Here is a 53,985-nt window from a genome sequence, read left to right on the forward strand (position 1 = left end):
TTCGACGGTAGCCAGTGCCACGTCGGGGCCGTCGATCTCGGCGACGGCGATGGCCCGGTTGAGGGCGACGATCGGAGACGGGTCGAGGCGGACGAGCTGGTCGTAGAGTGCGACGACCTGTGACCAGTCGGTGTCGCGGATGTCGCGGGCGGAGGTGTGCACGGCATTGATCGCCGCGAGGAGCTGGTAGCGGCCGGGGGCCTCTCGGGTGGCCAGCCGCTCACGTACCAACTGATGGCCCTCGGCGATGAGTGCAGCATCCCAGGCGCCGCGGTCCTGCTCGTCGAGGCTGACGAGTTCGCCGTTCACCGAGACCCGGGCGGTGCGACGGGCCTCGCTGAGGAGCATCAGCGCGAGAAGCCCGGTCACCTCGCCGTCCTCGGGCATGAGGGCATGGATCAGGCGGGTGAGCCGGATCGCCTCGGCAGTCAGGTCGTGACGTACGGGATCGGTATCGGGACCGGTCGCGAGGTAGCCCTCGTTGAACACGAGGTAGAGGACGGCGAGAACCCCGGAGACACGAGGTGGAAGATCTCCCGCCGATGGCACCCGATAGGGGATGCCGGCTGCCTTGATCTTCGCCTTGGCGCGGGTGATGCGTTGCCCGATGGTGCTCTCCTGCACGAGGAAGGCACGGGCGATCTCGGGCACGGTGAGGCCGCCGACCAAGCGGAGGGTCAGCGCTACCCGGGCCTCGATCGCGAGCGCCGGGTGGCAACAGGTGAAGATCAGCCGAAGCCGGTCGTCGTCGATGGCACCGAGCGGCTCTGGTGGATCATGGTCGGACAACATGAGCGCCTCCCGCTGCTTGTCGCCACGCTTGTGCTCGCGCCGGATCCGATCGATGGCCTTGCGGTTCGCCGTCGTGGTCAGCCACGCACCGGGGTTCGGGGGAAGACCGTCGGTGGGCCACCGCTCGACGGCGATCGCGAACGCCTCGGCCGCCGCCTCCTCCGCGACGTCGAGGTCGCCGAAACGCCTCGTCAGGGAGGCGACCACGCGCGCCCACTCCTCGCGGTATGTCCGGGTGATCACATTCCGGATGTCGCTCACTCGCCCACATCCACGAACGGCCGCACCTCGACCTTCCGGTTGCAGGCTTTGGATCCTGCGGCGGCGAGCTCGAGCGCCACGTCGAGGTCGGGTGCCTCGATGATCCAGAACCCGGCGAGGTACTCCTTGGACTCGATGAAGGGCCCGTCGGTGAAGATCGCCTGATCGTCCCGGTTGTCGATGACGGTGGCCGTGTCGGGAAACCCGAGACCGCCGGCGAAGACCCAGTGGCCCTCTGATTGCAGCCGGTCGTTGAACGCGTCGATGGCGGCCATCTCGTTCGAGGGAGCGAGTTCGAGCCTGTCGTGAATCACGGAAACCAGGTACTGCATGTCGGATCATCTCCTGCTGGTTGCGGGGCGCCCACGGTGGTCGCCGCTCATACCTTCCACGAACACCATTGCCAGAATCCGACAGAGCGGGTGCGAGATCTTTCCGTCAGGTCTTCTTGAGTTCCTCTGCGAACATCACGATGATGCCGCTGGGCCCGCGGACATATGTGAGCTTGTAGACGTCCTCATAGGTGGCCACACCGCGTAGCGGTCGGCAGCCGTGCCTGGCCGCGATCTCGAGGGCTTCGTCGATGTCGTCCACTGAGAACGCGACGCGGTGCATGCCGATCTCGTTGGGACGGGTGGGTTCCGTCTCGATCGCTTCGGGGTGGATGTACTCGAAGAGCTCGAGGCGCCCGTGCCCGTCCGGTGTCTGGAGCATCGCGATCCTGGCGTGGTTGCCGTCGAGGCCGACGGCGGTGTCGGTCCACTCGCCACTGACCGTGTCGCGGCCGAGGACGCTGAGCCCGAGGTCCGTGAAGAAGGCGATCGTTGATTCGAGATCGCGAACGGCGATCCCGACGTTCTCGAGTTTGATGGCCATGCGTTGCACGCTACCGAGCCGGGTCGATGAGTTCCAGAGGCGCATCCGTGTCCCCGGTGCATGCGACGATCCGCATGACGGACGATCGGTGGGAGGGCGGGATGCGGGGCGAGGCGACCGTGTTGCACGCGGATCTCGACGCGTTCTACGCCTCGGTCGAGCAGCGTGACGCGCCCGAGCTGCGCGGCCGGCCGGTCATCGTCGGCGGTGGTGTCGTGCTGGCGGCGAGTTACGAGGCGAAGGCCCGCGGGGTGCGCACCGCGATGGGCGGCCGGCAGGCGCGCGACCTGTGCCCCGACGCCGTGGTCGTCTCGCCACGGATGGACGCGTACTCGGAGGCCAGTCGGGCCGTGTTCGCGATCTTCCGCGATACGACGCCGCTCGTGGAGGGGCTTTCCATCGACGAGGCGTTTCTGGAGGTCGGGGGTCTCCGACGCATCGCGGGCACGCCCGAGCAGATCGCGGTGCGACTGCGTGAGCGGGTTCGTGCGGAGGTCGGGTTGGCCATCTCGGTCGGGATCGCGCGGACCAAGTTCCTCGCGAAGGTCGCCAGCGCGGTCAGCAAGCCCGACGGGCTGCTGGTGGTCGAGCCCGAGCGGGAGCAGGCGTTCCTGCTCCCGCTGCCAGTGGAACGGTTGTGGGGAGTCGGTGCCGTGACCGCCGAGAAGCTGCACCGGCTCGGCATCACGACCGTCGGGCAATTGGCCGAGCTCGAAGCCGCGACCGCGGAGAGGCTGCTCGGCAAGGCGACCGGCACGCATCTGCACGCGCTGGCCCGGCTACGGGACCCACGTCCGGTCGACACCACGCACCGCCGCGGCTCCATCGGCTCTCAGCGCGCGCTCGGCACCCGCCCGCGCCCAGCCGACGAACTGGACCTCATCCTCACCCAGATCGTCGATCGGCTCGCCCGCCGCCTCCGCGATCGGGACCGGGTGTGCCGCACGGTCGTGCTGCGTCTTCGCTACGGCGACTTCGCAAAGGCCACCCGATCGCGCACCCTCCGCTCGGCGACCGACCGCACCGCCGTGATCCTCACCGTCGCGCGAGGGCTGCTCGCCGGCGCGCAGCCCGAGATCGCCGAGCGCGGGATCACCCTGATCGGCATCTCGCTGTCGCAACTGGCGCGTGCCGACAGCATCCAGCCGGAGCTGCCGATCGACTGGGACGACGGGGTGCGCCTCGACACGGTGCTCGACGCGGTACGCGATCGCTTCGGCGCGGCGTCCGTCGCGCGAGCTGCGCAGCTCGGTCGTGATCCGGGCTGGTCGCCGCCGCTGTTGCCAGAACACGAGTGAACCCGACGGAACGATGCCGCGTCGTCTTGGCGGCCGAGTGTCCGGCTCTGTGCACGGAGACCTAACGACTCAGCCCCTCGTAGTACGTGCGCATCGCGGGATAGTACGCGTCCCACGAAACGGCGGCAACGTTGCGGTCGGCGAGCGCCGCGTCGAGGCGATCGAGGTAGTACTCCCATCCCGGGCCGACGTTGCCGAGATCGTCGACCATCGCCTGGGCGAAGAGGAGCGTGGTCACCCCGCCGGACTCGCTCAGCTCGAAACGCAGGCGCCACTGGTCGTCGCCCACCGAGGTCGTTCCTGCGAAGCGGTGCGGCGGTTCGCACACCTCGATGCGGTACTCCTCGGCGGGCGGATCCTCGCCCTCGGCGGTCATGAAGAAGTCGACACGTCCGGTGCGCGGGTCGCCCTCCCACCGGCCGATCCACCGTTCCAGCCGCTCGGATTCGGTCATCGCTGCCCAGACGGCGTCGATCGGCGCCCGGAACTGCCGGGTGAGTTGGATCTCCTGGCCGAGCAGGCCATCGGCGATGCTGCCGGTGGGGGTCGGGGTGGTGGTCGGTGCCTCGTTCGTCATGCGATTCCCTCTCGTTCGGTGGTGCCAGGTTCGCGAGCCGCTCGGCGCACCTCGAGGTCGAGGGCGTCGAAGCGCTCGGGCGCGATGGGCGGAGATGCGGGCGACGGATGATGCGAGCCGACGTCAGCGGCGGCGGCAGCGCCCCCGTCGAGCGCTGCGAGCAGTTGCCGCACCGGGGCGAGTGCCGTCGGGTCGAGCGAGTAGACCCGGGTGCGCCCGACGGCATCCGCGCGAACGAGCCCCGACTCGCGCAGCACCCGAAGGTGCCGGCTCACCGCCGGACGGCTGTGCGGCTCACGCGCGGCGAGTGAGCCCGCCGTTCGCGGCTCGTCGGCGAGCACCATCAGGATGCGCCGTCTCGTCTCGTCGGCGAGCGCCTCGAATGCGTCCACGCACGAAGCGTAACACATCGGTTACGCTTCGTGGCGTGATCGATCAGGCTCTCTCCACCGGCAGCCACAGCTCGCAGGTCGCGGTGCTGAAGTCGACGGAGCGATCAAGGATTGCCACGATCGACGGTCCCGGCCGGAGCCGCCAGGGGTTGGACGGGAACCAGTCGGTGGCGGTCGCCGCCCATGTGGACTGCAGGACTGCCGGATACGCTCCCTCGGCTCGGAACACCGCCCAGGCGCCGGCAGGAACCTCGATTGCGTCGAGGTCGTCGGGCACGGGTGTCGTTTCAGTGACGGCGACTCCGTGGAGGTAGGTCAGCTCGGTGCCCTCGGCGTAGTCGGGGTCGACGTCAGCGCTCACCTGAAGCAGTCCGGCCGGTTCCGTATCGCTCAATTCCTTGAGTCGGGTGTGCTCTGCAGCGGAGAGCGAATCGATGTGCGCTTGGATGTGCGGGTTGATGCCGTGATGAATCAGCGGCACACGGGCGGCGTGGCCGACGAGTCGGAACGCGGGTCGATCTGCGATGCGAGTGTGCATGGTGGTGTTCCCTTCTACGGTCAGGCGGAACCTGAGCTGTGGTTGCGTATGAAGGGGACCGCCGTTTCGGCGCACGTCGCCGGGGCTGACACCGTGCACTGATCGGAACGCTCGGCCGAATGCTTCGGTCGAGCCGTACCCGTACCGCACTGCGATGCCCAGCAGCTCGCCCTCTGCGAGCACGTCGGCTGCTGCGACCGCCATGCGACGCCTCCGGATGTACTCCGAGAGCGGCATACCGGCGAGCGATGAGAACATCCGGCGGAGATGGTACTCCGTCGTGCCGAGACCTGTCGCCAAACCCGCGATGTCGATCTCCTCGGTGAGGTGACCGTCGACGTATTCGACGAGTCGGTTGAGCGCTGCGATCATGGTGCCCCCTTCGACCTCAAGCCTGCTCACCCACCTCGTCCCGCACCCTACTCTCGCGGTCCGATCCGATCACCAGGAGTGCCGCCTCGATGGTCAGTCGTGAGGTGGGCGACGCAGCCGTTTGACGTCGGTGCGCCGCTTCTTCGCTTCCAAGCGCCGCTCCTTGGCACCGCGACTCGGACGCGTCGGTCGTCGCGACGGTGATGGCGGCCGCAGAGCGTCGGCCACGACGGCGGCGAGCCGAGCGCGCGCAGCGTTCCTGTTGCGCAATTGCGCGCGGTGTTCGGATGCGGTGATCGTCAGCACTCCGTCGACGACGCGACTGCTCAGACGCTCGAGGAGTCGCTCTCGCTGGAGCGGAGAGAGGACGGCCGAGCCTGCCACATCCCACACGAGTTCCGCTCGGGAGTCGGCAGTGTTCACACCCTGCCCGCCCGGACCCGATGACCGCGAGAACCGCCACGACAGCTCAGACTCGGGGATCGTGAGTCCGGAGTCGACCCGAAGACCGGGACGGTGGGCAGCGGGCATGGATTCATCATCCTCTTGCGCCCGAGGGCCCGGAAGTGATGGTGTCGGCGATCTGCTGTTCGGGTTTCTGTCTCATTGTGCCATACTGGCACAATGAGACAACTTGTCCACCGGCGCTCCTCGTCCGGCCGCGGGGCTCCACGACCCCTCGTCGGCTGGTCACTGCTCGCGATCGCGGCCGGCCATCTCGCCGCCGCACCGTTGGTGTACCCCGACTCCCTGCGCAGCACGCTCGACGCCGGCGTCGTGGGCGCCGTCGAGCGTGACCCCGCCCTGATCCCGCTCCGCGGCGTTGGGTTCTGGTACATCATGACCGGGATCGGCTGGGGCCTCCTCGGCGGAGTCGTCCGCTGGTGCGAACTGCGTGTGGGCGCTCCACCGAAGAAGCTCGGCTGGGCACTTGCGGTTGCATCCGCTTGGGGCGTCACGCTGATGCCGAAGTCGGGCTTCTGGGCGCTCTTCGTCCCCGCCGCCCTCGTGTTCCGGGCGAACCGACCGACGGGTCGGCGGGGGCGATGACGATTCACTCGGCGAGCACCGATGCCTGACCTGCGCGCGCGTCGGCATCGGGCAACCAGGAGCGAGATCATCGAGGTGGGGCTACGGCTGTTCGAATCGAAGGGCTACGACGCGGTCACGATGGAGGAGATCGCCGACGCGGCGGGCGTGTCCCGACGCACGCTGTATCGCCACTTCCCGTCGAAGGACCGCATCCTGCTCGACCTGACCGCGGAAGCGACGGCCTCGTGGGACCAGGTGCTCGACGAGCTTGCGGCCGACACCCCCGCCCGGGTCGTCTTCGAACGGGCGGCGCGCGCCGGTGGGTCGCACCTCGACGCACAGCGCGAGCAGCTCCGGACGGCATGGCGCATCATCGCCACCACGCCGGCCATCGAGACGGCGTTCCTCGCCAACGCGTCCTGGACGGAACGACTCGTCGCCGTGCTCACCGACGAGGCGCGCGGCCACCCCCTCGAACCGGCGGCCGCTGCGGTCGTCGCTGGCGCCTACCTGGGGGCCCTTGATGCCGCGATGGCGCACTGGGCGAGCGGCTCCGACGGCACGATTGCGGACGGTGTGGAGATGGTGATCACGCAGCTCGCTCCGATCTGGTCACGGAGGCGCCGCGCACCGTGACAGCGAGCTGAGCGTTCTCGACCCGCAGGGTGAGCGCGGGCGGGCCCAGTCCGCTCAGTTGCTCGCGCTCGATCTTGCGACGAATCCACCAGTCGGGGTCGTGCTGCCCGGTCAAGCCCTCAAGGGGCTTTCCCGCGCCGGTACTGCCACGCGGCGCGCTGGGGATCCTCGCTCATCTACCGGTCGCCGCGGAGGTCGTCGAGCACCTGCCGCGCTTGGTCGCGGAGTTCGACGGGGCAGCCCCAATAGTCGTAGATGCCACCTCGGGCAGAGTTTTGGCCGCAGATGACGAAGACGCCCGTACCTAAGCGCCGCTTGAGCTCGCTGGCGAGCCATCCCACGAACCCGCTGTTGTCGTGGGCCGGCGGGAAGTGGAACGAGAAGAGCGCGAACTGCTCGGCCGCCTCCGACTCCGCGGGCGCCAGCCAGGACCAGCGGTCCTCGTCCCTGACAACTGCAAGCACATCCGAGGTCAGCATCGGAGGCTGCTCGAGCGGTGACTCGTTGAACGCCCACACCCCGTCGAGCACCACCAGGTCAGCCGCGGCGATGACGCCCTTCAGCCGCCGCTCGGTCTCTTCGATTGTTTCCTGACTCACGCTCACCATGAGACTCACCGTATCTACTCGGGAATGCCGCTGGTCTCCCTACCGCATGAAGAACTCGACGAGTGTGCCGGCGATCCGGTCGGGTGCGTTCTCCATCGGGATGTGTCCTGCGTCCGGGATGCGCACGAGTGTGGTGTGCGGGATCTCCCTGGCGAACCGCTCGGCGTACTCCACCTTCTGAAAACCATCGTCCTCGCCCCAGATGAGCAGTTTCGGCGTCGCGGACTGCTGTAGGGCGGAAACGAGATCGAGGGTGTAGCGGTTGTCGGCCGCGCCCGCCAAGGCCATCCAGGAGCGGCGAACGCGAGCATCGGTCCACGGATCGACATACTCGGCGATCAGTGCTTCAGTGGCGGCACCGGCGAGTGCCGTGGTCACCGATTGCCGGCGGGCGGTGAGCACGTCCTCGGCGGTGGTCGCAGCCACGACCTCGGGGTTCCGGAACCGGGCCACGCCGGGCACAGGCCAGGAGTCATAGGTGACCGAATTGGCCAGGGCCAACGCAGGCACCTCCATTCGATGGTGGACGAGGAGGTGCTGGGCGACGGCACCGCCGATGTCGTGGCCCGCCACGGCCACCGGTCCGGAGAGTTTCAGTGCGGTCGCGAACCGCGCCACCCATTCCGCGAGAGCCGGGACCGCGGCCGTCTCCAGGGTGAGCTCGCCTCCTGAGCGACCCAGCCCGGGCAGATCGACCGCGATAGGCCGCAGCCCTGCCTCAGCGAGGCTGCCCAGCACCGGAAGCCAGACCCGGCTCCAGTAGGTGCCGTGAAGCAGCAGCACGACCGGGCCGTCCTGCTCGACCGTCAGGTAACTGGCCTCATGGCCGTCGACCTGGACGGTGGTTCGCACGACGTTCAATTCGATGGTTTCGGGCATGGGACCACCATGACCGGGGTCACCGCCCAGGCCTAGAGTCTGAGAGGACACGGAGAGCGGTATTCCTGCCATGAATCCTCACGAATGGCCGCCACGGCAGGGCGGCATGGGAATCGTCGAGAGAGCGGGATTCGAGCCGCAGACTCCTCGGCGTTCAGCTCTACTGGCCGCGCCATCATGAAAGGCTCGCCTTTCCCTTCTGGGTCCTCCCCGGCGGCGGGCCGCGCCTCTGGATCATCGGTTTCGAAGGGAGTGGCTCGATGACGCCCCGGGTTCAGCCGGCGGCAGCCTGCATGACGGCTGCCAGGAACGCGGCAGCCTCAACTTCTGAGACTCCCTCCGGCGCCGTGATCCAAGCGAGGTTCACGCCGTCGGTGGCCGTGATGCGTGCGGAGCCATCATCCTCATGTTGCACGACCGCCGCGACAGCGCCGTCGACCGGGATCGGTGTTGTGTCGGTCAGCCTTTCGATCGCCCAGCCCGCCCCGGGCATGAGCTCCGTCACGAAGCGATGCGAGTGCGACCAATTGCAGCGCATCTCGCCCACGGTCACGGTGGCGGCAGGGAAACCGGGACCGACGAAGCCCGTGAGTGTGGTTCCGGAAACGGCCCCGCTTTCGCCGGGGTATTTCTCCGCCACGCCGTCGCTGAGAGCCCCGCACTGCATCGGTTTCCACATGCCGGCAGGAAACGCGACCGGCGTCGCCGGATGATCGGTCGCTCGCTCCTCGACGATCGCTGCGAGCCCGTCGATGCTGTCAGTCGGGAACAGGCCGGTACCGCTCTCGACCTGGAAGACCCCGGCAAGCCAGTAGCCGGCGACCACTCGGCCGAAATAGCACGATCCCCCAGCGCCGACTTCGTTCTGGCCCCAGCAATCCTGGCCGCCCGGATACGAGTACTCTGCGATCGTGGCCTCGAGGCCTTCTGCAGGGATCACGGTCAGGACGACGTACCACGCGTAGTCGCCACCGCCCCATCCGCAGGCGAGCCCTCCCAGCACCTCGACGGCTGAGGCGCGCCCGCTGGACTGGGCAGGCAGCGGAGTCACATCCGCACCGACCAGGTTTTCGATCTCCGCTTCAGTGACCATGGAATCGCAGTCACCCGCGAAGGCGAAGGACGGTTCCTCGCCGGGTGCCAAGGTTGCCGCCGCCGTCGCACCGGGTGCAACAGGCGTCGTCGCCGGTTCGACGGCGACCGGCGGACTGGCGCATGCCGCCAAGCACAACGCGGCGGCCGCCGCAGCGACGAGCGACGGAAGACGTGGCATGTCGAAGAACCTATCGTCCCGTAGGACGTGGCGGAAGCATCCCGTAGCCGAACGCGACTCGTCGCGCTGATGGATCAACCCGGCCGGTCGACCTACCAGATGGTGCCGCCGCCGACCGAGATGCCGCCCCACGTGAGCGCGATGAAGATCGCGGCGAACACGACGGGCGCGATGCCCTTGCCGCTGCGCGCGAGCCCCTTGAAGAGGGCGATCACGGCGAGGATTGCGGCGACGATCGAGAGGCCGCCGCCGAGGATCAGCCCGATGAACAGCGGGATGGGCATCAGCACGAGACCGGCCAGCGCGAACCAGAACGCGGCCCAGGCAGTCGGATTGGAGCGGCGTTCGACGGAGGAGGACATGCTTCATTATCTCGTGTGCGCAGCCCGTGGCCCGTGAGACCCGCGCGGCTCGTCCAGCTGCGGCGACGACCCGACGATCCCCGTGTGGCCCACGATCGGACGGGAACGCTTCCACGTCGCGCGATGCGACCCCCGGACGCCCCTCAGCGCGTGAACGCGCTCAGCCCCGTGATGGCCCGCCCGACGATGAGCGAGTTGATCTCGTGCGTGCCCTCGAACGTGTACAGGGCTTCGCAGTCGGCGAAGTAGCGCGCCACGTCGTTGTCGACCCGTATGCCCTCGGCACCGCAGATCTCGCGACCGAGCGCGACGGTCTCGCGCGCGCGATCGGCCGCCCAGGTCTTGGTGAGCGCCGCGTGCTCGTCGCCCAACGGCCCGCGTTCGGCCAGCTCGGTGAGCCGCACCGCCATCGCGAGCGTCGCGGTGGCATTGCCGAGCATGCGCGTGAGCTTCTCCTGGATCAACTGGAACCCGGCGATGGGCCGCCCGAACTGCTCACGTCGCAGCGCGTATGCGAGCGCCGCCTCGTAGGCGCCGGTCTGCAGTCCGGCGGCATTCCAACCGATCACGTACCGCAGCTTCGCGAGGATCGCCGACATGTCACGGAACGACTCGATGCGCTGCAGGCGATCGGATTCCGGAACCTGCACGTCGTCGAGCACGATGTCGGCGTTGCGCACCATTCGCAGTGCGATCTTGCCGCCGATGTCGGTGAGGCTCACGCCGGGCGCCTCGCGGGGCACGAGGAACGCCTTCGCCCGTCCGTCGGCCGCGTCCTTCGCCACCACGAGGATCACATCCGACAGCGCGGCGTTGCCGATCCACCGCTTGTGGCCCGTGATGCGCCAGGTGTCGCCATCGCGCGTGGCGGTCGTCTCGAGGCCGCCCGCGACATCCGACCCGTGCTGGGGTTCGGTGAGGGCGAAGCATCCACTCAATTCGAACGACGGGATGAGCGGATCCCACTTCGCGACCTGTTCGGGCGAACCCCCTTCGCGCACGACGGTTCGGAACATGCCCACCTGCCCGCCGTAGAGCGTGCCGATCGACATGTCGAATCGCGCCATCTCGAAGTGCTTGAAGCCGAGATAGAAGGCGCTGGGCTGGCCGTCATCGACGAGCAGCTCGGGGTCGTCCTCGAGGCGCAGTGCGGCGATCTCCGCGCGCAGGTGCGCCGGCGACTCGCCACGCTCCCACCATTCGGTGAGGTGCGGGCGGGCGCGCTCCTCCAGGAGGTCGCGAAGCGACTGCAGCTTCGCGCGCTCGACGTCGGAGAGGAGTTCGGTGTACCCGAACAGGTCGGTCGGCGGCGCTGTGCTCATTCGCCCAGCCCCAGCAGGCGCACCGCGTTCTGCTTCAGGATCAGCTCTCGGATGTCGCCGTCGAGCTCGAGCAGCTCGAAGTCGCCCAGCCACCGCTCGGGCGTCAGGGCCGGAAAATCCGTGCCGAAGAGCACCTTGTGCTTGAGGTACGTTCGCGCGGCCCGCACGAGCGACGGCGCGAAGTACTTCGGCGACCAGCCCGAGAGGTCGATCCACGCGTTCGCCTTGTGCGTGGCGACCGACAGGGCCTCGTCCTGCCAGGGCACGCTCGGGTGGGCCATGACGATCTGGAGGTCCGGATGCCGCGCCGCGACGTCGTCGAGCAGCATCGGGTTCGACAGCGACAACCGGAACCCCCACCCGCCCGGAAGGCCCGCGCCCGCACCCGTCTGCCCGGTGTGCACGATGATCGGCAGCCCGAGCTCCTCGATGGCGCCGAAGAGCGGCGTGTACTCGGGCGACGACGGGTCGAACGCCTGCACGGTCGGATGGAACTTGAAGCCGCGCACGCCGAGCTCGAGCGCCTGCCGGCGGGCCTCCTCGACGGCGGCCTCACCCTGCAGGGGGTCGACGCTGCCGAACGGGATGAGCACGTCGGCGTTGCGCTTCGCTCCCTCGACGAGGTCGTCGACGCTGTTGGGCGCGTGATCGAGGTTCGTGGTCGCGTCGACCGTGAAGACCACGGCGCCGATCCTGCGCTCGCGGAAGTACTCCGCGGTCTGGTCGACAGTGCGCGGCCCGTGGCTGCTCTTGAAGTACGCCGCCATCGCCTGCGACAACGCGGGCGGCGACGCCGTGCGCCCCGAGCTGTCGACCTGCACGTGCACGTGCAGGTCGATCGCCGTGAGGTTGTCGAGGTCGAACCCCGGCCAGTTGCCGCCGGTCATCCGCCCAGCTCCGCAGGCTCCCGATCCGCGGATTCGCGCTCGGCGAGCTCGCGCTCGGCGAGCTCGCGGGCGGCATCCGCCTTCACCCGTTCGAGCTCCACCTTGCCGGTCGGAGTGCGCTCGAGCGAATCGCGCACGAAGACGTGGCGGGGCTTCTTGTAGCCGGCCAGGTGCTCGTCGAGGTGGGCGAGCAGCTCGGGGATGTCGATCGTCATGCCCGGCGTCGGCGCGAGGGTCGCGCTCACCACCTCGCCGAAGCGAGGGTGCGGCAGGCCATAGACGACGGCGTCGTCGACGGCCGGATGCTCCAGCAGCGCGTGTTCGACCTCGGCCGGGAAGACCTTCTCGCCACCCGTGTTCACGACCGCGCTGAGCCGGCCGAGCAGCTCGATGGAGCCGTCGCCGCGCGCACGTGCCCAGTCGCCCGGCATCACGTAGCGATGCCCGCGGATGGTCGGGAAGTTCTCCGCCGTCTTCTCGGGGTCACCGTAGTAACCGGCAGGCAGGATGCCGCGGAAGGCGAGGATGCCGAGGGCTCCGGCCTCGGCCTGGATCTCGTTGAGGTTCTCGTCGAGGAGCACGGTGCCGGGGGTGATCATGAACCTCGCCGGAAGGTCGTCGACGCTCTTCGTGATGCCGAACGCGTACGGCCCGCCCTCGCTCGAAGCCAGCATGTCGATGATCGTCAGGTTGCCGAGTTGGTGCAGGCGTCGCTTGACGTCGTCGCTGAAGCGCATGCCCGAGCTGAAGATCGTCTCCACGTAAGGGAGGCCTGCGCCGGTCCGCTCGGCGGCCTCGGCGAGCGGCAGCCCGAGCGCGTCACCGGCGACGATCAGCCGCGTCGCCCGGTGCTCCATCATGAGGCGCAGCGCCTCGTCGATGTCCATGCGCGGCGCGGCGTGGAGCACGACCGTGCCACCGAGTGCGAGCGTGCCCATGGTGGTGGACTGCGCGGTGCCGTGCATGAGCGGGGTGAGCGGGAGGGTGACCACACGTGGGGTCGCCGGATCGAGGGCGATGCGGATGGCGCCCTCGACGTCCTCGGGAGGCGTGATCCCGATGACGCCCCACGTCGACTGCTGCCGGGCCACGAGGAGGGTGTCCAGGTCCCAGACGACCGCCTTGGGCATGCCCGTCGTGCCGCCGGTGTAGAGCCGGAGGTCGGCGCCGCGCGGCGCGGCGGCGGGCATCTCGCCGCCCTCGGCGACGAGGTCGTCGTATCGCACGGCGCCGGGCAACGGCTCGCCGCCGTCGTCGACCGTGATGATGTCGACCGGCGGCTCGAGTCCGTCCGCGGCCTCCTGGGCGATCTCGCCGAGCGAGGTCGGCACGAGCAGCACCTTGGAGCCCGAATCGATGAGGAGCGCACGCACCTCGCCTGCTCGGTACCGATAGTTGATCGCCACCGGCGCGACGCCGATGGACAGGCACGCCCACATGAAGGTGAGGTACTCGGGCCGGTTGTACACGAGCATGGCCGCGGCATCCCCGAGTCGGAGTCCGCGCTCCGTGAAGTATCGGGCGAGCGCGCCGGCCTCAGCGGCGAACCGCCCGTACGTCACGGTGTCATCGCGGGTGATGATCGCGAGTCGCTCAGGATCTTCGCGGGCGATCCCCTGCCAGAGATCGCTGTAGTGGGGTGCTGCGGTCACTGGGTTCCTCCATTGCGCGAGGGGGGCCCTGAGGGCTGGGCCCGAGAGGCGAAGCCGGAACGCCAGGCGTCGCCGATGCCGTCGGCGCTCCACCCGCCGTCGGAGTACTCGACGGCCAGCTCGGCCGGGTGCGAGTACAGGGTGAGCTTGTCGCCGCCGATGCCGATCGCCTGACCGGTGACGTCCTGCGAGTCCTCGGACGCGAGCCAGACGATGAGCGGAGCGACATCTTCGGGCGTTCCGAGGGCGTTGTCGTGACGGTACTGCGCGGGGATCGGCTCGCCGGCGAGGTACCGCTCGTAGACGTCCTTGTACTTTGGGATCGTCGCCGTCATCGGCGAGAGCGCGATCGGGATGACCGCGTTCGCCGTGATCCCTGCCCGGCCCAGCTCGAGCGACCAGGTGCGGGCCATGGCCACGACGCCGGCCTTGACGGCGGCGTAGTTCGTCTGTCCGAAGCTGCCGAACTGGCCGGCCGGCGACCCGATGAGGATGATGCGCCCGCCCTCGCCCTGCTCGCGCAGGTAGGTCGCGGCCGCGCGCCCGCAGGTGAAGGCCCCGCGCAGGTGGGTCGTCACCACGGCGTCGAAGTCGTCGTCGCTCATCTTCCAGAGCACGCGGTCGCGCAGCACTCCAGCGTTGGCGACCAGCACGTCGAGGCGACCGAACGATTCGTGGGCGGCGTCGACGAGCGCCTGGGCGGTCTCGGCGGAGCCGACGGCGCCGATGGAGGCGACCGCCCTGCCGCCCGCGGAGGTGATCCGTTCGACCGTCTGGGCGGCACTCGCCTCGTCGACGTCGTTGACCACCACGGCGGCGCCGGCGTCGGCCAGTGCGATCGCGTACGCCTGTCCGAGGCTGCGGCCCGCGCCCGTGACGATCGCCACGCGGCCGTCGAGTCGCACCGCGCTCATCGGTAGTGCCTCAGCACGAGCTCGGCCACGCACGCCGGCTTCTCGGCGCCCTCGACCTCGAACGTGAGGGGGAGCTCGACCTGCCAGCCGCCCTCGACCTCGGTCACGGACTTCACGACGCCGCGGACCCGGATGCGCGCACCCGACGGCACGGCGTTCGGGAACCGGATCTTGTTGAACCCGTACACGATGCCCATGCTCGCGCCCTGCACCTGGTAGATCTCGCGCAGGTGGCGCACCACCATGCTGAGCGTGAGCAACCCGTGCGCGATGGTCCCGCCGTACGGCGACCTCGCGGCGGCCTCGGCGTCGACGTGGATCGGGTTGTCGTCGCCCGAGAGATCCGCGTAACGGTCGATGTCGTCCTGCGTGATCTCCCGCCATGATGACGGTCCGAGCTCTCGGCCGGCCAGGCTGTTGATGTCCTCGATCGTCGAGATCGCCGGTGTAACTGTCATGCCAACTCCTCAAGCGCGTCGGCGCCTTCGCCGATCGCGACATCCGAAAGCCTCTCGCGTTCCTGCCCGTTCAGCAGGAGCTTTTTCACCCAGTGAAAGTGGCACTGTGGTCGGCAAATCGCCGCGTGGCATCCTGATCGCCAGATTGACGACCGCAAGAGAGGCATGTCGAGATGGCACTACACGAACTTCTGCTCGATCCGACGGGGATGGAGGAGCACGCGACGGACAGCACGCTCTCACCCCGACCGGTGAGCCTCAAGGGGCTGACCATCGGGCTCCTCGACAACACGAAGCCGAACGCGACGATGCTCCTCGAGGAGATCGCGAAGGAGCTGCAGGACCACTACGGCGCCGGCGAGGCACGCCTGTACACGAAGGACTACTTCGGCACGCCCGTCAAGGAGTCCCTCCTCGACCAGATCGTCGACGAGTGCGACGTGGTGATCACGGCCGTGGGCGACTGCGGTTCGTGCAGTGCCGCCACCGTGGCCGACGGCATCATGCTCGAACGCGCCGGAGTGCCGACCGTGAGCATCACGTCCGACTCGTTCCTGATGTCGGGCCAGGCCATGGCCACGGTGCAGGGGTTCCCCGGGTTCGACTTCTACGCGGTGCAGCACCCGGTCGCGAGCCTGAGCGCGGAGGAGATCCGCGAGCGTGCGCTGACCGCGCTGCCAGAGGTGCTGCGGATCCTCGGAGTGGAGGGCTGAGATGACGACGACGACATTGGAAGAGGCGAAGATGCCCGGAGTGGAGACCGAAGCGGAGGTGGACCGGCTCCGCGAGGTGCTGGAGCACTACTGGGAGCACGAGTGGACCGACGGGCTTCCCGTGGTGCCGGTCACCGAGGGATACCTGGCGACGTTCCTCACGACGGTCGACCGCGACCCCGAGCAGGTCCTCTTCACCATCACCCACTTGAACCGCCACCTCACGGTGCGGCTCGCCGCCATCAACGCCGCGATGGCCGGATGCCGCCCCGAGTACTTCCCCGTGGTCGTGGCTGCCTGGGAGGCCATCGCGAAAGAGCCGCACCCCGCACGCGGCATCTGGCAGAGCACGACCGGCACGGCGCCGTTCCTCGTGGTCAACGGCCCCATCCGAAACGAGATCGGCCTCAACAGCCAGGGCAACATCTTCGGCTCGGGCTTCCGTTCGAACGCCACCATCGGTCGCGCCATCCGTCTCGGCCTCATCAACGTCTTCGGCCTCCACCCGCACAAGCTCGACCAGGCGACGCAGGGCACGCCCGCGAAGTACTCGGCGTGCATCGCCGAGAACGAGGAGCAGAGCCCGTGGGCGCCGCTGCACACCGACCACGGCTTCGATGCGACCGACAGCGTGGTGACGGCGTACGTCATCCGTTCGGTGATGCACATCGAGGCGCGTCACACGATGGACCCCGAGCAGCTGGCCCTCGACTTCGTCGACTCGATCCGTCGCACGGGCTCGCTGATCCACGAGTACACGAGCGCACTGCTGGTGCTGGTGCCCGAGCACGCCGAGGTGTTCGCATCGGCGGGCTGGAGCAAGGACGACCTGCGCAACTTCGTCTTCGAGCACGCGACCCGTCCCCGTTCGGAGCTGGTCGCCGTCGGCAAGGACGCCCTGTCGCACAAGACCCGGTGGCGTCTGGCGTCGGACCACCCCGACTCGATGCCCGACACCGCCGCGGCATCCGACGACCCTGACACCGTTCGCCTGCTCAGCCACCCCACGTCGATCCAGATCATGGTCGCGGGCGCCAACAACGCCGGCGTCTCGGCCGTGGTCGAGGTCTTCACGCTCAACCCGCCACGAGAACAGCCGTTCTCGTACAGCCGGATCGAAACTCGAAAGTAACCCGAACACCCGTCGGCCCGATCGCAACGGCGCCGGCCTCCTCCGAGGCCGGCGCGGTTGCTGCGGGACGGGCGGTCGGCCTGCGTTGCGGCGGATGCCGGGCAGTGCGATGCTTTTCACCCAATGAAAAAGCCATTGGAGAGGGTATGACGCACTGGGCAGACTCGACCTGCCGTCCACAACGATGCGGGCGGGTGGATTTGACACAGGAGTCAGACATGATCACAGCAGTGGCGCATCCGACCGCCAGATCGTCGAAGAAACGGTTCGCACGCATCGCCGCGACCTTCGTCGCAGCCGGAGCGCTCGCGCTCACGGGCTGCGCGGGGCAGGGCACGACGTCCGGAGAGACCAACGGCGAGGCAGCCCCAGAGAAGCTCGAGAAGATGGTGGTCGTCACCTTCCTCCCGCTCGAGTCCTTCACCTTCACCCCTGAGATGTACGCGTATTCCGGCGGGTACTTCGAGAAACACGGCCTCGACGTGCAGCTGCAGCCCGTGCAGGGCACCGCTGCGGCGATCCAGACCCTGCTCGGTGGGGCGACGCCGATCACCCGCGCCAGCACCGTCGACGTCTTCCCCGGCATGGAAGACGGCCAGCCGATCGTGGCGGTCGGCACCATGGCCCGCAAGTCGAACCTGCGCGTCATCTCGACCGAGGAGAAGCCGATCGAGTCCGCAGAGGACATGGAGGGCCAGGTCATCGGCCTCGGGTCCATCGGCGGCACGAGTGAGAAGATGCTGAACTTCGCGCTCGACGACGCCAACGTGCCGCGTGACTCGGTCACGCGTCAGGCTGTGCCGGTCACGGCGGCGACCTACGAGATCGTGAAGCAGGGCACCCTCAGCGGCTACGTCGTGAGCCTCGACACGTCGCTCGCCATCGCCCAGCAGAACGACGACGCGGTGGTCAGCGAAGCAGGCCTCGGCGACGTGCCCGACCTGCAGACCTGGATCACGACCAAGTCGAACCTCGAGAACCCCGAGCGCGTCGCGCAGATCGAGAAGTTCCTCGAGGCGATCAAGGAGGCCACCCAGGCGGTCGTCGATGACGCGGAGAACGACTTCGCGAACGTCCTCGAGTTGCTGCGCGACAGCGGCGACTGGGACTTCCCGGCCCTGCAGGATGACGAGGTCGCGACGGGCGCGCTCGAGATCTACACGTCGAAGACGTGGGTCGATGAGTCGGGCACCGTCGGCATGCTCGAGAACGACCTCGACGCCTGGAACTCCGCGTACGAGACCTACACCAAGGGCGGGCTGCTCAAGGGCACCGGCAACCCCGAGGAGTGGATCACGAGCGACTACATCCCGACTGATTGATTGCACCATCCCAAGGTCCGCCCCGCCCCGGGCGGGGCGGACCGGGACAACCCGATGAGAACCGGGGAAAACCCGAACAGAGAGGCAGTGTCGCCCCGATGAGTAACGACATTATGACGCCGACCATCCCGACGTCCGATGCGGGCACCGAGACCCCTCGGCTCCTGATCAAGGACATCGGCCGCGACTTCCACACCAAGGCCGGCGTCACGCACGCGGTCGCGGGAATCGACCTGACGATCGAGCGAGGCGAGTTCGTCGCCCTGATCGGCCGCTCGGGCTGCGGCAAGACCACGCTCCTGCGGATGATCGGCGGGCTCCTGCCGCCGACGACCGGCCGCATCGAGGTCGACGGCAAGTCGCTGTGGCGCGACAACAACCACGTCGACTCCTCCGCCATCACCAAGCTCGGCTTCGTCTTCCAGGAGAGCAACCTGTTCCCCTGGTTCTCCGTGCTCGACAACATCGCCCTGCCGCTGAAGCTGCGCGGCGTCGGCAAGAAGGAACGACGCGCCCGCGCCACGGAGCTGGCCGCGCTCGTCGGCCTCACGGGCTTCGAGCGCTCCTACCCTCGCGAGTTGTCGGGCGGCATGCGCCAGCGCGCCGCCATCGCGCGCGCACTCAGCACCGAACCCGAGCTGCTCCTCATGGACGAGCCCTTCGGCGCGCTCGACGCGCTGACGCGTGAGCGGATGAACCTCGAGCTGCAGCGCATCGTCATGGAGACGAAGTCGACCGTGGTGTTCGTCACCCACGACATCCCCGAGGCCGTGTTCCTCGCCGACCGGGTCGTGCATATGACACCCCGGCCGGGCCGGATCCGCCAGATCCTGCCGGCGGACTTCCCGAAGCCGCGCTCGGTCGACCTGCAGACGACCCCCGAATTCAATGACATCGTGCGTGCCCTGCGGCACGACCTCGACGAGGAGGAATGACGTGAACCAGACCCGAATGCTGAAGATCCTGCCCTGGATCGTCACGCCGACGCTGGTCGTCCTGATCATCGTCGCCTGGCACGTGATCGTCACCACCATGAACGTGAACACGTTCATCTTCCCGCCGCCCGCGATGGTGTGGGAGTCGCTCGTGACGCTGCTCGGCGAGGCGAGGACCTGGGAGGCCGTCGGCGTGACGGTCACGGAGGTGGTGATCGGCTTCAGCATCGCCGTGGTCAGCGGCCTCGTGGTGGGGGTCATCCTCGGCAAGGTGCACTGGCTGGAGCTCAGCCTGCGTCCGCTCATCGTGATCACGCAGGTCGCGCCGAAGGTGGCCTTCGTGCCGCTCTTCGTGATCTGGTTCGGCTTCGGGATGACCTCGAAGATCGTCCTCTCGGCCCTGCTGGCGTTCTTCCCCGTGATGCTCAACGTGCTCCTCGGAGTCCGCTCCGTCGAACAGGGGCATCGCGAGGTCATGCAGAGCTTCAACGCCTCACGGGGCCAGGCCTTCTTCCAGCTCGAGATGCGCAGCCTCCAGCCGTACCTGTTCGCGGGTATGGAGGTGGGCATCGTGCTCGCGACGATCGGCGCCATCGTGGGTGAGTACCTCGGCGGCAACGACGGTCTCGGCAACCTCGTGGTCTCGGCCATGAACTCGCTCGATGCGGCGCGAACGTTCGCGCTGATCCTCCTGTTGTCGGTGATCGGACTTGTGCTGTATCTCATCGTCAACGAGGCGAAGCGGTTCTTCATCCCGTGGCACGAGTCGGTCTACGGGCTTCGCAGTACGACGGGCTGATCCGGCGGCGCGACCTCGGTCATCGTGCTGCGATCCCTCACGGATCGCAGCACGATCGCCGTTTCGGGAGGCCGGTGGTTCGGTCGGACGGTGACCCGTACGATGGTGCAGACCGCACCGAGGGGAGTACACGGATGTCGCGGCCCCTCGTGGTCATCCCGACCTACAACGAGCGCGAGAGCCTCGCCGACACCGTGCGACGTGTGCGGGCGGTGGTGCCCGAGGCATCTGTCCTGGTGGTCGACGACGCGTCGCCCGACGGCACCGGCGCGCTCGCCGATGAACTTGCCGCCGCCGACGAGGCGGTGCTGGTCCTCCATCGCAGCGCCAAGAACGGCCTCGGCGCCGCCTACCTCGAGGCGTTCGACTGGGCGCTCGAGCGCGGCTACGATCCCATCGTGCAGCTCGACGCCGACGGGTCGCACCTGCCCGAGCAGCTGCCACGGCTGCTCGGCGGGCTCGAGGGGGGCGACGCCGCAGGGCCCGTCGACGTCGTGATCGGCTCACGCTGGATCCCCGGCGGCGCCATCGAGAACTGGCCGCGCCACCGCGAGCTGCTCTCGCGATGGGGGAGCGCATACGCCCGGGCGGCACTGCGCCTCCCGACGCGTGACGCGACGGCCGGGTATCGCGCGTTCCGGGCGGAGGCGCTGCGTCGCCTCCGGCTCGAGGACGTGCACACGCGCGGGTACGGGTTCCAGGTCGACATGCTCTGGCACGCACGCGAAGCGGGGCTCACCATCATCGAGGTTCCCGTCACGTTCGTGGAGCGCACCCGCGGCCGCTCGAAGATGAGCCCTGCGATCGTGATCGAGGCGATGCTCCGGGTCACGGCGTGGGGGCTGCGCAGCCGGTTCGGCGGTCGCCGGGCGACGGATGTCGCTGCCGAGCCGCGTGGCGCGGAGGCGCGGCGCTCGCATTCCTGAGGCCCAGGAGCCGAGCCGAAGTCCGGAGGATCGGTCGGGTCTCGGCGACGATCGGTCGGGTACGCGTGGCGCGCCGGCACGAGGCTGGTGTGGACCTGAAGGAGCACCATGTCCACTGACACGCTTTCGACTCCGACGCAGTCTCCGGCTCCGTCGACCACGCCAACCGTCAGACCGGCCGCCTGGCTCGCGGTCGTCTCGCTCGGATTGGGGATCTTCACCCTCGTGGCGAGCGAGTTCCTGCCCGCGAGCCTGCTCTCGCCCATCGCCGCCGACCTCGGCATCACCGAGGGAACCGCGGGCCAACTCGTCACGGCGACGAGCATCATCGGCATCGTCGGCGGGCCGCTCGTCGTGTCGAGCCTGCCGCGCCTCGACCGGCGCTGGGTGATGGCAGGACTCACGACCCTCGCCATCGCCTCGAACGTGTTGGTCGCCATCGCCCCGTCGTTCGGGCTGATGCTCGCCGCTCGCCTGCTGCTCGGCATCTCGATCGCCGGCTTCTGGGCGATGTCGCTGGCCGTCACCGCCCAGTTGGTGCCCGCCGATCGCCTCGGGCGCGCCATGACGGTCGTGAACACCGGAGTCTCGCTCGCGACCATCGCGGCGGTTCCGGCGGGCGCGTACCTCGGTGAGCTGCTCGGATGGCGTGCGGTGTTCCTCCTCGCCGCCGGCGTGGGCGTGCTCACACTGGCCGCGCAGCTCACGACGCTGCCGTCGGTGCCGCCGAGCGGCGCACCGGGTTTCCGAGCGCTGCTGCAGACGGCGCTCACGCCCGTCGTGGCGCTCGGAGTGCTCGCGATCGTGCTCATCGCGGGCGGGCACTTCATGGGCTTCACGTACCTGCGACCCGCGTTCGAGACGATCGACGGGCTCACTCCCGCGCTGCTCGCCATCCTGCTCATGGTCTACGGCGTAGCGGCCTTCATCGGCAACCTCGTGGCGGGTCCGATGGCCGACGGGCGGCTGCGTGTACTCGTCATCGCAGCGCCAGTGGCGATCGGTGTCGGAACCGCGCTGCTCGCGCTCGCCGGTTCGGGCCTCGTGATGGCCTTCGTCACCGTCTTCGTCTGGGGCTTGGGGTTCGGCGCGGTGCCGACGATGGTGCAGACGTGGGTCGCACACGTCGCCCCCGAACGGCTCGAGAGCGCAGGCGGACTCATCGTCGCGGCCTTCCAGATCGCGATCACGATCGGGGCCGCGGTGGGCGGTCTCCTCGTCGACTCGGTCGGGGTGCAGGCCGCGCTCATCGGGGGCGGGATCGCCGCGGTCCTCGGCGGCGTCGCCCTCAGCTCAGCACGGGCTCGCTGACGCGGGCGGGTTCGGCGCCGGGCCGTGCGACGGCCCGGCGCCAGCTGCTGGGCGGAACGCCGGCGTGCCGACGGAACGCGCGGCTGAATCCGGCCTCGCTCTCGTAGCCGAGCCGGTAGGCGACTTCGCCGACCGAGGCGCCGGCGCGGAGCATCCGCTCGGCTCGCTCCATTCGCACTCGTGTGAGGTAGCGGGCCGGGGTGTCGCCGACGGCGTCCTTGAACTGCTCGGCGAACTGCGAGCGCGACGCGCGGGCGAGGCGGGCCAGCGATTCGACGGTCCACGGCGAGCCGGGATCCTCGCGGATGGCCTCGATGACGCGGCCGAGGTGGGGGTCGCGCACGGCCGCGAGCCACTCGCGGGCACTGCCGCACCCGCGCTCGAGCCAGATGCGCACGGCCGTCGACGCCACGACATCGGCGAGCCGCTCGATGACCGATCCGCTGCCGGCGCGCTCACTCGAAGCCTCGGCGTGCATCGTCTCGAGGAGCGACGCGAAGAAGGGTTCCTGCACGCGGAAACCGCATGCGAACAGGACCTCGGGCATCGCGGCGGTCGCGAACCCGCCGGCGTCCTCGAGGGCGAGCGATCCGCTGAGGAGACGTACCGTGCGAGACGCGCGAAGCTGCACCGAGCCGCTGAGCGGCAGCATCACGAAGTCGCCGGCCTGCATGGTGAGCGGCTCGTCGCGCTCGCGTCGGAGCTCCAGCGATCCGTCGGCCACGTAGTGGAAGCGGATGCCGCGGCCGTCGTCCTGCGCGACCGCGCCCGCCGCGAGGTGGCGGTGGCCGAACTCGAGTACGCGCCAGCGCAGGCGCTCGAGCACGCGGTCGATGCTGCGCTGGGCATCGTCGACCACGTCGGGGAGGGTGCCGACCTCGATCGCGCTCATGGGAGGTGCAAGTCGCGGGCGTCGCCGATCATTCCCCGGATGGGCCGTTCGTCAGCGGCGTTCCTCGGCGATGGCGTTGCCGCCGTCGACCGGGATCAGCTGGCCGGTGACGTAGGCCGCGCCGGGGCTCGCCAGCCACGCGATCGCGGAGGCGACCTCCTCGGGGCGGCCGCTGCGAGCCAGAGGCACGAGCAGTCCCTCCTCGACCTCGCTCGGCAGCTGGCTCGCGGTCGCGATCCATCCCGGCGCCACGGCGTTGGCGGTGATGCCCGAGAGCGCCTCGTCCACGGCGAGCGCACGCACGTAGCCGAGCATGCCCGCCTTCGCCGTGGCGTAGCCCACGTCGCCCTTCGAGGCCATGAGTGGCCCCGAGAGGCTCGAGACGCAGATCACGCGGCCCCACCCGACTTCTCGCATGCCGGGCAGCATCGCCCTCGTGAGCAGGAACGCGGTGGTGAGGTTCATGGCGAGGCTGGCATTCCAGTCGGCGAGCGACATGGTGCCGTCGCCGTGCAGCATCTCGGGGTCGCCGGTCGCGATCATGCCGGCGTTGTTCACGACGATGGTGGGCCGGATGCCGGCGGCCGCGAGTTCGGCGGCGAGATCGTCCACGGCGTCCTCGGCGTCGAGTCGCGCCACGAACCCGGTGGCCGTGATGCCCGCGTCACGCAGCTCTTCGGCCCGCTCGTGGACGCGCTCACTCGTGGCTGTGAGCACGATGCCCGCGCCCAGCTCGCCGAGGGCCTTCGCCGCGGCGAAACCGATGCCCAGAGGGCTTCCCGCCCCGCTGACGATGGCGATGCGTCCGTCGAGGTTCCACAGCTCGGGGAGACTCATGACGACATCGTACGCACGCGACGCCGGTGAGCGGCAGCGTCGTTCCCTGCGGTCAGCCCGCGAGGAGCAGCGGGTCGGCGAGCAGTCGCTCCCGCGCCTGGCGCCGGGCTCCGACGAGCGCAGCATCCGCCCCGACCCGCGTGGCCGCGATGGTGGGGATCGCCGCGAGCGCCTCGCCCCCGAGCGTCGGACGGTTCGCCCGGTACGCGGTGTCGACGTCGGAGAGGAGCCGTGCCCAGTACCCGCCGACCACCACCATCGCCGGGTCGATCGTCGGCACCACGAGCTGCAGGGCGCGTCCGACCCAGCGGGCGGCGTCGAGCCACGACCAGCGGGCACGGTCCTCCGCGGCCTCGACGCGAGCCACGAGCTCCTCGAGCGCCGCCGCGCGCCCATGGGTTGCGGCGAAGTCGATGAGGTCGGCCCGTTCGAGCACGAGCTCGGGAGACGCGACGGTGGCGAGGCATCCGCGTTGTCCGCACTCGCAGCGCACGCCGCCCTCGACGACGGGCAGATGCGCGAACGACATCGCCAGGCCGTGCGCGCCCGGCAGCGGGCTGCCGCCCGAGACCGCCGCAGCCGCGACGGCCGTGTCACCGGCGAGGTACAGGATGTCGGTGACGCCGGTCAGCTCGCCGAGCTCGGCCGCTGCCGCCGCCACCGCTGCGGGCTCGAGCGCGAGCGGCAGGAGCAGCCTCGGCTCGATCTCGGCCAGGGCGGGCAGCCGGGCACGCAACTCGCCGAGCACATCGACCGGCTCGACCCCGAACCGGGCGTCGGTGATGACCACGGCCGGCGACCCGGCGACCATGCCGTCGACCAGCACGGTGACCTCGGCGACCGGATGCCCCGACCGCTCCGCACGGGCGAGGGCACGCGACAGGGCCGCAGCGAGGGCATCGAGCGCCACCGCGGGCGTCGCCGACTGCTCGTCGCCCACCGGGGCGAGCGGAACCGTGAACCTTCCGAGCTCCTCGCCCGACAGCCCCGCCAGCGTCGCGATGGCCTCGTCGACGCCGATCATGCTCGTCACGAGCACGCGGTCGGCCGCCGAGAGGGAGAGCGGCGTCGCACGCCCGTCGCCCACCGCATCGAGCTGCGCAGGCCGCAGCACCCCCGCGTCGATGAGCCGGGCGGTGAGTCCCGCGATGGCGCCGCGGCCGAGCCCGGTCGCCGTGGCGAGCTCGCTGCGCGTCGACGGGCCGTGAGCGACGAGGTGCTCGAGGACGAGCGTCGTGTGGGCGAGGTGCGTGGAGAGCGGGCCGGTCGTGGGAGGAACGGATGTCTCGCCGACGTTCGTCATGCCGCAAGCATGGTGGGCCGCGGCACCACCGGTCACCTACCCCGTTCGGGGGGTACCGGCACGGGTATTCGTTCGCGGCATCCGCTTGGGGATCCGTCCGGCCGATGCGGCGGGACGCAACCCCTTGCCGGTCGGGAGACCCCCGCGTAGACCGAGGGAGTACCGCAATCGAGAGGAAGGCGACGCCATGGCGATCCGACTGAACGAGCCCGCGCTGCGGCAGGCCCGCGCGCTCGTGCGCGAGGGCAAGGTGGTGCGCGACGAGCGCGACGACTGGAGCGAGCACGCCCCGAGCGCCGACGAGGAGAACGCGTTCATCGAGGAACACGGCTGGACGGAATACCGGCACTGGCACCTCGGCGTCGACGACGACGAGACGCGCGACACGAAGCAGGCGTCGTCGTTCCCGTTCGGCGACTTCCGGAAGGTGCACCGGTGCGCCGTCGTCTCCCTCGAGAGTCGCGCGGGGCAGTACGACCACGACGAGATCCGCGACGAGGCCGAGAAGCTCCTCGAGCTCATCGACGAGGGGTGAGCGGATGCCGCGAGGTGGCGATTGGACGTGTCGCAGGCTGCTGACCCGGTGAGACACTCGTGGCCATGACCACCTCCGCACCGCCGACCGCCGCCGTCGCCGACGCCGCCCTCCGCCTCGGAATCGAGGCCCGTCCTGCTCCCGTGTCGCTCCGGCCGCTGTCGGCGTGCACGCCCGTCTCGGGGCGTGCGCGACCCGTCACCCACCTCGGCAGCGTCGACGTGCTGCTCGAGACCATCGACGACGCCGAGCCCGGCGACATCATGGTGGTCGACAACGGCGGACGGCTCGACGAGGCCTGCGTCGGCGACCTCATGGTGCTCGAGGCCGAGCGGGCCGGGCTTGCCGCCATGGTGGTGTGGGGCCTGCACCGCGACACCGCGCAGCTGCGCGAGATCGGGCTGCCGGTGTTCAGCCTCGGCGCGTCCCCGTACGGGCCGCGCCGCGTGCCTCCGGCCGGTCGGCGCATGGACTCGGCGTTTCTCGACGGCGTCGCCGTGACCGACGGCGACCACGTGTTCGCCGACGACGACGGCGTGCTCGTCGTGGCATCCGATCGCGTCGACGACGTCGTCGAACTGGCACGGGAGATCCAGCGCGTCGAGACCGCCCAGGCCGAGCGGATGCGGGCCGGCGCCAGCCTGCGCGAACAACTCGACTTCTCGGGCTACCGGCAGCGGCAGGCCGCCGATCCCGAGCTCACGCTCAGGCGATACCTGCAGGAGCGAGGCGGCGCGATCGAGGTGTGAGCGGCTGTCAAGGGGTTGGGGCTGCCCGCCGGCGCGCGTACGCTCGCCGGATGTCGAGGCGTGGATCGATACGTCGATCCCCTGAGGAGGACCCGATGACGAAGCAGACCCAGCAGGAACGAGAGACCCGCCGAGCGGCGAAGCGTGCCGTGAAGGAAGCGGAGCGGTCGGCGAAGCAGACGCACCACCTCGCCTCCTCGCTCCCGAAGGAGGTGCGCCCGAAGGTCGACGCGCTCGCCGACGTGGAGCGCGCACGCATCCGCCGGGCGAAGGACGAGGTCGGCAGCAGCCCGCGCAAGGCACGCCGCGAGGCGCGTGTCGCGTCGGCGCGGCTCGAGCGCATGGCCGTGCGATACGGCACGGCCGCAGGTCGCGCGTCCTCGCGCGACGCGTCGCGCAGGGGCAGCCCCTCCACGGCGATCAAGCGGCAACGCGTCCAGGTGAAGCAGGCGAAGTCGATGGGCGTCGTGACCGGGATCCGTACCCTGCTCACGAGCCTGTTCACCCCGACCGACCGGCGAAGCCAGCACAAGGTCGCGAAGCGCCGCGCGCGTCGCGTGAAGTTCGGCGCCGCGTAGGGGCCGGAGGTCCGAGCCCGCCCTGAGGCCACTCAGGGCGGGCTCGCAGGCGGATGGAGCATCAGGCGGCGCCATTCGGCACCTGCGAAGGGGTGCCGTTCCTGACGCGGCATCCGCCCGCCGCTCCTACCGTCGGGGCATGGACCTCGCCGTGTTCGCCGGCATCCTCTCGACCGGCCTCTTCGCCATGAGCTACCTGCCCATGCTGGTGAAGGCCGCGCGCACGAAGGACCTGTCGTCGTACAGCCTCGGCAACATCGCGATCACGAACGTCGGCAACGCCGTGCACTCCGTGTACGTCTTCAGCCTGCCGATGGGCCCGATCTGGTTCCTGCACACGTTCTACCTCGTCGCGTCGGCGCTGATGCTCGTGTGGTTCCTGCGGTACCAGGCGGCGTGGCGGCGGCGGGTTCCGCGTCGGGCCCCCCGGGAGAGGACGTCATGAGGACGAGCATCATCAGACGCGCCAAGGCGGTCTATGACAACCTCCCGTTGCCGGCGGGATCGGCTGTCGGCTCGGTACTGCTCATCGTGTTCGATCGTGCGCGCCGCGCCCCGTTGCCGGGCTCGCGGGCCGTGCAGCGAACTGCGGGTGGCGCCTCAATCGCCGCGGGGATCGCGCTGAACCTGTGGGCGCTGATCGAACGCCGGCGTCGGAGCACCGGCGAATTCCAGCTCGAGCAACCGGACGCACTCGTCACCACCGGGCCGTACGCGTTCAGCCGCCACCCCATGTACTTCGGCTGGTGGCTCATCCACCTCGGCGTCGGTGTGATGCGAGGGACCCGTTGGGTGGTGGCGACACTGCCGGTGGCCGTCATCCTCGAACACGTCGGCGGCGCGCTCGCCGAGGAACGCGAGCTCTCGGCCCGGTTCGGTGACGAGTACACGCGGTACGCCGAACGGGTGCCGCGCTACGCGGGCTGGTCTCCGCGGCGCGGCGGCCGCGCTATTTCGTGACGGAGCTGCGAGCGGCAGGCTTCGAGGGAGATGCCTTCGTTGTGGAGGCCTTCGTCGCGGCCGTCTTCGTCGTCCCCGTTGTCTGACGCGAGGCCGGGCGCGGCGTGCGCACCGTCGTGGGCTTCGACGAGGTGACGGCGGCCGCGGCATCCGCCACCGGATTCGCGACCGGCTGCAGGCGCGCGAGCTGCGTCACGTGCTGCGGGCCGAGCTCGTCGAGCGTCGCGACCTCGAGGAGCTTCATGGTGCGCTCGATCTCGGAGCGCAGGATGGCGATGGCCCGATCGACGCCGCGGCGCCCGCCGGCCATCAGCCCGTAGAGGTAGGCGCGCCCGATGAGCGTGAATCGGGCGCCGAGCGCGATCGACGCCACGATGTCGGCGCCGTTCATGATGCCCGTGTCGAGATGCACCTCGAGGTCGCTGCCCACTTCGCGCACGACGTGCGGCAGCAGGTGGAACGGGATCGGTGCGCGGTCGAGCTGACGGCCGCCGTGATTCGAGAGCACGATGCCGTCGACGCCGCGGTCGGCGAGCAGCTTCGCATCCTCGACGGTCTGAACGCCCTTGACCACGATGTTGCCGGGCCACATCTCGCGGATGATGTCGAGGTCCTCGAACGAGATCGTGGGGTCCATCGCCCAGTCGATCATCTCGGCGACGGTGCCGCCGGTCGAGGTGAGCGAGGCGAACTCGAGGGGCGGAGTGGTGAGGAAGTTGATCCACCAGGCCGGGCGCGGGATGGCGTTCACGACCGTGCCGACCGTGAGCTGCGGGGGAATCGAGAACCCGTTGCGCTTGTCGCGCAGGCGAGCGCCCGCGACGGGCGTGTCGACCGTGAAGAAGAGCGAGTCGAAACCGGCGGATGCCGCGCGCTCGACGAGCCCGTACGACAGTTCGCGCTTGCGCATCACGTAGAGCTGGAACCAGTTGCGGCCCGTAGGATTCGCCGCCCTGACGTCCTCGATCGACGTCGTGCCGAGCGTCGAGAGCGTGAACGGGATGCCCGCGGCGCCGGCAGCCCCCGCGCCGGCGATCTCACCCTCGGTCTGCATCATGCGCGTGAACCCGGTGGGCGCGATGCCGAATGGCAGGGCGCTCGGGGCGCCGAGCACCTCGCGCGTCGTGTCGACGACCGGTACGTTGCGCAGGATCGACGGATGGAACTCGACGTCCTGGAACGCCTGGCGTGCGCGCGCGAGCGAGAGTTCACCCTCGGCCGCGCCCTCGGTGTACTCGAACGGCGCCTTGGGCGTACGCCGCTTCGCGATCGCGCGCAGGTCGGCGATGGTCAGCGCCTGCTCGAGCCGACGGTCGGTGGGGTTCAGCGTCGGCTGCTTGAACTGCATGAGCCGACCGAGCTCGCGGGGGTTCGGGAACTGGCGCTTCACCATGTCGGGTCGCTCTCTTTCGGGGAGATCTCGGCGTAGTACCCCGAGATGTGGTCGTGGATTCGGGTGCAGGCGGTTGCAGCGTCCGCTGCCCTGATCGCCTCGACGATGCCGCGGTGCTCGCGACGCAGGCGGGCGGAGGTCGCGCGCCAGTCGTCGAGGCGAGCGAGGCCGGCGAGCGCATAGCCCTCGATGCCGCTGCGAAGGCCTGCCATGGTGGCGGTGATGACCTGGTTTCCGGATGCCTCGGCCAGCGCCAGGTGGAAGGCCGCGTCGAGCGCGAGGAACTCGGGCGGCTCGAGGCCGGGGGAGTCCATGGCGTCGAGCAGTCGCTCGGCGGCGGAGAGGTCGGCGCGGGTGGGGCCGCCGGACGCCTCGGTCGCAGCGAGGTCGCCCACGACGGATGCCTCGAGCACGAGCCGGGTGCGCACGATATCGGCGACAGGGAACCCGCGCGCCGCCACTTGCAGGCGCATGAGGGCGCTCATGGCGCCGCCCGGCGTCGCGATGATGATCGCGCCCGAATTCGGCCCCGAGCCCGCGTGCGTGCGGATGAGGCCGAGCACCTCGAGCACGCGCAGCGCCTCGCGCACGCTCGACCGGCCGACGCCGAGTGCGGCCGACAGCGCGCGTTCGCCGGGCAGGCGGTCGCCGGGGGCGAGGGTGCCGTCGACGAGCTGCCGTTCGACGTGCTCGAGCACGGTCTGCCAGGCCCGCGGTTCGATGGAGCGAGCGGATGCCTCGTCGCCCATGCCGTCCTCCATCCGCCAGCCGCCTGTGGTCAGACCACAGTACCAGATGTGGTCAGACCACAGATCGACGAAGGGTTCCGGCGGGCGCTGCGTCAGCCCTCGGGCAGGAGTCCCGCGACGAGCGCGTCGATGATGTCGTCGGTCGGGGTGTCGGGATCGATCGGCGACGTGAGGCGGTCGAAGACGAGGCCGTCGATCGCGTAGTGGAACAGGGCGATCTCGCGAGGTCCGCCGGGCAGGCGGGCATTCGTGTTGAATGCGACATCCGCATCGAAGGCCGCACGCTGCCAGGCCGAAAGCACCGCGGCGATCTCGGGCCGGCGGGTGGCCTCGAGGCGGAGTTCGAAGAGGGCGAGCGTGACCTCGGGCTCGGCGGTGAGGCGCCTGACGATGTCGCGGAGGTACTCCGCGAACAACGCGCGGCTGGGCGGTTCGCTCGCCCGGGCGGCGAGGTCGGATTCGGAGGGTGCCAGGCGCTCCGCGATGCGGTCGACAAGTCCGGCGATCAGGGCGTCGCGGCTGCGGAAGTAGTTGGAGGTGGTGCCCTGCGGCACACCCGCTGCCTGGTCGACGGCACGATGCGTCAGGCCCCGGGCGCCGTCGCGAGCGAGCACGTCGATCGCGGCATCCGCGATCCGGCGCCGACGATCATCGTTCCTGGCCATGCCGTCGAGTGTAGACGTAACCACTACGGCTGTGGTACTTTCGCAACCACTACATCGGTTGTGATTGGAATCTGCATGCGAAACCTCGTGTATTACGTCGCCGTCAGTCTCGACGGCTATATCGCTGGCCCTCGAGGCGAGTACGACGCGCTCCTCGCCGAGGGCGACCACATGGACGCGATCTTCACTCGCTTCCCCGACGCCGTGCCTACCGCTGCAGCGACGGCACTCGGTGTCGAGCAGCCCGGTACGGTGTTCGACACGGTGCTCATGGGCTGGAACACCTACGCCGTGGGGCTGCCGCTCGGCGCGACCAGTCCGTACTCGCACCTGCGACAGATCGTCTTCTCCCGCTCCCGGCATGCCGAGGCCGAGGCGCTCACGGTGACGGGAGACGACCCGGTCGACGTCGTGAGCAAGCTCAAGGCCGAGGACGGCGCCGATATCTGGCTCTGCGGCGGCGGCAGCCTCGCGGCAGCGCTCGTCGACGAGATCGACCGGCTCGTGCTCAAGGTGAACCCCGTGCTCTTCGGTGCGGGCATCCCGTTGTTCGCGGGCGACGCCTACGAACCGCGCGCGTTCGACCTCGTGGAGAGCACGCCGTACCGCACCGGCGTGACGATCGCGGAGTACGCCCGGCACGCAAGCTGACCCGCGCGGGTCGGATGCCGCGTGGCCGGAGTCTCCCGCCGACTACCGGCACCCGCCCGCACCGGCAAGCCCCTGGCCACCCGGGCGCACGTCGGCGGAGACTGGTCGCACGGGCGCACCCGCGCCGGAAGGAGCGCACGACGATGAGCGACATCAACACGCCTCGCGACGAGCATCCCCAGGAGGGCGGCGACGACCGCGAGCCACCCGCCGACATGTCGTCGTACAACATCGAGCCGCCGCCCGCCGAAGGCGACGAGATACCCGGCGTCCCCGATGCGAGTCGCGGCCTCGACGACGGGGCCGAGGACGAGCCGGGCGCCAACGCCACCGGCGTCGGTGTCTGACGGGTGAGCGGGCGCATCCAGACGGGCGAGCGGTTCCGCGACGAACTCCGCGCCTGTCTGCACGTCGAGCGCTGGGTCGACGAGGTGGCGGATGCCGCGCCCTACGATTCCCTCGAGGAGCTTCTCGCCGCGGCCGCCGACGCCGCGACCCCGCTCAGCGCTGACGAGATCGATGAGGCGCTCGCCGCACACCCGCGCATCGGCGATCGGGCCGCCGGCGACGGCGCGGCGGCCGGGTTCTCGCGTGCCGAGCAGTCCGCCGCCGACGCGGACGACGCCGAGCTCGCCGCAGCGATCGCCGCCGGCAACCGCGCCTACGAGGAGCGATTCGGCCGGATCTTCCTGATCCGGGCAGCGGGTCGATCGCGGTCGGAGATCCTCGCCGAGCTCACCCGACGCATCGAGCTCGACGACGAGCGTGAACTCGCGGTCGTGGGCGAGCAGCTCCGCGAGATCGCGCGGCTCCGGCTCGAGCGGTTCTACGCGGATGCCGCGGGGCCGATCGGCGAGGCCTCCTGACCCATGCCGATCGGCGCCGCGGCATCCGCTCGATCGCCGACCTACGGCACCACGACCGCTCGACCGCGGAGCGTGCCCTCGTGCAGGCGGCGGTACGCCTCGGGCGCCTCGTCGAGCGAGAACACCTCCGTCTCCACGTGAACGAGACCGGAACGGGCCAGCTCGAACACCTCGAACAACTCCGAACGCGAGCCCCAGTACGGCGATCGCACCGCCGAGTCGTACGGGCTTGCGAGCAGGCCGCTCGGCAGTGTTCCCGCGCCGACGCCGACCAACACCTGGTCGCCCTCGGCGGCGACCATCGCGTGTCCCGAGTCGAGCGTCGGCTGGATCGCGACGAAGTCGAACACCGCCGTCGCGCCCCTGCCGTCGGTGAGTTCTCGCACCCGCTCGGCGGCCTCGCCGTCGGACGGGAACACGTGATGCGCTCCGACCTCGGTCGCGAGCTTCAGCTTGTCGACGCTCACGTCGAGCGCGATGACGTTCGCGGGCGTCAGCGCGCGCAGCATCTGGATGCCGACGTGTCCGAGTCCGCCCGCGCCGATGACCACGGCCGTCGAGCCGGGCACGAGCTTCCGCAGCGACATCTTGATCGCGTGGTACGGCGTGAGACCGGCATCCGTCAACGCCACGTTCGCGACCGGATCCAGATCGCCGATGGGGAGCAGGTGCCGAGCATTGGGCACGAGCATGTACTCGGCCATCGAGCCCGGCGCTCCGAGCCCGGGAGGCGCGATGCCGAGTTCGGCCGCACGCGGGCAGTAGTTCTCCTTGCCCTGCGCGCACTGGTAGCAGCGCCCGCAGCCCTGCGGGCCGTAGACGGCCACCGATTCGCCGAGCTCGAGCCCGGTGACGCCCTCACCGAGCTTGTCGACGACGCCGACGCCCTCGTGACCGAGCGTGAGCGGGAGTCCCCACACGTACTGGTCGGCGGGCAGGCTCATGATGAAGCTGTCGGAATGGCAGGCGCCGGCCGCGGTGACCTTGAGCCGCACCTGCCCCGGACCCGGTTCGGGTGTTTCGACCTCGACCACCTCGGGCTCGGCGCCGATCTCGCGGTACTGCAGTGCCTTCATGTCCTCGTACTCCGTTCGTCGCGGCGGTTCTGCCTGCGGCACAGTCTGCACGGTCGGATCGACGGATGCCACGACGAAAGTCCCATGGACTCGGGTCGACAGGCGGCACGCTGGGGTCATGAGCGGATATGCGAACCCAGACCTGCCTCAGCTGCGGCTGAGCGACGCCGAGCGCGACGAGGCCGTGGGCGCCCTCGTCGCCGCCCGAACCGAGGGGCGCCTCACCGAGCCCGAGTACCAGGAGCGGGCGAGCGCCGTGCGCCGCGCGGTCACGAGGGGCGACCTCGTGCCCCTCTTCGCCGATCTCCCCGACTCGGCCCCGCCCGAGCAGCAGCTGCCGCAGCCGACTGCTCCCGTGCCAGGGCCTCCGCCCGCGGCGGTGGCGCCGCCGATCACGGGCTACGACGGTGCCGCCGCCTATCGTGAACCCCGCCGCTCGAAGGCGCTCGGCGGCCGGGTCGGCGACACCATCATGGCGCTCGTGCCGTTCCTCGCGGTCGGACTCTTCTTCCTGTTCGGGTTCTACGTGAGCTTCGCGTGGTCGTGGCTGTGGTTCCTGGCCATTCCGGTCGCGGCGATCATCATCTACGGCCCGGGCGGCGGGCGGGACTCCGGCAGCTGACCCGACGTCGGTGGTCGGACCGGCGGTCAGTCCTTCTTCGCGGACTTCGGACGGATGCGCACGCGGTTGCCGCCCGTCTCGTCGAGTTCGACCACGCCCGCGCGCGACTTCACGAAGTCGGTGAACGAGGCGAACCCGAGGGCACGCTCCTGGAACCCCGGATCCATGCGGAGCATCTGGTTCTTCACTGCTCCGCTCGCCTGCCACTCCTGGTCGTTCTTCGCGCGCAGGAGTTCCAGCGCCTTCAGCAGCAGCCGGCCAGGATTGCGAGCGGTCGGGGCGGTTGCCGGCGTGGCTTCCTTCGACGCGCTCGCCTTCTCGGGGGGTGGCGCCGTCGCAGCATCCGCTTGCTTCGCCTTCGCGCTGCGTCCGGTCTTCTTGGGGGCTCCGGTGACGGTGTCGGATGCCGCAGCCGTGTCGGTGTCGAGTGCCGCAGCCGTCGGCGCGGACTGCGCGGCCTCATCGGCCTCGACCGCGGCATCCGTCGACAGCAACGCGTCGTAGTCGGCGAACTCGTCGCACGACGCCGTGAGTGCGCGGCTCGTGCCGCCCGACACGCCGATGCCGACGACATAGCGGCCGAGCCGCTTGCACTTCTGCGCCAGCGCCACGTAGTCGGAGTCGCCGCCGACGATGACGATGTGGGTGAGGTCCTCGAGGCGGAACATGTCCTCGACCGCGTCGACGGCGAGGCGGATGTCGGCGCCGTTCTTCGTGGCCGAGAGGGGGAACAGCTGCACGAGGTCGACGGCGCGGTCGATGAGCTGGCTGCGATAGCTCGCGTTGACGGGCGTCGACCAGTCGGCGTACGCACGTGAGATCGCGATCGTGCCGAACGTCGCCGCGAAGTCGAGCACCGCGTCGATGTCGACCGTCGCCTCCTTGAGGCGAGCAGACGCCACCGTGCCGGGCGCGACGGTCTTGGAGCGCGACGTGTCCTTGCGGTACGCGCCGTCGCCGTGCAGTTGGTCGTACCGCGAGATCACGATGTTGTCGAAATCGAAGTACAGGGCCACGCGGGGTTCTGCCGAGGCGGGCATGTCGACCTTCCGTTGATGGGCGTCACCTCGATCGTAGGCCCGTGGGCCCGCTCCTCAGCCCGCGGAAGTCGCCGCGAGCTCGGCATCGGGACGCACGCCCGAGGCCTCGAGCACCTCGAGGAACGCCTTCATCCACGTGCCGTTGTCGGGCCAGGCCCGTGCCGTGACGAGCTTGCCGTCGACCACGCCGCCGCCGTTCTCGAACACGCCTCCGGCCGTCTCGACGTCGACCGCGAGCTCGGGGTACGCCGACGAGGTGCGGCCCTGCAGCACGCCGGCCGCGGCGAGCAGCAGCGGTCCGTGGCAGGTCGCCGCGACCGGGGCATCCGCCTCGAAGAAGTGCCGCACGATGCGCTTGGCGTCCTCGTTGTTGCGGATGTACTCGGGCGCGCGCCCGCCGGGCACCACGATCGCGACGTAGTCGGCCGGATCGACGTCGGCGAACGCGACATCCGCCGGCCAGGTGTGGCCGAGCTTCTCGGTGTACGTGTCGAATCCGTCGACGAAGTCGTGCACGACGAACTGCAGCCGGCGCGCCTCGGGGGCGCCGAGGTGCACCTCGAAACCCGCCTCCTGGAGGCGATGGTAGGGGTAGAACACCTCGAGGGTCTCGGCGGCGTCGCCGGTGAGGATGAGGATCTTCGACATGGGGTGTACCTCTCTGTACGTCGGGGCGGTCGGAATGGGTCCTGTGGGCGGATGCCCCGCCCGCGGCATCCGCCCGATGATCGTCGCCCCGCGGGGGTCGCCGCGTCACGGGGCGTTCGCACTATCTGCGAAACGCCATGGAAGTCCACGCGGTGCACCCGTAGCATCGGCGTCATGAGCGCAGTGGAGCGCCGGAGCGGCGCGGGCATCCAGTCGGCCGAACGCGCGCTGCGCATCCTCGAACTCGTCGGCGCCGCACCCACGGGGCTCACCGCCGCCGAGATCGCCGAGCGACTGGGGCTCGGTCAGTCGACCACCTACCGGCTGCTCGCGACCCTGCAGCACGAGGACTACCTCACCCGGCAGCCGGGCGAGCACCGGTACATCCTCGGTCGGTCGGTCGACGAGCTGGGGCGCGCGCTGCAGGTGCAGCTCGTCGCCACCGATCCGGTGCGAGCGGTGCTCCGCGCGCTGCACGACGCGGTGCACGCGCCGGCGTACCTCACGGTGTTCCGCGGCGACGACATCGCGGTGGCGCACATCGCGGACTCGCCCGAGCATCCGCGCATCGGCCAGCTGCACGTGGGCTTCGCCGAGGCATCCCACACGACCGCGTTCGGCAAGCTCATGCTCGCCTCGCGCGACGATGCCGCGGTCGCACGCTTCCTCGAGCGGCGCGGTGCCGCCCGGCTCACGGCTTCGAGCGTGACGGATGTCGCGACGCTGCGTGAGCAGCTCGACGACGTGCGTGCCCAGCAGCTCGCCGTCGAGGTCGAGGAGTACCTGCCGAAACTCGCGTGCATCGCGGCGCCCGTGCGCAGCCCGGCCGGGCGGGTCGTCGGTGCCGTGTCGGTGTCGGTCTCGGCGAAGGACCTGCCGTCCCGGGCGTGGGAACTCGAGCGGGCGGTGCGCCGCGGGGCGTGGCAGGTGTCGGCGCGCGTCGCCGGCTGAGCCGTTGGCCCCCGCATGCGCGGCAGCGGTCGCCCCCGTGCGCCGATAGTGTCGGGACTGCCGCGTCGTTCGAGGAGTCGCCATGTCGCACGTCAGTCCCGCCCTGCCGTTGCTCGCCATCGCGACAGTGATCGCGCTCACCGGTTGCACCGCCGAGACCGCGTACGCTCCGCGCCATGTCTCGGGCGACACCCCGGCGGGCGATGCGGTGGGGCTCGCCGACGAGGCGCTCGATGCTGCGCTGGAGGAACTGCCGTCCCTCGTGCGACGCGTGCTCGAGGAATCGGGCGTGCCCGGTGCCGCCGTGGCCGTCGTGCAGGGCGACGAGCTGCTGTTCGCCGACGGGTTCGGCGTGAAGGTCGTCGGCGGCGACGACCCGATCGAGCAGGAGACCGTGTTCCAGATCGCCTCGATGTCGAAGCCCATCGGCGCGACGGTCGTGGCGACGCAGGTCGGCGCGGGCGTCGTCGACTGGGACACCCCTGCGGCGCCCCTGCTGCCGGGCTTCGCGCTCTCGGACCCGTGGGTGACCGAGCACGTGACCATCGGCGACCTCTACGCGCACCGATCGGGGCTGCCGATGGCGGCCGGCGACGACCTCGAGGACATCGGCTACGACCGCGACGAGGTGCTGCAGCGCCTGCGCTTCGAGCCGCTCGACCCGTTCCGCACCACGTACAACTACGCGAACTTCGGCATGACGTCGGGCGCGCAGGCCGTCGCGAACGCGGCGGGCGTCGAATGGGCGACGCTGTCGGAGCAGGAACTCTACGCACCGCTCGGCATGGACTCGACGAGCTCGCGCTACGACGACTTCCTCGCGCGAGACGATCGGGCGACCCTGCATGCGCTCGTCGACGGCACGTTCCAGGCGCTCTACGAACGCGACCCCGACGCCCAGTCGCCCGCGGGCGGCGTGAGCTCCAACGTCATCGACATCGCCAAGTGGATGTCGCTCATCATCGGCGAGGGCACCTCCGCAGGCACCGAGCTCATCAAGCTCGACGCGCTCACGCCGGCGATCACGGCCGAGATCGTGTCGGGGCATCCGCCGTTCCCCGGGCGCCCCGGCATGTACGGCTACGGCTTCAACGTCGGATCCCAGCCCAGCGGACGCGTCGCCCTGAGCCACTCGGGTGCATTCACCCTGGGCGCCGCGACGAACTTCCAGATCGTGCCCGAACTCGGGCTCGGGGTCGTCGCCCTCACGAATGCCGGTCCGGTCGGCGCCGCCGAGGCGATCGTCGCCGAGTTCCTCGATCGCGTGCAGTTCGGCGAGTCGACGCGCGATTGGTACCCCGCCTACAACGGAGCGCTGGCCCACTATTACGCGCCCGCCGGCGATCTCGCAGAAGCGACGGCGCCCACCGGCCCCGCGGCATCCGCTCCGCTCGATCAGTTGGCGGGAACCTGGACGAACGAGTACTTCGGCGACGCCGTCGTCGAGCTCGACGGCGACACGCTCACGGTGCGCCTCGGCCCCGACGGCGGCTACGCGTTCGAGCTGGAGCCCTGGGACGGGAACACGTTCGCCTTCGTGCCGACCGGCGAGAACGCGCCCGACGGCTCGCGCTCCTCGGCGACGTTCGAGCTCGGCGGAGGTGCCGGCGGGGACCGGATGACCCTGCAGTTCTTCGACGCCAACGAGCTCGGCACCTGGACGCGCTGACGCCGTCGCTTCGGCAGGCGTGATCGGGGCTTGGTCGGATTCAGCTGCGCAGCACGACGTTGCGGGGTTCGTCGCCGCGGAGCATCCGCTCGATCTGATCGCGGAGCAGCCGTGCCATGCGGGGCATCATCGCGCTCGACGCGCCACCGACGTGAGGCGAGATGAGCACGTTGGGCAGCGCGAAGAGCGGGTGGCCGTCGGGGAGCGGCTCGGGGTCGGTGACGTCGAGCGCGAAGCGCAGACGGCCGCGGGTGGCGTGGTCGATGATCGCGTCGGTGTCGGCGACCTTGCCACGGGCGATGTTCACGACGAGCGCGCCGTCGGGCAGTGCCGAGAGGAACGCGTCGTCGACGAGACGCGTGGTGTCATCGCTGAGCGGCACGCCCACGATGACGATGTCGACCGTGGGGAGGAGGATCGGGAGTTCGTCGATGCCGTGGATGTGCCCGGTCTCGTCGTCGCGTGCCCGCGAGGCGACCCGCACCAGCTCGACCTCGAACGGTGCAAGCCGCGCCTCGATCGCCCGGCCCACGCCGCCGTAGCCGAGGAGCAGCACGCGACGGTCGGCGAGGCTCGCATGGCGGGCGGGCGCCCAGCGGCCCTCGACGGCGCCGCGCACGAAGCCGGGGATGCCGCGTTGCACGGCCAGCGTGAGGGCCAGCGCGAGTTCGGCCGTGGAGGTCTCGTGCACGCTCGCCGCGTTCGCGTAGATGTGTCCGGGCGGCATCGCGGCGGCGATGTCGTCGTATCCGATCGACTGTGCCTGCACCAGTCGCGTCGTCACGTGCACGAGCGAGCCGAGCAGTCGCGCCGTTCCCATGTACGGCGGCACCACGATGTCGAGGTGGTCGGCAGGCGGCGCCGACTTGAGATCCCAGATGACCACCTCGGCGCCCTCGGGCACGCCGCCGGGGCCCTCCGCGAGGGCGGTTCGCAGGGTCTCACCGGGCACGGTCACGAGCAGGCGGGATTCGGTCATGCGGCCATCCTTCCAGAGCGGTGCTGCGCTGCTAGCTTGGGCGCATGGCGGGGACAGTCCAGCTCGAACGCGTCGCCGTCATCGTGCTGCAGCAGCTCGCCCACGGCCACTGACGACTTCAGTGGGCGCGCGGCACGTACCGCTTCGGCACGAATGCCCGCGCCACGAGGCCGCGCAGCGCCTCGAGGCCGCCGCGTGCGAAACCCTGCGCGCGCGCCTGCACGAGCACGTTGCCGATCGCCGTCGCCTCGACCGGGCCGGCGAGCACCGGGATGCCCGATCGGTCGGCGGTGCGCTGGCAGAGCAACTCGTTGAGCGCACCGCCGCCCACCAGGTGGATCGTCTCGACATCGACCGTGGAGAGCACCGACGCCGTGCGCACGGCCGACGCGAACGCCTCCGCGAGGCTCTCGATGATCGAGCGCGCGACCTCGGCGCGGCTCTGCGGGGCGGCGACGCCATGCTCGGCGCACCACTCGGCGATGCGGCCGGGCAGGTCGCCGGGCGTGAGGAATCGCGGGTCGTTCGCGTCGAAGACGGCGACGCGATCGGTGACGGATGCCGCGGCCGCCAGCAAGTCGGCGAGGTTGACGGTCTCGCCGCCGCGTTCCCACCATCGCACCGACTCGCTGAGCAGCCACAGGCCCATGACGTTGTGCAGGAATCGCACCCGCCCGTCGACGCCACCCTCGTTCGTGAAGTTCGCGTCGCGCGCGGCATCCGTCGTCACCGGATGCTCGAGCTCGACGCCCACGAGGCCCCACGTTCCGCAGGAGATGTACGCGGCCGACTCGGCGTGCATCGGCACCGCGACGACGGCGGAGGCCGTGTCATGCGAGCCCACCGCGACCACTTCGATGGCGGCGGGCGCGCCGAGGTCGGCGGCGATCTCGGCGCGGAGCCCGCCGAGCGACTCACCGGGTGAGACGAGCGGTGCGAAGACGGATGCCGCGAAGCCGAGCCGTTCGATGAGCTCGTCGTCCCACTCGCCCGAGTCGACCGCCACGAGCCCGGTGGTCGACGCGTTCGTGCGCTCGGCGACGTTGGCGCCAGTGAGCTGGAACGCGATGAGGTCGGGGATGAGCAGGAGCGAGTCGGCGAGGTCGAGCCAGCCTTCCGGTCGGACACCGTCGCTCGGCCGCTGTTGCTCGGCGGCGAGCTGGTACAGCGTGTTGAACGGCAGGAACTGCAGGCCGTTCCGCCGGTAGAGCTCGTCGAACGGCACGATCGCGTGCACCCGCTCGACGCCGGCCTGGTTGCGGTCATCGCGGTAGTGGAACGGCTCGCCGAGCAGTCGACCACCCCTGAGGAGGCCGTAGTCGACGGCCCAGGCGTCGACGCCGATGGATGCGACGGCCGGCTCGCGGCGGAACGCGTCGGCGAGACCGCCGGTGAGGTCGCGGTAGAGGCCCGTGAAGTCCCAGTGGAGGCCCGAGGCGAGCCGCACGGGCCCGTTGGGGAACCGCGCGATGTGGTCGAGCTCGATCGTGCCGGCGCGCCCGTCGACGCGGCCGAGGATGACGCGGCCACTCGTCGCGCCGAGATCGACCGCGGCAACGGTGCCCCCACTCATCGCAGGAACGCCGCGGCAACCCCCGCGTCGACCGGGATGTGCAGGCCGGTGGTGTGGCTGAGCTCGGGCCCGGTCAGCACGATGACCGCGTTCGCGACGTTCTCGGGGAGCACCTCGCGCTTCAGGATCGTTCGCTGGGCGTAGAACTTGCCGAGGTCCTCCTCCTCGATGCCGTAGGTCTTGGCGCGGTTGGCGCCCCAGCCCGACGCGAAGATGCCCGAGCCGCGCACGACACCGTCGGGGTTGATGCCGTTGACCTTGATGCCGTACTCGCCGAGCTCGACCGCGAGCAGTCGCACCTGGTGGGCCTGATCGGCCTTCGTCGCCGAGTAGGCGATGTTGTTGGGTCCGGCGAACACCGAGTTCTTCGAGGAGATGTAGACGATGTCGCCACCGAGGCCCTGGTCGATCAGCACGCGCGCGGCGGCCTGCGACACGAGGAACGAACCCTTGGCCATGACGTCGTGCTGCAGGTCCCAGTCGGCCTCGGTGGTCTCCAACAGCGGCTTCGAGAGCGAGAGTCCGGCGTTGTTCACCACGAGGTCGAGGCCGCCGAAGGCGAGCACGGCGTCGTCGATGGCCTGCCGGACGGCCACGGCATCCGTCACGTTCGCCTGCACCCCGATCGCGACATCCGTGGTTCCGAGTTCGGCGGCCGCAGCCTGCGCCTTCTCGAGGTCGAGGTCGGCGATCACGACGCACGCGCCTTCGGCCGCGAGCCGGGTGGCGATGGCCTTGCCGATGCCGGATGCCGCGCCGGTGACGAGCGCGACGCGCGTGGCATGCGGTTTCGGCTTCGGCATGCGCTGCAGCTTCGCCTCCTCGAGCGCCCAGTACTCGATGTGGAACTTCTCGGCATCGGAGATGGGGGCGTAGGTCGAGATCGCCTCGGCGCCGCGCATCACGTTGATGGCGTTGATGTAGAACTCGCCCGCCACGCGCGCGGTCTGCTTGTTCGCGCCGTACGAGAACATGCCGACGCCGGGCACGAGCACGATCAGCGGGTCGGCGCCGCGCATCGCGGGGCTCGAGGCATCCGCGTACGCCTCGTAGTACGCCCGGTAGTCGGCGCGGTACGCCTCGTGCAGCTCCTTCAGGCGGGCGATCGATTCCTCGACGGATGCCCCAGCCGGCAGGTCGAGCACCATGGGCTTCACCTTGGTGCGCAGGAAGTGGTCGGGGCAGCTGGTGCCGAGCGCTGCGAGTCGCGGGTGCTCGCCGCGCGCGAGGAAGTCGACCACCTCAGGCGCGTCGGTGAAGTGACCGACCATCGGGCGGTCGTGCGACGCGAGCCCGCGGAGAGTCGGGGCGAGCGCGGCGGCCTTCGCGCGACGCTCGGCCGGGTCGAGGGCCTCGTAACCGGGCAGGACGGTTCCGAACGGCTCCGCCCTGCCGTGCTCCGCGATGTAGGCCGCCGCGGCGTCGATGATCCGGAGTGAGTTCCGCTCCGACTCCTCGGACGTGTCACCCCACGCGGTGATGCCGTGCCCGCCGAGGATGCAGCCGATCGCCTGCGGGTTCGCCGCCTTGATCTCGGCGATGTCGAGGCCGAGTTGGAATCCCGGCCGCCGCCACGGCACCCAGACGACGCGATCGCCGAAGATCTTCCCGGTGAGCTCTTCGCCGTCGGCCGCGGTCGCGATCGCGATGCCCGAGTCGGGGTGCAGGTGGTCGACGTGCGCCGCGTCGACGAGTCCGTGCATGGCCGTGTCGATCGACGGCGCCGCACCCCCCTTGCCGTGCAGCGTGTAGTCGAATGCCGCGACCATCTCGTCCTCGCGGTCGACGCCGGGGTAGACGTCGACGAGCGCGCGCAGCCGGTCGAGTCGCAGTACCGCGAGGCCCTGCTCGCTCAGCGTGCCGAGGTCGCCGCCCGAGCCCTTCACCCAGAGCAGCTCCACGGGCTCGCCGGTGACCGGGTCGGTCTCGGTGCCCTTGGCCGACGTGTTGCCGCCGGCGTAGTTCGTGTTCTTCGGGTCGGCGCCGAGGCGGTTCGACCGCGCGATGAGCTCGGCGGCTGCCTGGTTCGTCATGGGATGGATCCTTCGGTGATGGAATCGGCGGTCAGGGTGGCGAGCCAGCGCACGACTCGGTCGAGGGTGGCGGATGCCGCGGGCTCGTCGGGTCGGTTCAGGTGCCCGTGCTGCGTGCCGGGTTCGGTCACGAGCTCGACCGGCACGCCCGCCTCGACGAGCGTCGTGGCGAACACCTCGCCCGACACGCGCAGCTCGTCGGCCTCGGAGTTCACCAAGAGCACGGGCGGGAACCCTGCGACATCGGATGCCGCGGCGAGGCCAGGGACGGCGGGGAGCGGCGCGTCGTCGACCGGCCCGCCGAGGTACCCCTCGTACATCGCGAGCACGACGTCGGGCCCGAACCGGTCGGACCCGGGGTTCGCGTCGAGCAGGGCGCGGAGCGCGGCATCCGGCGCCGGCTGCACGGCGAGGAGCGTCGGATACGCGAGGAAGACGCCCGCGGGCGGGGCGTCAGGTTTCGCCGACGGGGCGCGCGTCTCCTGCGCGACCTCGGGTGTGGCGCCGGGCGCAGGCGCCCCGCCGGCGAAGTCGATGATAGCGCCAGTCGGCATGGTTGTGCGCGCCAGAATCCGCAGGACGGAACCCGCAGCGAGGTTCGCGCCGGCGCTGGCTCCACCGAGCGCGGCGCGGGTCGGGTCGATGCCGAGTTCGTCGGCGTGCTCGAGCATCCATCGCCAGGCCGCGATCACGTCGTCGGACGGCGCGGGGTAGCGGCATCCGTCGCCCACCAGGCGGTAGTCGACCGAGACGACCGTGAGCCCCCGTGCCGCGAGCGTGCGTGCGACCCAGTGGGCCTCGGGCATGTCGAGGTCGCCCGCGGCGAACCCGCCGCCGTGCACCCAGACCAGCGCGGCCGTCGGGCGCGTGGCCGCGGCATCCGCCGGGTACACCCGCACGAGTCCACCGGCCGCGGGAGAGGGCTCGGTCATCTCGAATGACATCGTACTCAGGCGCCCCAGCCGGCCTGCACGCCGCCGACGCGCTCCTCGGCGGTCTTCGCAAGGTACCCGGATGCCGAGAACGCGCGCATGGGGTCGGCGGCGAGCCCGCGCGACTCGCGCCACTCCGCGAGCGCGGGGCGCACGTCGGTGTAGAACGCGTCCATGAAGATGCGGTTCGCCTCGAGCACGTCGCCCGACACCTGCGCGGCCCGCAGCGCATCAGTGTCGACGAGTAGGGCGCGCGCGGTCATCTCCTGCACGTTCAGCACCGAGCGGATCTGGCCGGGGATCTTGTCCTCGACGTTGTGGCACTGGTCGAGCATGAACGCGACATCGGGGTGGTTGAAGCCGCCGCCGCGAATCACCTCGAAGATGATGCGGAACAGCTGGTACGGGTCGGCGGCGCCCACGATGAGGTCGTCGTCGGCGTAGAACCGTGAGTTGAAGTCGAATGAGCCGAGCTTGCCGAGGCGCAACAGCTGCATGACGATGAACTCGATGTTCGTGCCGGGCGCGTGGTGGCCCGTGTCGAGGCAGACCATCGCCTTCTCACCGAGGGCCGCGACCTGGGCGTACGACGTGCCCCAGTCGGGAACGTCCGTGTGGTAGAACGCCGGCTCGAAGAACTTGTACTCGAGCACCAGGCGCTGCTCGTCGCCGAGGCGCGCGTAGATCGCGGCGAGCGACTCGTGCAGCCGGTCCTGGCGGCCCCGCATGTCGGCCTGCCCGGGGTAGTTCGAGCCCTCGGCGAGCCAGATCTTCAGGTCGCGGCTGCCGGTCGCGTGCATGATCTCGATGCACTCGAAGTGGTGGTCGATCGCCTTCCGGCGCACGGCCGCGTCCTCGTGCGTGAGGGCGCCGAACTTGTAGTCGTCGTCCTGGAAGGTGTTCGAGTTGATCGTGCCGAGCGCGACGCCGTGGTCCTCGGCATGGCGGCGCAGGTCGTCGTAGGAGTCGACCTTGTCCCACGGGATGTGCAGCGCCACGGTCGGCGCGAGCTTCGTGTACTGGTGAACCTGCGCGGCATCCGCGATCTTCTCGTAGGGGTCGCGGGGGGTGCCGGGCGTGCCGAAGACCTTGAAGCGGGTGCCCGAGTTGCCGAAGGCCCAGCTGGGCAGCTCGATCGACTGCAACTCGAGCTGATCGAGGACGTCCTGCGGAATGGTGCTCACGAGTGGCTGCTTTCTGTGCGAGTGGTGACGGATGCCGCGGGCCGGGCGTCGGCGTCCGAGGTGACGGATGTCGCGGGGCCGGTGCCCTCGTCGAGCGCGGCGAGCTGGTCTTCGAGGTGGAACACCTCGGGAATGCGGGGGGCGCTCTGGTCGGGGCGGTCGCCGTCGAGCGCAACGAAGAACTGGGCCATCTCGGCCTCCCACGCGGCCGTGCGGGGATCGTTCGCGAGTGCGACCTGGGCGACAGCGTCATCGTCGACCTCGTAGTAGCCGATGAGCAGCCCGTCGTCGCGCAGGAAGAGGGAGTAGTTGCGCCGACCCGAGGCCTCGATCGCGCGCAGCATGTCGGGCCAGACTGCGGCGTGACGCTCGCGATACTCGTCGAGGCGAGCGGCATCGACCCGCAGCTGGAAGCAGACGCGCTCGACCCGCCGTTCGCGATGGAGCCCCGCCGTGCTCGTCGTTGAGCCGTCCATGCCCTCCTCCTCCTTCATGAATCGTTTCAACGATACGACAGACGCGAGCGGAGTGCAAACGGAAGCCGCTTGCCCGTCTGAACTGCGCAGATTCCGTAGACTCCGACGGGGGAGGTGCCCATGGCAGTGAGCGTACGAGATGTCGCGGCCGCGGCATCCGTGTCGGTCGGTACCGTCTCGAATGTGCTGAACCGGCCCGACAAGGTCGCGCCCGACACCGTGGCGCGCGTACTCGCCGCGATCGACGAACTCGGGTTCGTGCGCAACGACGCCGCCCGGCAGCTGCGCGCGGGCCGGAGTCGCTCGATCGGCCTCGTCGTGCTCGACGTGCGCAATCCCTTCTTCACGGATGTCGCCCGCGGCGCGGAGGATCGCGCGGCGGAGGAGGGCATGACGATCCTGCTCGGCAACAGCGACGAGAACGCCGATCGTGAGCGCTCCTACCTCGATCTCTTCGAGGAGCAGCGCGTGCACGGCGTACTCATCTCCCCGCTCGGCGACGACGAGTCGCGCCTGCAGCGCCTGCGGCGACGCGGCACCCCGGTCGTGCTCGTCGACCGCGTCTCGGAGGACGGGGGCCTCTCGTCGGTGGCCGTCGACGACGTCGTCGGCGGCGAGCTCGCGGTCCGTCACCTGACGGGAGGCGGACGGCGCCGCATCGCCTTCGTCGGCGGGCCCACGAGCATCCGGCAGGTCGCGGACCGGCTCGAGGGTGCCCGCCGGGCCATCGCCGAGACATCCGGCGCCGAACTCGAGGTCATCGAGACGCCGTCGCTCACCGTCCTCGACGGACGTGCCGCCGGCGAGGCGATCCGCGAACGGCCGGCCGCCGATCTCCCCGACGCCGTGTTCGCCGTGAACGACCTGCTGGCCATGGGGGTGCTCCAGGCGTTCAACATGATGGGGTCCGTGCGGGTGCCCGACGACATCGCCCTCATCGGCTACGACGACATCGACTTCGCGGCGGCCGCTGTCGTGCCGCTCTCGTCGATCCGGCAGCCGGCCTGGCTCATCGGCTACACCGCGGTGGACCTGCTCCTGAAGGCCGCCGCCGAGCCCGACCGGGCGGCCGAGCAGGTGGTGTTCCAACCCGAACTCGTCGTGCGCGACTCAACGGGCGTCGCGACGACCTGAGCGCCGACTGCCGCCCGTCACGTCACACAGCGGATCCTCAACGTCCGTCTGGTTATGGTGGAGGGTGCCGCACTCGGTCAGCACCACGCGGCATCCGCTCCGATCGAAGGACCGCGCGTGAGCCCCAAGACCACCATCGCCGACGTCTATGCCCAGACGCTCGCGCGCAATCCCGGCGAGGCCGAGTTCCACCAGGCCGTGAACGAGGTCTTCGGCTCGCTCGACCGCGTGCTCATGAAGCACCCCGAGTACGTGCAGGCCTCGATCCTCGAGCGCGTGTGCGAGCCTGAGCGGCAGATCATCTTCCGCGTGCCATGGGTCGACGACGCCGGACGCGTGCGCATCAACCGCGGCTTCCGGGTGCAGTTCAACTCCGCGCTCGGTCCGTATAAGGGAGGCCTGCGCTTCCACCCGAGCGTGCTGCTCGGCACGGTCAAGTTCCTCGGCTTCGAGCAGATCTTCAAGAACGCACTCACCGGCATGCCCATCGGCGGCGGCAAGGGTGGCAGCGACTTCGACCCCAAGGGCAAGTCCAACGCGGAGGTCATGCGGTTCTGCCAGTCGTTCATGACCGAGGCCTACCGCCACATCGGCGAGTACACGGATGTCCCGGCCGGTGACATCGGCGTGGGCGCCCGCGAGATCGGCTACCTGTTCGGCCAGTACAAGCGCATCACCAATCAGTACGAATCGGGCGTGCTCACCGGCAAGGGCGTGACCTGGGGCGGGTCCCTCGTGCGCACCGAGGCGACCGGCTACGGCGCCGTGTTCTTCACGCAGCACATGCTCGCCACGCGCGGTCGCTCGTTCGATGGTGCACGCGTGCTCGTGTCGGGCTCGGGCAACGTGGCCATCTACGCGATCGAGAAGGTGCACGAGCTCGGCGGCATCGTGGTCGGCGCGTCTGACTCGTCGGGCTCGATCCACGATCCCGACGGCATTGACCTCGAGCTCCTCCGCGACGTGAAGGAGCGGCGCCGCGAGCGCATCGAGGCGTATGCGACCGAGCGTGGCGGGCGTGCTCGGTTCCTGCCCGGGGCATCCGTCTGGGCCATCGCCGGCGACGAGCGCATCGACGTCGCCCTGCCGTGTGCGACGCAGAACGAGCTCGGCGAGGACGACGCCGCGCGGCTCGTGGCGAACGGGCTCGTGGCCGTCGCCGAGGGAGCGAACATGCCGACGACGCCCGGCGCGGTGCGGGTGTTCCGCGAGGCCGGGGTGCTCTTCGGGCCGGGCAAGGCGGCGAACGCCGGCGGCGTGGCCACCTCTGCGCTCGAGATGCAGCAGAACGCGTCGCGTGACTCGTGGACGTTCGAGCACACCGAGGAGCGTCTCTCCGAGATCATGGCGGGCATCCACGAGCGCACCGCAGAGACGGCCGAGGAGTACGGCGCACCGGGGGACTACGTGGTGGGTGCGAACATCGCGGGCTTCATCCGCGTCGCCGACGCCATGCTCGCGTTGGGCGTCATCTAGGGCTGCCCGAGGCGGGAGTCGACAGTCCCCCGCGTCGTTGCGAGAAACCGCTTTCTCAGATAGGTTCGGGACGAACACAAATCCGGGAAAGGACACCGATGACCCGTCTCGACTGGCTCGCCGTGAGCGGCACCGACCTCGTCGACGAGAGCGGGTCCGCGGTGCGGCTCGCGGGCGTCGGCCTCGGCGGCTGGTTGAACATGGAGAACTTCATCACCGGCTACCCGGGCAATGAAGAGGACATCCGGCGCATCCTGCTCGACCGCATGGGGCGCGAGGCGTACGAGGCGTTCTTCGAGGCGTTCTACCGCGACTTCTTCGATGAGGCGGATGCCGCCCACCTCGCATCGCTCGGCATCAACAGTGTGCGCATCCCGTTCAACTACCGGCACTTCGAGGACGACGCTCGACCTTTCGAGTTGAAGGAGGAGGGGTTCGAGCGGCTCGACCGCGTGGTGACGCTGCTCGCCCGGCACGGCATCTACTCGATCCTCGACCTGCACGCGCTGCCGGGCGCGCAGAACCAGCACTGGCACAGCGACAACCCCACCCATCGCGCGACGTTCTGGAAGCATCCGCATTTCCAGGATCGCGTGGTGCACCTCTGGGAGGCGCTCGCCGAGCGTTACCGCGACCGCCCCGAGGTGGCGGGCTACAACCCGGTGAACGAGCCCGCCGACGAGTCGGGTGAGGTGCTGCCACGGTTCTACGACCGGCTCGAGCGGGCGATCCGGGCGATCGACCCGCGCCACGTGCTCTTCCTCGACGGCAACAAGTACTCGACCGACTTCAGCGCCTTCGACGCGCGCAGTGAGCCGCTGCCGAACACCGTCTACACCGCGCACGACTACGCCCTGCCGGGCATCACGAGCGCCACCGAGTACCCGGGCACGACGCGGGGCGAGTACTTCGACCGCTCAGTCGTGGAGCAGACCTTCCTCCGCCGCACCGAGTACATGCGCCGAACCGGCACGCCGATCTGGATCGGCGAGTTCGGACCCGTGTATTCGAACGACCGTTCGCAGGATCCGTGGCGTTTCCAGCTGCTGCGCGACCAGCTCGAGATCTACCGCGACCACGGCGCCAGCTGGGCGCTCTGGACCTACAAGGACATCGGCCTGCAGGGCCTCGTCTCAGCACGCCCCGACAGCGACTACGTCGAGCTCATCCGACCCGAGCTCGAGACGAAGCAGCGGCTCGGCATCGACTCCTGGGGCGGGTCGGACGTGGGCGTCCGCGACATCCTCGACCCCATCGACGCCGTCTTCGACGCCGAGTTCCCGGGCTATTCGCCATGGCCGTGGGGGCGCCAACCGCACATCGCCGTGCTGGTTCGGCATATCCTCCTTGCCGAACCGCTGGCCGAGCGCTTCGGCGACCGCTTCCGAGGGCTGACACCGGATGCCGCGGCCGAACTCGCGGCGTCGTTCCGCTTCGACCGCGCCGTGGAACGGACGGGGCTCTCCGACGTGCTGCGCGATCACCTGCAGCCGGCCGCCGCACGGGCCTGATCTCGGATCAGGTCCGCGGCAGGACCAACCCGGGTCCCGAGCGCCGGATGACCCGGGCACCGTCGAGCTCGACGCGCTCGTTGCCCGCGATCTCGATCGTGAACTCCTCGCCGCCCAGCCGTACCGTCCCCGCCACCGGCCGTGCGGTCATGCCGACGAGCGCGCGCAGCCGCGCGGCCCGGTCGGTCACGGCGCGGAGCCCGTGCGGCATCCGCAGGAACTCCTCGGCGTCGCGGTAGGCGATCGCCTCGGTGCGCGTGTTCACGAGCTCGAATCGCACGCCGTCGACCGTGCGCTCGTAGGCGAGCTCCTCGGCCACGTCATGATGGTCGACCCGGCGGGGAACGAGACCCGAGAACCACAGCTCGCCGTCGGGCGTCGGCAGGATGCCGAAGAGCCGCTCGACCGTGTCGAGCAGCCACAGGATCGCGGGGGAGTACTGCTCGGTGTAGCCGGGCTCGCCGGTCCACGGGCTCATCACCTGCGGGAACCTGCCCATGCGCGCGACGGCGGCGACCACCGGCATGAGCGAGAAGGCCAGCTCGGCCACGTGGCCGTAGTGCTCGAACGCATGCGGCGCTCGAATGAGGGTGAGGAAGTTCACGGGCCCACCCCACGAGTTGGCCCGGAAGTCGTGATCGAAGCGCGGGTCGTCGAGGGCGAGCGACGTGAACGGGTAGGCGGAGAAGAACTTGCGCGAGTTCAACAGGTAGCGCGCGAGTGAGGCGGCGAAGAACTCGGCTCCGACGACCTCGCTCGCGAGTACGCGCAGCAGCACGTCGGACTGCACTCGCACGTGCCGGCCTGCGGCATCCACGTCGTACCAGCATCCGTCGTCCTCGTCGAAGCACGCCTCGAGGGCGGCGAGGCTCGCGGCGGCCTTCGCCCGCCAGGGTGCCGGGTCATCGTCGAGCTCCTCGGCGATGAGGGCCAAGTAGGCGCGCTGGCACGCCACGTTCGCGGTGAGGTCGGGTGCGAGGAACGGCAGCACGCCCGACTCGGGGTCGAATGCCGCGGCGTCGCCGCCGGGGGCCTGGTCGGGCACACCCCAGAACCGGGGTGATCGGTCGTGGCCGGTGTCGAACGTGCAGAAGGCCTCGACGCCACCGGTGCCGCGGGTATCGCGGTGCTCGGCCAGCCAGGCATCGTGGCGGGACAGCGCGTCGTACATCGTGGCGAGGTAGTCACGGTCGCGGCCGTCGATGCGGTAGTGGTGCCAGACGCTGCGCGCGAACGGGGTGACCATCTGGATCTGGGCGTACCCCGGGCCATCCGCCGTGAGCTTGTAGGGGAGGAGGCCATCGGCACGCTGGTGCGCGGCGAACTGGAGGTGCGTGTCTCGGGTCACCCTCGGGACGAAGCGGTCGAGCACCTCGGCGTTGATCGTGGCGGTGCTCTCCAGCCAAGTGCCGAGGTAGACACCGCCCTCGTTGAGGACGGGCACGCCGCCACCGCGACTGCCGTCGCGGTCGCCACCGCCACCGAGGTTGAGGGGCAGGATGCACCGGGCGAGCTCCTCGACGGCCTGCTGCCACGCCGTCTCGAGCGGGCCGCCGAGAGCTGCGAATCGGACGTCGCCGAGGCGCACCGACGAGGCGCGGAGACGCTCGAGTACGGGGGTGGGATGCGACATCGGCCTCGTCTTTCGCTGGAAGACGACCGTGGGCGGTCCCGAAGGACCGCCCACGACCGCCGGGGGAGCGGGGATCAGTCGTTCTGGAGTGCTGCTTCGAGTTCCGAGATCCATTGCTTGGCACCGTCCTCGACGGAGACCTTACCGAACAGGATGTCGGACTCGATGCGCTGCGACAGCTCGTTCAGCATCGCGCCGCCGGCGGGCTGCGGCGGGGCGACCACACCGATCTCGAGCACCTTCTCGAGGTACTCGGCCGACTGCGCGTCCGCGGGGGCGAGCAGCGGCTTGACCACCTCGAGGGTGTCGGGGTTGAACGGCAGACCGCGGTTGGCGAGGATGATCTTCGCCGGCTCCGGCTGGTTCAGCAGCCAATCCACGAGCAGAGCGGATGCCTCGGGGTGCTTCGTCTCCGACGCGATCGCCCAGAACTGCGAGGGCAGCACGGCGACGCCCGAGACGTCCGTCGACGTCGGCGGGGCGATGATCTCGATCTCCGCGCCGCCGGTGCCGGCCGCGTACGAGCCGATCTGGTTGTTGTAGGCGAACGTGATGGCCGCCTTGCCCGTGCCGAACAGCGAGAGGTCGGGGGTCACGTTCCAGTGCTCGACGATGACCGAGGGGTCGGGGAGGCCGCCCCCGGCGACGAGCTCCTGCTCGAGCTCGTACCACTGCTGGATGATGTCGGCGTCGGTGGCGAGCTCGCCGTCCCAGTCGTAGATGCCCTCCTCGGTGTACTGGGCCACGTACGTGCCGAGGATGTCCTGCACGCGGAGGTCGAGTCCCACGACGCCCGGGACCTTCTTCGGGATCTCGTTGGCGATGTCGACGAGGTCTTCCCACGTCCAGTCGTCGGTCGGCACGGGGATGCCGGCCTGCTCCAGGAGCGTGGTGTTGATGAGCGCGCCGATCGCGTTGCCGCCGGTCGGGAGGCCGTAGAGGGTGTCGTCGACCGTGGCGTTGGTGAGCGTGAAGTCCTCGTACGTGCTGGTGTCGAGCTGCTCACTCACGGTCGAGAGGTCGAGGAGTGCGCCGGCGTCGCCGTACTCCTGCGGCTTGGCCCCGCCGAGGGCGAACACGTCGGGCGCGGTGCCCGAGGCGAAGTCCGTGGCGAGTCGGTTGAACAGGTCGTCGGGGGCGCCGACGGGCTCCTCCACGACTGTGATGTTCGGGTACTCCTCCTCGAAGAGGTCGATCGCCTCGGCCATGATGGCCGCGCGCTCGTCGTTGCCCCACCATGCGATGTGGAGCTCGACCTCCTCGTTCGGATCGAAGCCGCCGCCGGACTCGCCTGCGGCGGTGGTCGAGCAGGCGGTCAGGAACAGGGTCGCGGTCAGGGCGACCCCCAAGGTCGCCCGTCGTGCAACGGTGCGTGATGTACGCGTCATTGCGCCTCTTTCCATGTGATCGAGGACCACGTGCAGCGGTCCCTGTGCTGTATCCATGACGTCGGACTCGCCACGGCGGAGCAGTGCACGGGATCTGGGGATCGTCTCGTGAAACCGCTTTCTCGGGAAACTAGCATCGATATGTTGGGGTGTCAACGAAATATCCGAGTGATGTCCTGAAACGTTGCAGACCTGCACCAGCACGGTCAGCCTGCTCCGGATGCCTCCACGGGGCCCGCGCTCACGACGGCAGTCCGGACGCTCGGTGCGGCCGTCGAGCCGCGGATCTCGACCCGCGGCTGCAACAGCAGGTCGTCGCCCGGGCCCTCCCCCTGGATGAACGCGAGCAGCCGTTGCCATGCCAGTGCGCCGAGCTCCTCGTACGGCACCGACGCCGTGGTGAGGGGTGGCGAGGTGTAACGCGCGAACGGGATGTCGTCGAATCCGGTCACCGAGATGTCGTCGGGTACGCGCACCCCGGCAGCGCCGAGGCCGTCGACCAGACCGACGGCAACGAGATCGTTGAAGGCGATGGCCGCGGTCGCGCGCGACTCCCAGACCAGGCCCGCAACACGCCGGCCGTCCTCGGTGTCGGCCCCGCAACTGATCCGATGCAGCACCACATCGGGTGTGGCCTCCTCGAACTCGTCGAGCGCCCGGCGACGGCGCGCGTTCGAGACACTGCGCTCGGGCCCGCCGAGGTAGACGAACGACCGGTGCCCCTGGTCGTACAGGTGCTGGGCGAGCTTCTTGATGCCACTGCCGTAGTCGATCGACAGCGACGGAGCGGCGATCGACGGTGAGGGCCGGTTGATGAGCGCCACGGGCGCGAGCGCGGCCGCGATCTCCACGAGCCGCTCCTCCGACATGCGGGGTGCGCAGAGCACCACGGAGTCGCATCGCCGGCGAAGCTCCGTGGCGAGCACCGGCTCCTCGTCGGGCATCTCGGCCGAATCGGCGACCAGTACCCGATAGCTGTCCCGGGCGGCCGCCCGGGTGAGACCGCCGAGAATCGCCTGGAAGGCGGGGTTCCGGATGTCGGGTACCAGGAGCGCCACCGTGTGCGTCTCGCCGAGGGCGAGGCTCCGTGCGAGCGGGCTCGGCGAGTACCCGAGTTCCGTCGCCGAGGTGCGAACCCGCTCGGCGACGGCCGGTTCGCCGACGAAGCGGTCGTTCATCACTCGCGAGACGGTCGCGGGAGAGACGCCGGCATGG

At 69.9% G+C, this 53,985-nt stretch carries 58 protein-coding genes and 1 pseudogene (2 of these 59 running past the window's edge); 24 read left to right on the top strand and 35 right to left on the bottom strand.

The genetic code is table 11. The features are described from left to right. From AB0K73_RS04710 to AB0K73_RS04720, 3 genes are all read right to left on the bottom strand, one after another. Window positions 1-1,053, bottom strand: partial view of an RNA polymerase sigma factor gene (locus tag AB0K73_RS04710; RefSeq protein WP_360510346.1) — the 5' portion only. It extends 174 nt beyond the left edge of the window; only the first 1,053 of its 1,227 coding nucleotides appear in the window; its start codon is at window positions 1,051-1,053; its stop codon lies beyond the left edge, outside the window. After that, window positions 1,050-1,385 carry a YciI family protein gene (locus AB0K73_RS04715; RefSeq protein WP_360510344.1) on the bottom strand — a complete coding sequence of 112 codons (336 nt, stop codon included), beginning with the start codon at window positions 1,383-1,385 and terminating at the stop codon, window positions 1,050-1,052. Before AB0K73_RS04715 ends, AB0K73_RS04710 begins: the two co-directional genes overlap by 4 nt. Window positions 1,386-1,491: 106 nt before the next feature. Then, entirely contained in the window at window positions 1,492-1,929 is a 438-nt protein-coding gene (locus AB0K73_RS04720) for a VOC family protein (RefSeq protein WP_360510342.1), read from the bottom strand. A 101-nt stretch (window positions 1,930-2,030) separates the two neighbouring features. Here AB0K73_RS04720 and dinB point away from each other — a divergent pair, with 101 nt between their 5' ends. Further along, window positions 2,031-3,227, top strand: coding sequence for a DNA polymerase IV (dinB, locus tag AB0K73_RS04725; RefSeq protein WP_360511245.1), 1,197 nt, complete (start codon window positions 2,031-2,033; stop codon window positions 3,225-3,227). A gap of 61 nt (window positions 3,228-3,288) precedes the next feature. Here the strand turns inward: dinB and AB0K73_RS04730 are convergent, their stop codons facing one another. The 4 genes from AB0K73_RS04730 to arfB all read right to left on the bottom strand — a co-directional run bounded on the left by AB0K73_RS04730 (window position 3,289) and on the right by arfB (window position 5,637). Then, entirely contained in the window at window positions 3,289-3,804 is a 516-nt protein-coding gene (locus AB0K73_RS04730; RefSeq protein ID WP_360510340.1) for an SRPBCC family protein, read from the bottom strand. After that, window positions 3,801-4,196, bottom strand: coding sequence for a metalloregulator ArsR/SmtB family transcription factor (locus tag AB0K73_RS04735; protein ID WP_360510338.1), 396 nt, complete (start codon window positions 4,194-4,196; stop codon window positions 3,801-3,803). Before AB0K73_RS04735 ends, AB0K73_RS04730 begins: the two co-directional genes overlap by 4 nt. 43 nt (window positions 4,197-4,239) lie before the next feature. Continuing rightward, the gene (locus AB0K73_RS04740; RefSeq protein ID WP_360510336.1) at window positions 4,240-5,106 is read right to left on the bottom strand and encodes an AraC family transcriptional regulator; all 867 of its coding nucleotides are present in this window, start codon (window positions 5,104-5,106) and stop codon (window positions 4,240-4,242) included. 93 nt (window positions 5,107-5,199) lie between these two features. Continuing rightward, window positions 5,200-5,637, bottom strand: a complete 438-nt coding sequence (gene arfB / locus AB0K73_RS04745; protein ID WP_360510334.1) for an alternative ribosome rescue aminoacyl-tRNA hydrolase ArfB — start codon at window positions 5,635-5,637, stop codon at window positions 5,200-5,202. Between the two features lie 93 nt (window positions 5,638-5,730). Here arfB and AB0K73_RS04750 point away from each other — a divergent pair, with 93 nt between their 5' ends. Next, entirely contained in the window at window positions 5,731-6,156 is a 426-nt protein-coding gene (locus AB0K73_RS04750; RefSeq protein ID WP_360510332.1) for a DUF6463 family protein, read from the top strand. A 21-nt stretch (window positions 6,157-6,177) separates the two neighbouring features. Further along, window positions 6,178-6,774 carry a helix-turn-helix domain-containing protein gene (locus AB0K73_RS04755; RefSeq protein WP_360510329.1) on the top strand — a complete coding sequence of 199 codons (597 nt, stop codon included), beginning with the start codon at window positions 6,178-6,180 and terminating at the stop codon, window positions 6,772-6,774. A gap of 7 nt (window positions 6,775-6,781) precedes the next feature. Here AB0K73_RS04755 and AB0K73_RS04760 read toward each other — a convergent pair. The 10 genes and pseudogenes from AB0K73_RS04760 to AB0K73_RS04805 form a co-directional block, all read right to left on the bottom strand. Then, window positions 6,782-6,913 (bottom strand): annotated as a pseudogene (locus AB0K73_RS04760) (DnaJ family domain-containing protein); the annotation flags it as partial. A gap of 37 nt (window positions 6,914-6,950) precedes the next feature. Beyond that, window positions 6,951-7,373 (bottom strand): DUF6196 family protein, encoded by a 423-nt coding sequence (locus tag AB0K73_RS04765; RefSeq protein WP_360510327.1) that lies wholly within the window; start codon window positions 7,371-7,373, stop codon window positions 6,951-6,953. 48 nt (window positions 7,374-7,421) lie between these two features. Beyond that, window positions 7,422-8,261 carry an alpha/beta hydrolase gene (locus AB0K73_RS04770; protein ID WP_360510325.1) on the bottom strand — a complete coding sequence of 280 codons (840 nt, stop codon included), beginning with the start codon at window positions 8,259-8,261 and terminating at the stop codon, window positions 7,422-7,424. Between the two features lie 274 nt (window positions 8,262-8,535). Next, window positions 8,536-9,534, bottom strand: a complete 999-nt coding sequence (locus AB0K73_RS04775) for a hypothetical protein (RefSeq protein WP_360510323.1) — start codon at window positions 9,532-9,534, stop codon at window positions 8,536-8,538. Window positions 9,535-9,626: 92 nt separating this feature from the next. After that, on the bottom strand, window positions 9,627-9,896 hold the full coding sequence (locus tag AB0K73_RS04780; RefSeq protein ID WP_360510321.1) for a hypothetical protein: 270 nt from the start codon (window positions 9,894-9,896) through the stop codon (window positions 9,627-9,629). Window positions 9,897-10,039: 143 nt separating this feature from the next. After that, complete coding sequence (locus tag AB0K73_RS04785) at window positions 10,040-11,218, bottom strand: acyl-CoA dehydrogenase family protein (RefSeq protein ID WP_360510319.1); 1,179 nt, start codon at window positions 11,216-11,218, stop codon at window positions 10,040-10,042. Further along, a complete protein-coding gene (locus AB0K73_RS04790; RefSeq protein ID WP_360510317.1) occupies window positions 11,215-12,105 on the bottom strand; it encodes an amidohydrolase family protein in 891 nt (296 codons plus the stop codon). The genes AB0K73_RS04785 and AB0K73_RS04790 overlap by 4 nt, the downstream gene beginning before the upstream one ends. Continuing rightward, window positions 12,102-13,757, bottom strand: a complete 1,656-nt coding sequence (locus AB0K73_RS04795) for an AMP-binding protein (protein ID WP_360510315.1) — start codon at window positions 13,755-13,757, stop codon at window positions 12,102-12,104. Before AB0K73_RS04795 ends, AB0K73_RS04790 begins: the two co-directional genes overlap by 4 nt. Next, on the bottom strand, window positions 13,754-14,671 hold the full coding sequence (locus AB0K73_RS04800; protein WP_360510313.1) for an SDR family oxidoreductase: 918 nt from the start codon (window positions 14,669-14,671) through the stop codon (window positions 13,754-13,756). The genes AB0K73_RS04795 and AB0K73_RS04800 overlap by 4 nt, the downstream gene beginning before the upstream one ends. Beyond that, a complete protein-coding gene (locus AB0K73_RS04805; RefSeq protein ID WP_360510311.1) occupies window positions 14,668-15,129 on the bottom strand; it encodes a MaoC family dehydratase in 462 nt (153 codons plus the stop codon). Before AB0K73_RS04805 ends, AB0K73_RS04800 begins: the two co-directional genes overlap by 4 nt. A gap of 173 nt (window positions 15,130-15,302) precedes the next feature. Here AB0K73_RS04805 and AB0K73_RS04810 point away from each other — a divergent pair, with 173 nt between their 5' ends. The 7 genes from AB0K73_RS04810 (at window position 15,303) to AB0K73_RS04840 (ending at window position 22,267) form a co-directional block, all read left to right on the top strand. After that, a complete protein-coding gene (locus tag AB0K73_RS04810) occupies window positions 15,303-15,842 on the top strand; it encodes a UGSC family (seleno)protein (RefSeq protein WP_360510309.1) in 540 nt (179 codons plus the stop codon). Window position 15,843: 1 nt separating this feature from the next. Continuing rightward, window positions 15,844-16,974, top strand: a complete 1,131-nt coding sequence (locus tag AB0K73_RS04815) for a hypothetical protein (RefSeq protein ID WP_360510307.1) — start codon at window positions 15,844-15,846, stop codon at window positions 16,972-16,974. A gap of 218 nt (window positions 16,975-17,192) precedes the next feature. Further along, window positions 17,193-18,296, top strand: a complete 1,104-nt coding sequence (locus AB0K73_RS04820) for an ABC transporter substrate-binding protein (RefSeq protein WP_360510305.1) — start codon at window positions 17,193-17,195, stop codon at window positions 18,294-18,296. A 98-nt stretch (window positions 18,297-18,394) separates the two neighbouring features. Continuing rightward, complete coding sequence (locus tag AB0K73_RS04825) at window positions 18,395-19,231, top strand: ABC transporter ATP-binding protein (protein WP_360510303.1); 837 nt, start codon at window positions 18,395-18,397, stop codon at window positions 19,229-19,231. Between the two features lies 1 nt (window position 19,232). After that, on the top strand, window positions 19,233-20,030 hold the full coding sequence (locus AB0K73_RS04830; RefSeq protein WP_360510301.1) for an ABC transporter permease: 798 nt from the start codon (window positions 19,233-19,235) through the stop codon (window positions 20,028-20,030). 134 nt (window positions 20,031-20,164) lie between these two features. After that, complete coding sequence (locus AB0K73_RS04835; protein WP_360510299.1) at window positions 20,165-20,956, top strand: polyprenol monophosphomannose synthase; 792 nt, start codon at window positions 20,165-20,167, stop codon at window positions 20,954-20,956. Between the two features lie 108 nt (window positions 20,957-21,064). Further along, entirely contained in the window at window positions 21,065-22,267 is a 1,203-nt protein-coding gene (locus AB0K73_RS04840) for an MFS transporter (protein WP_360510297.1), read from the top strand. On the opposite strand, the gene AB0K73_RS04845 is transcribed toward AB0K73_RS04840, so the two are convergent. From AB0K73_RS04845 to AB0K73_RS04855, 3 genes are read right to left on the bottom strand one after another with little or no spacing between them, the layout of a single operon-like run. Then, window positions 22,245-23,159: an AraC family transcriptional regulator gene (locus AB0K73_RS04845; RefSeq protein WP_360510295.1), complete on the bottom strand. Its 915-nt coding sequence runs from the start codon at window positions 23,157-23,159 to the stop codon at window positions 22,245-22,247. The two genes, AB0K73_RS04840 and AB0K73_RS04845, sit on opposite strands and share 23 nt — an antisense overlap. 51 nt (window positions 23,160-23,210) lie before the next feature. Further along, entirely contained in the window at window positions 23,211-23,996 is a 786-nt protein-coding gene (locus tag AB0K73_RS04850) for an SDR family NAD(P)-dependent oxidoreductase (RefSeq protein ID WP_360510293.1), read from the bottom strand. Window positions 23,997-24,048: 52 nt separating this feature from the next. After that, window positions 24,049-25,299 carry an ROK family transcriptional regulator gene (locus AB0K73_RS04855; protein WP_360510291.1) on the bottom strand — a complete coding sequence of 417 codons (1,251 nt, stop codon included), beginning with the start codon at window positions 25,297-25,299 and terminating at the stop codon, window positions 24,049-24,051. 187 nt (window positions 25,300-25,486) lie between these two features. On the opposite strand from AB0K73_RS04855, the gene AB0K73_RS04860 reads away from it, so the two are divergent. From AB0K73_RS04860 to AB0K73_RS04880, 5 genes are all read left to right on the top strand, one after another. Beyond that, window positions 25,487-25,834 (top strand): hypothetical protein, encoded by a 348-nt coding sequence (locus AB0K73_RS04860; RefSeq protein ID WP_360510289.1) that lies wholly within the window; start codon window positions 25,487-25,489, stop codon window positions 25,832-25,834. 65 nt (window positions 25,835-25,899) lie between these two features. Then, window positions 25,900-26,583 (top strand): RraA family protein, encoded by a 684-nt coding sequence (locus tag AB0K73_RS04865; RefSeq protein WP_360510287.1) that lies wholly within the window; start codon window positions 25,900-25,902, stop codon window positions 26,581-26,583. 95 nt (window positions 26,584-26,678) lie between these two features. Continuing rightward, window positions 26,679-27,161: a hypothetical protein gene (locus AB0K73_RS04870; RefSeq protein WP_360510285.1), complete on the top strand. Its 483-nt coding sequence runs from the start codon at window positions 26,679-26,681 to the stop codon at window positions 27,159-27,161. A gap of 139 nt (window positions 27,162-27,300) precedes the next feature. Continuing rightward, window positions 27,301-27,606, top strand: a complete 306-nt coding sequence (locus AB0K73_RS04875; protein WP_360510283.1) for a hypothetical protein — start codon at window positions 27,301-27,303, stop codon at window positions 27,604-27,606. Further along, complete coding sequence (locus AB0K73_RS04880; protein ID WP_360510281.1) at window positions 27,603-28,121, top strand: isoprenylcysteine carboxylmethyltransferase family protein; 519 nt, start codon at window positions 27,603-27,605, stop codon at window positions 28,119-28,121. Before AB0K73_RS04875 ends, AB0K73_RS04880 begins: the two co-directional genes overlap by 4 nt. On the opposite strand, the gene AB0K73_RS04885 is transcribed toward AB0K73_RS04880, so the two are convergent. The 3 genes from AB0K73_RS04885 to AB0K73_RS04895 form a co-directional block, all read right to left on the bottom strand. Then, window positions 28,111-29,514 (bottom strand): alpha-hydroxy acid oxidase, encoded by a 1,404-nt coding sequence (locus AB0K73_RS04885; protein WP_360510279.1) that lies wholly within the window; start codon window positions 29,512-29,514, stop codon window positions 28,111-28,113. The genes AB0K73_RS04880 and AB0K73_RS04885 overlap by 11 nt on opposite strands. After that, the gene (locus AB0K73_RS04890) at window positions 29,508-30,275 is read right to left on the bottom strand and encodes an FCD domain-containing protein (protein ID WP_360510277.1); all 768 of its coding nucleotides are present in this window, start codon (window positions 30,273-30,275) and stop codon (window positions 29,508-29,510) included. Before AB0K73_RS04890 ends, AB0K73_RS04885 begins: the two co-directional genes overlap by 7 nt. A gap of 80 nt (window positions 30,276-30,355) precedes the next feature. Further along, entirely contained in the window at window positions 30,356-30,928 is a 573-nt protein-coding gene (locus tag AB0K73_RS04895) for a TetR family transcriptional regulator (RefSeq protein WP_360510275.1), read from the bottom strand. A 75-nt stretch (window positions 30,929-31,003) separates the two neighbouring features. Here AB0K73_RS04895 and AB0K73_RS04900 point away from each other — a divergent pair, with 75 nt between their 5' ends. From AB0K73_RS04900 to uraD, 3 genes are all read left to right on the top strand, one after another. After that, the gene (locus AB0K73_RS04900) at window positions 31,004-31,579 is read left to right on the top strand and encodes a dihydrofolate reductase family protein (protein ID WP_360510273.1); all 576 of its coding nucleotides are present in this window, start codon (window positions 31,004-31,006) and stop codon (window positions 31,577-31,579) included. A 143-nt stretch (window positions 31,580-31,722) separates the two neighbouring features. Then, a complete protein-coding gene (locus AB0K73_RS04905) occupies window positions 31,723-31,926 on the top strand; it encodes a hypothetical protein (RefSeq protein WP_360510271.1) in 204 nt (67 codons plus the stop codon). A 3-nt stretch (window positions 31,927-31,929) separates the two neighbouring features. After that, window positions 31,930-32,445, top strand: coding sequence for a 2-oxo-4-hydroxy-4-carboxy-5-ureidoimidazoline decarboxylase (uraD, locus tag AB0K73_RS04910; RefSeq protein ID WP_360510269.1), 516 nt, complete (start codon window positions 31,930-31,932; stop codon window positions 32,443-32,445). Between the two features lie 41 nt (window positions 32,446-32,486). On the opposite strand, the gene AB0K73_RS04915 is transcribed toward uraD, so the two are convergent. Further along, window positions 32,487-33,521 carry an NAD(P)-dependent alcohol dehydrogenase gene (locus AB0K73_RS04915; RefSeq protein ID WP_360510267.1) on the bottom strand — a complete coding sequence of 345 codons (1,035 nt, stop codon included), beginning with the start codon at window positions 33,519-33,521 and terminating at the stop codon, window positions 32,487-32,489. 118 nt (window positions 33,522-33,639) lie between these two features. Here AB0K73_RS04915 and AB0K73_RS04920 point away from each other — a divergent pair, with 118 nt between their 5' ends. Then, window positions 33,640-34,143, top strand: coding sequence for a DUF1707 domain-containing protein (locus tag AB0K73_RS04920; RefSeq protein WP_360510265.1), 504 nt, complete (start codon window positions 33,640-33,642; stop codon window positions 34,141-34,143). Window positions 34,144-34,169: 26 nt separating this feature from the next. On the opposite strand, the gene AB0K73_RS04925 is transcribed toward AB0K73_RS04920, so the two are convergent. Both AB0K73_RS04925 and AB0K73_RS04930 read right to left on the bottom strand, forming a co-directional pair. Further along, entirely contained in the window at window positions 34,170-35,183 is a 1,014-nt protein-coding gene (locus tag AB0K73_RS04925; protein ID WP_360510263.1) for an NYN domain-containing protein, read from the bottom strand. 54 nt (window positions 35,184-35,237) lie between these two features. After that, window positions 35,238-35,831, bottom strand: a complete 594-nt coding sequence (locus tag AB0K73_RS04930; protein ID WP_360510261.1) for a DJ-1/PfpI family protein — start codon at window positions 35,829-35,831, stop codon at window positions 35,238-35,240. Window positions 35,832-36,005: 174 nt separating this feature from the next. On the opposite strand from AB0K73_RS04930, the gene AB0K73_RS04935 reads away from it, so the two are divergent. Together AB0K73_RS04935 and AB0K73_RS04940 are read left to right on the top strand one after the other, a co-directional pair. After that, entirely contained in the window at window positions 36,006-36,782 is a 777-nt protein-coding gene (locus AB0K73_RS04935; RefSeq protein WP_360510259.1) for an IclR family transcriptional regulator C-terminal domain-containing protein, read from the top strand. An 82-nt stretch (window positions 36,783-36,864) separates the two neighbouring features. Beyond that, window positions 36,865-38,451, top strand: coding sequence for a serine hydrolase (locus AB0K73_RS04940; RefSeq protein WP_360510257.1), 1,587 nt, complete (start codon window positions 36,865-36,867; stop codon window positions 38,449-38,451). Between the two features lie 40 nt (window positions 38,452-38,491). Here AB0K73_RS04940 and AB0K73_RS04945 read toward each other — a convergent pair whose 3' ends face one another. The 6 genes from AB0K73_RS04945 to AB0K73_RS04970 all read right to left on the bottom strand — a co-directional run bounded on the left by AB0K73_RS04945 (window position 38,492) and on the right by AB0K73_RS04970 (window position 45,628). Further along, window positions 38,492-39,430 carry a 2-hydroxyacid dehydrogenase gene (locus AB0K73_RS04945; RefSeq protein WP_360510255.1) on the bottom strand — a complete coding sequence of 313 codons (939 nt, stop codon included), beginning with the start codon at window positions 39,428-39,430 and terminating at the stop codon, window positions 38,492-38,494. 118 nt (window positions 39,431-39,548) lie between these two features. Further along, entirely contained in the window at window positions 39,549-41,003 is a 1,455-nt protein-coding gene (locus AB0K73_RS04950; RefSeq protein WP_360510253.1) for a rhamnulokinase family protein, read from the bottom strand. Beyond that, window positions 41,000-43,036: a bifunctional aldolase/short-chain dehydrogenase gene (locus tag AB0K73_RS04955; RefSeq protein WP_360510251.1), complete on the bottom strand. Its 2,037-nt coding sequence runs from the start codon at window positions 43,034-43,036 to the stop codon at window positions 41,000-41,002. The genes AB0K73_RS04950 and AB0K73_RS04955 overlap by 4 nt, the downstream gene beginning before the upstream one ends. Then, window positions 43,033-43,968, bottom strand: a complete 936-nt coding sequence (locus AB0K73_RS04960; protein WP_360510249.1) for an alpha/beta hydrolase — start codon at window positions 43,966-43,968, stop codon at window positions 43,033-43,035. The genes AB0K73_RS04955 and AB0K73_RS04960 overlap by 4 nt, the downstream gene beginning before the upstream one ends. 17 nt (window positions 43,969-43,985) lie before the next feature. Continuing rightward, entirely contained in the window at window positions 43,986-45,152 is a 1,167-nt protein-coding gene (gene rhaI, locus AB0K73_RS04965; RefSeq protein WP_360510247.1) for an L-rhamnose isomerase, read from the bottom strand. Then, window positions 45,149-45,628, bottom strand: coding sequence for an L-rhamnose mutarotase (locus tag AB0K73_RS04970; RefSeq protein ID WP_360510245.1), 480 nt, complete (start codon window positions 45,626-45,628; stop codon window positions 45,149-45,151). The genes rhaI and AB0K73_RS04970 overlap by 4 nt, the downstream gene beginning before the upstream one ends. A 120-nt stretch (window positions 45,629-45,748) precedes the next feature. Here AB0K73_RS04970 and AB0K73_RS04975 point away from each other — a divergent pair, with 120 nt between their 5' ends. From AB0K73_RS04975 to AB0K73_RS04985, 3 genes are all read left to right on the top strand, one after another. Next, the gene (locus tag AB0K73_RS04975; RefSeq protein WP_360510243.1) at window positions 45,749-46,762 is read left to right on the top strand and encodes a LacI family DNA-binding transcriptional regulator; all 1,014 of its coding nucleotides are present in this window, start codon (window positions 45,749-45,751) and stop codon (window positions 46,760-46,762) included. A gap of 117 nt (window positions 46,763-46,879) precedes the next feature. Beyond that, complete coding sequence (gdhA, locus tag AB0K73_RS04980; RefSeq protein ID WP_360510241.1) at window positions 46,880-48,238, top strand: NADP-specific glutamate dehydrogenase; 1,359 nt, start codon at window positions 46,880-46,882, stop codon at window positions 48,236-48,238. Between the two features lie 98 nt (window positions 48,239-48,336). Continuing rightward, a complete protein-coding gene (locus tag AB0K73_RS04985; RefSeq protein WP_360510239.1) occupies window positions 48,337-49,749 on the top strand; it encodes a cellulase family glycosylhydrolase in 1,413 nt (470 codons plus the stop codon). Between the two features lie 7 nt (window positions 49,750-49,756). Here AB0K73_RS04985 and AB0K73_RS04990 read toward each other — a convergent pair whose 3' ends face one another. The 3 genes from AB0K73_RS04990 to AB0K73_RS05000 form a co-directional block, all read right to left on the bottom strand. Further along, window positions 49,757-51,382, bottom strand: coding sequence for a hypothetical protein (locus AB0K73_RS04990; protein WP_360510237.1), 1,626 nt, complete (start codon window positions 51,380-51,382; stop codon window positions 49,757-49,759). 74 nt (window positions 51,383-51,456) lie between these two features. Next, window positions 51,457-52,770 carry an extracellular solute-binding protein gene (locus tag AB0K73_RS04995; RefSeq protein ID WP_360510234.1) on the bottom strand — a complete coding sequence of 438 codons (1,314 nt, stop codon included), beginning with the start codon at window positions 52,768-52,770 and terminating at the stop codon, window positions 51,457-51,459. Between the two features lie 206 nt (window positions 52,771-52,976). Continuing rightward, on the bottom strand, window positions 52,977-53,985 hold the 3' portion of the coding sequence (locus tag AB0K73_RS05000; protein ID WP_360510232.1) for a LacI family DNA-binding transcriptional regulator. 44 nt of this gene lie beyond the right edge of the window; only the last 1,009 of its 1,053 coding nucleotides appear in the window; its start codon lies off the right edge, out of view; it ends in the stop codon at window positions 52,977-52,979.

It is taken from the genome of Agromyces sp. NPDC052230, from assembly GCF_040679595.1.
In the GTDB taxonomy this organism is placed as follows: Bacteria; Actinomycetota; Actinomycetes; order Actinomycetales; family Microbacteriaceae; genus Agromyces.

Bases quoted from the DNA above. Each gene is read 5' to 3' on its own strand.
- AB0K73_RS04715 (WP_360510344.1), bottom strand. From the start codon at position 1,385: ATGCAGTACCTGGTTTCCGTGATTCACGACAGGCTCGAACTCGCTCCC.
- AB0K73_RS04720 (WP_360510342.1), bottom strand. From the start codon at position 1,929: ATGGCCATCAAACTCGAGAACGTCGGGATCGCCGTTCGCGATCTCGAA.
- dinB (WP_360511245.1), top strand. From the start codon at position 2,031: ATGCGGGGCGAGGCGACCGTGTTGCACGCGGATCTCGACGCGTTCTAC.
- AB0K73_RS04730 (WP_360510340.1), bottom strand. From the start codon at position 3,804: ATGACGAACGAGGCACCGACCACCACCCCGACCCCCACCGGCAGCATC.
- AB0K73_RS04740 (WP_360510336.1), bottom strand. From the start codon at position 5,106: ATGATCGCAGCGCTCAACCGACTCGTCGAATACGTCGACGGTCACCTC.
- arfB (WP_360510334.1), bottom strand. From the start codon at position 5,637: ATGCCCGCTGCCCACCGTCCCGGTCTTCGGGTCGACTCCGGACTCACG.
- AB0K73_RS04750 (WP_360510332.1), top strand. From the start codon at position 5,731: ATGAGACAACTTGTCCACCGGCGCTCCTCGTCCGGCCGCGGGGCTCCA.
- AB0K73_RS04755 (WP_360510329.1), top strand. From the start codon at position 6,178: ATGCCTGACCTGCGCGCGCGTCGGCATCGGGCAACCAGGAGCGAGATC.
- AB0K73_RS04770 (WP_360510325.1), bottom strand. From the start codon at position 8,261: ATGCCCGAAACCATCGAATTGAACGTCGTGCGAACCACCGTCCAGGTC.
- AB0K73_RS04775 (WP_360510323.1), bottom strand. From the start codon at position 9,534: ATGCCACGTCTTCCGTCGCTCGTCGCTGCGGCGGCCGCCGCGTTGTGC.
- AB0K73_RS04780 (WP_360510321.1), bottom strand. From the start codon at position 9,896: ATGTCCTCCTCCGTCGAACGCCGCTCCAATCCGACTGCCTGGGCCGCG.
- AB0K73_RS04785 (WP_360510319.1), bottom strand. From the start codon at position 11,218: ATGAGCACAGCGCCGCCGACCGACCTGTTCGGGTACACCGAACTCCTC.
- AB0K73_RS04790 (WP_360510317.1), bottom strand. From the start codon at position 12,105: ATGACCGGCGGCAACTGGCCGGGGTTCGACCTCGACAACCTCACGGCG.
- AB0K73_RS04800 (WP_360510313.1), bottom strand. From the start codon at position 14,671: ATGAGCGCGGTGCGACTCGACGGCCGCGTGGCGATCGTCACGGGCGCG.
- AB0K73_RS04805 (WP_360510311.1), bottom strand. From the start codon at position 15,129: ATGACAGTTACACCGGCGATCTCGACGATCGAGGACATCAACAGCCTG.
- AB0K73_RS04810 (WP_360510309.1), top strand. From the start codon at position 15,303: ATGGCACTACACGAACTTCTGCTCGATCCGACGGGGATGGAGGAGCAC.
- AB0K73_RS04815 (WP_360510307.1), top strand. From the start codon at position 15,844: ATGACGACGACGACATTGGAAGAGGCGAAGATGCCCGGAGTGGAGACC.
- AB0K73_RS04820 (WP_360510305.1), top strand. From the start codon at position 17,193: ATGATCACAGCAGTGGCGCATCCGACCGCCAGATCGTCGAAGAAACGG.
- AB0K73_RS04825 (WP_360510303.1), top strand. From the start codon at position 18,395: ATGAGTAACGACATTATGACGCCGACCATCCCGACGTCCGATGCGGGC.
- AB0K73_RS04835 (WP_360510299.1), top strand. From the start codon at position 20,165: ATGTCGCGGCCCCTCGTGGTCATCCCGACCTACAACGAGCGCGAGAGC.
- AB0K73_RS04840 (WP_360510297.1), top strand. From the start codon at position 21,065: ATGTCCACTGACACGCTTTCGACTCCGACGCAGTCTCCGGCTCCGTCG.
- AB0K73_RS04845 (WP_360510295.1), bottom strand. From the start codon at position 23,159: ATGAGCGCGATCGAGGTCGGCACCCTCCCCGACGTGGTCGACGATGCC.
- AB0K73_RS04850 (WP_360510293.1), bottom strand. From the start codon at position 23,996: ATGAGTCTCCCCGAGCTGTGGAACCTCGACGGACGCATCGCCATCGTC.
- AB0K73_RS04855 (WP_360510291.1), bottom strand. From the start codon at position 25,299: ATGACGAACGTCGGCGAGACATCCGTTCCTCCCACGACCGGCCCGCTC.
- AB0K73_RS04860 (WP_360510289.1), top strand. From the start codon at position 25,487: ATGGCGATCCGACTGAACGAGCCCGCGCTGCGGCAGGCCCGCGCGCTC.
- AB0K73_RS04865 (WP_360510287.1), top strand. From the start codon at position 25,900: ATGACCACCTCCGCACCGCCGACCGCCGCCGTCGCCGACGCCGCCCTC.
- AB0K73_RS04870 (WP_360510285.1), top strand. From the start codon at position 26,679: ATGACGAAGCAGACCCAGCAGGAACGAGAGACCCGCCGAGCGGCGAAG.
- AB0K73_RS04875 (WP_360510283.1), top strand. From the start codon at position 27,301: ATGGACCTCGCCGTGTTCGCCGGCATCCTCTCGACCGGCCTCTTCGCC.
- AB0K73_RS04880 (WP_360510281.1), top strand. From the start codon at position 27,603: ATGAGGACGAGCATCATCAGACGCGCCAAGGCGGTCTATGACAACCTC.
- AB0K73_RS04885 (WP_360510279.1), bottom strand. From the start codon at position 29,514: ATGGTGAAGCGCCAGTTCCCGAACCCCCGCGAGCTCGGTCGGCTCATG.
- AB0K73_RS04890 (WP_360510277.1), bottom strand. From the start codon at position 30,275: ATGGAGGACGGCATGGGCGACGAGGCATCCGCTCGCTCCATCGAACCG.
- AB0K73_RS04895 (WP_360510275.1), bottom strand. From the start codon at position 30,928: ATGGCCAGGAACGATGATCGTCGGCGCCGGATCGCGGATGCCGCGATC.
- AB0K73_RS04900 (WP_360510273.1), top strand. From the start codon at position 31,004: ATGCGAAACCTCGTGTATTACGTCGCCGTCAGTCTCGACGGCTATATC.
- AB0K73_RS04905 (WP_360510271.1), top strand. From the start codon at position 31,723: ATGAGCGACATCAACACGCCTCGCGACGAGCATCCCCAGGAGGGCGGC.
- AB0K73_RS04915 (WP_360510267.1), bottom strand. From the start codon at position 33,521: ATGAAGGCACTGCAGTACCGCGAGATCGGCGCCGAGCCCGAGGTGGTC.
- AB0K73_RS04920 (WP_360510265.1), top strand. From the start codon at position 33,640: ATGAGCGGATATGCGAACCCAGACCTGCCTCAGCTGCGGCTGAGCGAC.
- AB0K73_RS04925 (WP_360510263.1), bottom strand. From the start codon at position 35,183: ATGCCCGCCTCGGCAGAACCCCGCGTGGCCCTGTACTTCGATTTCGAC.
- AB0K73_RS04930 (WP_360510261.1), bottom strand. From the start codon at position 35,831: ATGTCGAAGATCCTCATCCTCACCGGCGACGCCGCCGAGACCCTCGAG.
- AB0K73_RS04935 (WP_360510259.1), top strand. From the start codon at position 36,006: ATGAGCGCAGTGGAGCGCCGGAGCGGCGCGGGCATCCAGTCGGCCGAA.
- AB0K73_RS04940 (WP_360510257.1), top strand. From the start codon at position 36,865: ATGTCGCACGTCAGTCCCGCCCTGCCGTTGCTCGCCATCGCGACAGTG.
- AB0K73_RS04945 (WP_360510255.1), bottom strand. From the start codon at position 39,430: ATGACCGAATCCCGCCTGCTCGTGACCGTGCCCGGTGAGACCCTGCGA.
- AB0K73_RS04950 (WP_360510253.1), bottom strand. From the start codon at position 41,003: ATGAGTGGGGGCACCGTTGCCGCGGTCGATCTCGGCGCGACGAGTGGC.
- AB0K73_RS04955 (WP_360510251.1), bottom strand. From the start codon at position 43,036: ATGACGAACCAGGCAGCCGCCGAGCTCATCGCGCGGTCGAACCGCCTC.
- AB0K73_RS04960 (WP_360510249.1), bottom strand. From the start codon at position 43,968: ATGACCGAGCCCTCTCCCGCGGCCGGTGGACTCGTGCGGGTGTACCCG.
- AB0K73_RS04970 (WP_360510245.1), bottom strand. From the start codon at position 45,628: ATGGACGGCTCAACGACGAGCACGGCGGGGCTCCATCGCGAACGGCGG.
- AB0K73_RS04975 (WP_360510243.1), top strand. From the start codon at position 45,749: ATGGCAGTGAGCGTACGAGATGTCGCGGCCGCGGCATCCGTGTCGGTC.
- AB0K73_RS04985 (WP_360510239.1), top strand. From the start codon at position 48,337: ATGACCCGTCTCGACTGGCTCGCCGTGAGCGGCACCGACCTCGTCGAC.
- AB0K73_RS04990 (WP_360510237.1), bottom strand. From the start codon at position 51,382: ATGTCGCATCCCACCCCCGTACTCGAGCGTCTCCGCGCCTCGTCGGTG.
- AB0K73_RS04995 (WP_360510234.1), bottom strand. From the start codon at position 52,770: ATGACGCGTACATCACGCACCGTTGCACGACGGGCGACCTTGGGGGTC.